58 protein-coding genes (2 of these 58 only partly in view) are annotated in these 54975 nt (G+C 67.8%); 17 read left to right on the top strand and 41 right to left on the bottom strand.

The annotated features are described in order from the left end of the window. Positions 1–569, top strand: partial view of a lipopolysaccharide biosynthesis protein gene (locus A7E77_RS08175; RefSeq protein WP_063687124.1) — the 3' end only. It extends 913 nt beyond the left edge of the window; only the last 569 of its 1482 coding nucleotides appear in the window; its start codon lies off the left edge, out of view; its stop codon occupies positions 567–569. 19 nt (positions 570–588) lie between these two features. On the opposite strand, the gene A7E77_RS08170 is transcribed toward A7E77_RS08175, so the two are convergent. Then, on the bottom strand, positions 589–1017 hold the full coding sequence (locus tag A7E77_RS08170; RefSeq protein WP_018250558.1) for a CBS domain-containing protein: 429 nt from the start codon (positions 1015–1017) through the stop codon (positions 589–591). Between the two features lie 96 nt (positions 1018–1113). Here A7E77_RS08170 and A7E77_RS08165 point away from each other — a divergent pair, with 96 nt between their 5' ends. Further along, on the top strand, positions 1114–1422 hold the full coding sequence (locus A7E77_RS08165) for a hypothetical protein (protein WP_043061179.1): 309 nt from the start codon (positions 1114–1116) through the stop codon (positions 1420–1422). Between the two features lie 213 nt (positions 1423–1635). Here A7E77_RS08165 and A7E77_RS08160 read toward each other — a convergent pair whose 3' ends face one another. From A7E77_RS08160 to hisS, 4 genes are all read right to left on the bottom strand, one after another. Beyond that, entirely contained in the window at positions 1636–2556 is a 921-nt protein-coding gene (locus tag A7E77_RS08160; RefSeq protein ID WP_063687122.1) for a DUF4167 domain-containing protein, read from the bottom strand. A 280-nt stretch (positions 2557–2836) separates the two neighbouring features. After that, a complete protein-coding gene (prmC, locus tag A7E77_RS08155; protein WP_063687120.1) occupies positions 2837–3664 on the bottom strand; it encodes a peptide chain release factor N(5)-glutamine methyltransferase in 828 nt (275 codons plus the stop codon). 141 nt (positions 3665–3805) lie between these two features. Further along, complete coding sequence (gene prfA, locus A7E77_RS08150) at positions 3806–4882, bottom strand: peptide chain release factor 1 (protein ID WP_063687118.1); 1077 nt, start codon at positions 4880–4882, stop codon at positions 3806–3808. Then, positions 4879–6132 carry a histidine--tRNA ligase gene (gene hisS, locus A7E77_RS08145; protein ID WP_063687116.1) on the bottom strand — a complete coding sequence of 418 codons (1254 nt, stop codon included), beginning with the start codon at positions 6130–6132 and terminating at the stop codon, positions 4879–4881. The genes prfA and hisS overlap by 4 nt, the downstream gene beginning before the upstream one ends. A gap of 49 nt (positions 6133–6181) precedes the next feature. Between hisS and A7E77_RS08140 the strand changes: the two genes are divergently transcribed. The 3 genes from A7E77_RS08140 to ppa all read left to right on the top strand — a co-directional run bounded on the left by A7E77_RS08140 (position 6182) and on the right by ppa (position 9591). Then, the gene (locus A7E77_RS08140) at positions 6182–6844 is read left to right on the top strand and encodes a DUF1345 domain-containing protein (protein ID WP_063687114.1); all 663 of its coding nucleotides are present in this window, start codon (positions 6182–6184) and stop codon (positions 6842–6844) included. A gap of 217 nt (positions 6845–7061) precedes the next feature. Further along, positions 7062–8978, top strand: coding sequence for a M61 family metallopeptidase (locus A7E77_RS08135; protein ID WP_063687112.1), 1917 nt, complete (start codon positions 7062–7064; stop codon positions 8976–8978). A 34-nt stretch (positions 8979–9012) separates the two neighbouring features. Continuing rightward, positions 9013–9591: an inorganic diphosphatase gene (ppa, locus tag A7E77_RS08130; RefSeq protein WP_043061173.1), complete on the top strand. Its 579-nt coding sequence runs from the start codon at positions 9013–9015 to the stop codon at positions 9589–9591. Between the two features lie 212 nt (positions 9592–9803). On the opposite strand, the gene A7E77_RS08125 is transcribed toward ppa, so the two are convergent. From A7E77_RS08125 to ispG, 5 genes are all read right to left on the bottom strand, one after another. After that, a complete protein-coding gene (locus A7E77_RS08125; RefSeq protein ID WP_063687109.1) occupies positions 9804–10286 on the bottom strand; it encodes a GNAT family N-acetyltransferase in 483 nt (160 codons plus the stop codon). Then, on the bottom strand, positions 10283–11107 hold the full coding sequence (locus A7E77_RS08120; protein ID WP_151895468.1) for a DMT family transporter: 825 nt from the start codon (positions 11105–11107) through the stop codon (positions 10283–10285). The genes A7E77_RS08125 and A7E77_RS08120 overlap by 4 nt, the downstream gene beginning before the upstream one ends. Positions 11108–11173: 66 nt before the next feature. After that, positions 11174–11518 carry a PIN domain-containing protein gene (locus tag A7E77_RS08115; protein WP_264177018.1) on the bottom strand — a complete coding sequence of 115 codons (345 nt, stop codon included), beginning with the start codon at positions 11516–11518 and terminating at the stop codon, positions 11174–11176. A gap of 35 nt (positions 11519–11553) precedes the next feature. Next, on the bottom strand, positions 11554–11829 hold the full coding sequence (locus tag A7E77_RS08110; protein ID WP_063687103.1) for an AbrB/MazE/SpoVT family DNA-binding domain-containing protein: 276 nt from the start codon (positions 11827–11829) through the stop codon (positions 11554–11556). Between the two features lie 36 nt (positions 11830–11865). Further along, on the bottom strand, positions 11866–12993 hold the full coding sequence (gene ispG / locus A7E77_RS08105; protein ID WP_043061168.1) for a flavodoxin-dependent (E)-4-hydroxy-3-methylbut-2-enyl-diphosphate synthase: 1128 nt from the start codon (positions 12991–12993) through the stop codon (positions 11866–11868). Between the two features lie 63 nt (positions 12994–13056). Between ispG and A7E77_RS08100 the strand changes: the two genes are divergently transcribed. Genes A7E77_RS08100 through A7E77_RS08085 form a run of 4 tightly spaced genes read left to right on the top strand, consistent with a single transcriptional unit; the run spans position 13057 to position 17084 of the window. Continuing rightward, on the top strand, positions 13057–14205 hold the full coding sequence (locus tag A7E77_RS08100) for an acyltransferase family protein (protein WP_063687101.1): 1149 nt from the start codon (positions 13057–13059) through the stop codon (positions 14203–14205). Next, complete coding sequence (locus tag A7E77_RS08095; protein WP_063687099.1) at positions 14202–15119, top strand: isoaspartyl peptidase/L-asparaginase family protein; 918 nt, start codon at positions 14202–14204, stop codon at positions 15117–15119. Before A7E77_RS08100 ends, A7E77_RS08095 begins: the two co-directional genes overlap by 4 nt. Before the next feature lie 16 nt (positions 15120–15135). Continuing rightward, positions 15136–16176, top strand: a complete 1041-nt coding sequence (locus tag A7E77_RS08090) for a DUF6624 domain-containing protein (RefSeq protein ID WP_063687097.1) — start codon at positions 15136–15138, stop codon at positions 16174–16176. Positions 16177–16223: 47 nt separating this feature from the next. Beyond that, a complete protein-coding gene (locus A7E77_RS08085) occupies positions 16224–17084 on the top strand; it encodes a S1/P1 nuclease (RefSeq protein WP_063687095.1) in 861 nt (286 codons plus the stop codon). An 84-nt stretch (positions 17085–17168) separates the two neighbouring features. Here the strand turns inward: A7E77_RS08085 and A7E77_RS08080 are convergent, their stop codons facing one another. From A7E77_RS08080 to A7E77_RS08025, 12 genes are all read right to left on the bottom strand, one after another. Continuing rightward, entirely contained in the window at positions 17169–17414 is a 246-nt protein-coding gene (locus tag A7E77_RS08080; protein ID WP_318842609.1) for a hypothetical protein, read from the bottom strand. Further along, complete coding sequence (locus A7E77_RS08075) at positions 17398–17619, bottom strand: hypothetical protein (RefSeq protein ID WP_063687091.1); 222 nt, start codon at positions 17617–17619, stop codon at positions 17398–17400. Before A7E77_RS08075 ends, A7E77_RS08080 begins: the two co-directional genes overlap by 17 nt. 12 nt (positions 17620–17631) lie before the next feature. Next, positions 17632–18528, bottom strand: coding sequence for an SPFH domain-containing protein (locus A7E77_RS08070; RefSeq protein ID WP_020493471.1), 897 nt, complete (start codon positions 18526–18528; stop codon positions 17632–17634). A gap of 219 nt (positions 18529–18747) precedes the next feature. After that, on the bottom strand, positions 18748–19272 hold the full coding sequence (gene pal / locus A7E77_RS08065; protein WP_017980658.1) for a peptidoglycan-associated lipoprotein Pal: 525 nt from the start codon (positions 19270–19272) through the stop codon (positions 18748–18750). A 56-nt stretch (positions 19273–19328) separates the two neighbouring features. After that, positions 19329–20744, bottom strand: a complete 1416-nt coding sequence (tolB, locus tag A7E77_RS08060) for a Tol-Pal system beta propeller repeat protein TolB (protein ID WP_063689813.1) — start codon at positions 20742–20744, stop codon at positions 19329–19331. Between the two features lie 178 nt (positions 20745–20922). Beyond that, positions 20923–21939 carry a hypothetical protein gene (locus A7E77_RS08055; protein ID WP_063687089.1) on the bottom strand — a complete coding sequence of 339 codons (1017 nt, stop codon included), beginning with the start codon at positions 21937–21939 and terminating at the stop codon, positions 20923–20925. Then, a complete protein-coding gene (gene tolR, locus A7E77_RS08050; protein WP_053111642.1) occupies positions 21939–22379 on the bottom strand; it encodes a protein TolR in 441 nt (146 codons plus the stop codon). The genes A7E77_RS08055 and tolR overlap by 1 nt, the downstream gene beginning before the upstream one ends. A gap of 50 nt (positions 22380–22429) precedes the next feature. Then, entirely contained in the window at positions 22430–23122 is a 693-nt protein-coding gene (tolQ, locus tag A7E77_RS08045) for a protein TolQ (RefSeq protein WP_017980654.1), read from the bottom strand. Further along, positions 23119–23583 carry a YbgC/FadM family acyl-CoA thioesterase gene (locus tag A7E77_RS08040; RefSeq protein ID WP_017980653.1) on the bottom strand — a complete coding sequence of 155 codons (465 nt, stop codon included), beginning with the start codon at positions 23581–23583 and terminating at the stop codon, positions 23119–23121. Before A7E77_RS08040 ends, tolQ begins: the two co-directional genes overlap by 4 nt. Positions 23584–23646: 63 nt before the next feature. Then, entirely contained in the window at positions 23647–24396 is a 750-nt protein-coding gene (locus tag A7E77_RS08035; RefSeq protein WP_053111643.1) for a hypothetical protein, read from the bottom strand. A 278-nt stretch (positions 24397–24674) separates the two neighbouring features. Beyond that, a complete protein-coding gene (locus A7E77_RS08030; protein ID WP_053111685.1) occupies positions 24675–25661 on the bottom strand; it encodes an NAD(P)H-dependent flavin oxidoreductase in 987 nt (328 codons plus the stop codon). Between the two features lie 29 nt (positions 25662–25690). Then, positions 25691–26950, bottom strand: a complete 1260-nt coding sequence (locus A7E77_RS08025) for an aspartate kinase (RefSeq protein WP_053111644.1) — start codon at positions 26948–26950, stop codon at positions 25691–25693. A gap of 53 nt (positions 26951–27003) precedes the next feature. On the opposite strand from A7E77_RS08025, the gene ubiG reads away from it, so the two are divergent. From ubiG to A7E77_RS08010, 3 genes are all read left to right on the top strand, one after another. Then, positions 27004–27765 (top strand): bifunctional 2-polyprenyl-6-hydroxyphenol methylase/3-demethylubiquinol 3-O-methyltransferase UbiG, encoded by a 762-nt coding sequence (gene ubiG / locus A7E77_RS08020; protein ID WP_053111645.1) that lies wholly within the window; start codon positions 27004–27006, stop codon positions 27763–27765. Positions 27766–27923: 158 nt separating this feature from the next. Continuing rightward, positions 27924–29333: a hypothetical protein gene (locus A7E77_RS08015; RefSeq protein ID WP_053111646.1), complete on the top strand. Its 1410-nt coding sequence runs from the start codon at positions 27924–27926 to the stop codon at positions 29331–29333. After that, positions 29330–30049 (top strand): polysaccharide deacetylase family protein, encoded by a 720-nt coding sequence (locus A7E77_RS08010; RefSeq protein WP_053111647.1) that lies wholly within the window; start codon positions 29330–29332, stop codon positions 30047–30049. The genes A7E77_RS08015 and A7E77_RS08010 overlap by 4 nt, the downstream gene beginning before the upstream one ends. A 369-nt stretch (positions 30050–30418) precedes the next feature. Here A7E77_RS08010 and A7E77_RS08005 read toward each other — a convergent pair whose 3' ends face one another. The 3 genes from A7E77_RS08005 to A7E77_RS07995 are packed head-to-tail and all read right to left on the bottom strand — an operon-like array spanning position 30419 to position 33171. After that, the gene (locus A7E77_RS08005; protein ID WP_017980646.1) at positions 30419–31603 is read right to left on the bottom strand and encodes a glycosyltransferase; all 1185 of its coding nucleotides are present in this window, start codon (positions 31601–31603) and stop codon (positions 30419–30421) included. A gap of 3 nt (positions 31604–31606) precedes the next feature. Next, entirely contained in the window at positions 31607–32140 is a 534-nt protein-coding gene (locus A7E77_RS08000; protein ID WP_053111648.1) for a DUF2141 domain-containing protein, read from the bottom strand. Next, on the bottom strand, positions 32137–33171 hold the full coding sequence (locus A7E77_RS07995; RefSeq protein WP_226341880.1) for a hypothetical protein: 1035 nt from the start codon (positions 33169–33171) through the stop codon (positions 32137–32139). Before A7E77_RS07995 ends, A7E77_RS08000 begins: the two co-directional genes overlap by 4 nt. Positions 33172–33194: 23 nt before the next feature. On the opposite strand from A7E77_RS07995, the gene A7E77_RS07990 reads away from it, so the two are divergent. Further along, positions 33195–34337 (top strand): glycosyltransferase, encoded by a 1143-nt coding sequence (locus A7E77_RS07990; protein WP_053111649.1) that lies wholly within the window; start codon positions 33195–33197, stop codon positions 34335–34337. Between the two features lie 6 nt (positions 34338–34343). On the opposite strand, the gene A7E77_RS07985 is transcribed toward A7E77_RS07990, so the two are convergent. The 5 genes from A7E77_RS07985 to pyrE form a co-directional block, all read right to left on the bottom strand. Then, positions 34344–35408 carry an AI-2E family transporter gene (locus tag A7E77_RS07985; protein ID WP_043061155.1) on the bottom strand — a complete coding sequence of 355 codons (1065 nt, stop codon included), beginning with the start codon at positions 35406–35408 and terminating at the stop codon, positions 34344–34346. Between the two features lie 16 nt (positions 35409–35424). Then, positions 35425–36378 carry a signal peptidase I gene (gene lepB / locus A7E77_RS07980; RefSeq protein WP_017980641.1) on the bottom strand — a complete coding sequence of 318 codons (954 nt, stop codon included), beginning with the start codon at positions 36376–36378 and terminating at the stop codon, positions 35425–35427. Further along, entirely contained in the window at positions 36375–36785 is a 411-nt protein-coding gene (acpS, locus tag A7E77_RS07975; protein WP_017980640.1) for a holo-ACP synthase, read from the bottom strand. Before acpS ends, lepB begins: the two co-directional genes overlap by 4 nt. Before the next feature lie 159 nt (positions 36786–36944). After that, the gene (locus tag A7E77_RS07970) at positions 36945–37676 is read right to left on the bottom strand and encodes a pyridoxine 5'-phosphate synthase (protein WP_053111650.1); all 732 of its coding nucleotides are present in this window, start codon (positions 37674–37676) and stop codon (positions 36945–36947) included. Next, complete coding sequence (gene pyrE, locus A7E77_RS07965; protein ID WP_053111651.1) at positions 37673–38254, bottom strand: orotate phosphoribosyltransferase; 582 nt, start codon at positions 38252–38254, stop codon at positions 37673–37675. Before pyrE ends, A7E77_RS07970 begins: the two co-directional genes overlap by 4 nt. A 214-nt stretch (positions 38255–38468) precedes the next feature. On the opposite strand from pyrE, the gene coxB reads away from it, so the two are divergent. The 4 genes from coxB (at position 38469) to A7E77_RS07945 (ending at position 44873) form a co-directional block, all read left to right on the top strand. Continuing rightward, positions 38469–39620, top strand: a complete 1152-nt coding sequence (coxB, locus tag A7E77_RS07960; protein WP_231298694.1) for a cytochrome c oxidase subunit II — start codon at positions 38469–38471, stop codon at positions 39618–39620. Position 39621: 1 nt separating this feature from the next. Further along, positions 39622–41283, top strand: coding sequence for a cytochrome c oxidase subunit I (gene ctaD / locus A7E77_RS07955; protein WP_053111653.1), 1662 nt, complete (start codon positions 39622–39624; stop codon positions 41281–41283). A gap of 411 nt (positions 41284–41694) precedes the next feature. Continuing rightward, positions 41695–43482, top strand: coding sequence for a DUF1800 domain-containing protein (locus tag A7E77_RS07950; protein WP_053111654.1), 1788 nt, complete (start codon positions 41695–41697; stop codon positions 43480–43482). 5 nt (positions 43483–43487) lie between these two features. Continuing rightward, on the top strand, positions 43488–44873 hold the full coding sequence (locus A7E77_RS07945) for a DUF1501 domain-containing protein (RefSeq protein WP_043061148.1): 1386 nt from the start codon (positions 43488–43490) through the stop codon (positions 44871–44873). A 3-nt stretch (positions 44874–44876) separates the two neighbouring features. On the opposite strand, the gene A7E77_RS07940 is transcribed toward A7E77_RS07945, so the two are convergent. From A7E77_RS07940 to A7E77_RS07895, 11 genes are all read right to left on the bottom strand, one after another. Next, on the bottom strand, positions 44877–45578 hold the full coding sequence (locus tag A7E77_RS07940) for a GIN domain-containing protein (RefSeq protein WP_053111655.1): 702 nt from the start codon (positions 45576–45578) through the stop codon (positions 44877–44879). 44 nt (positions 45579–45622) lie between these two features. Then, positions 45623–46348: a head GIN domain-containing protein gene (locus tag A7E77_RS07935; protein WP_053111656.1), complete on the bottom strand. Its 726-nt coding sequence runs from the start codon at positions 46346–46348 to the stop codon at positions 45623–45625. A 66-nt stretch (positions 46349–46414) separates the two neighbouring features. Beyond that, a complete protein-coding gene (locus tag A7E77_RS07930) occupies positions 46415–47143 on the bottom strand; it encodes a GIN domain-containing protein (RefSeq protein ID WP_063687087.1) in 729 nt (242 codons plus the stop codon). A gap of 148 nt (positions 47144–47291) precedes the next feature. Further along, positions 47292–47825, bottom strand: a complete 534-nt coding sequence (locus tag A7E77_RS07925) for a CarD family transcriptional regulator (protein WP_017980630.1) — start codon at positions 47823–47825, stop codon at positions 47292–47294. Between the two features lie 209 nt (positions 47826–48034). After that, complete coding sequence (fdxA, locus tag A7E77_RS07920) at positions 48035–48376, bottom strand: ferredoxin FdxA (RefSeq protein ID WP_017980629.1); 342 nt, start codon at positions 48374–48376, stop codon at positions 48035–48037. Between the two features lie 102 nt (positions 48377–48478). Next, entirely contained in the window at positions 48479–48772 is a 294-nt protein-coding gene (locus A7E77_RS07915; protein WP_053111658.1) for an RNA-binding S4 domain-containing protein, read from the bottom strand. Further along, complete coding sequence (locus A7E77_RS07910) at positions 48765–51239, bottom strand: helicase-related protein (RefSeq protein WP_053111659.1); 2475 nt, start codon at positions 51237–51239, stop codon at positions 48765–48767. Before A7E77_RS07910 ends, A7E77_RS07915 begins: the two co-directional genes overlap by 8 nt. Before the next feature lie 58 nt (positions 51240–51297). Continuing rightward, entirely contained in the window at positions 51298–51474 is a 177-nt protein-coding gene (locus A7E77_RS17330; protein ID WP_078462250.1) for a Trm112 family protein, read from the bottom strand. Further along, the gene (locus A7E77_RS07905) at positions 51471–52097 is read right to left on the bottom strand and encodes an LON peptidase substrate-binding domain-containing protein (RefSeq protein WP_053111660.1); all 627 of its coding nucleotides are present in this window, start codon (positions 52095–52097) and stop codon (positions 51471–51473) included. The genes A7E77_RS17330 and A7E77_RS07905 overlap by 4 nt, the downstream gene beginning before the upstream one ends. After that, entirely contained in the window at positions 52094–53002 is a 909-nt protein-coding gene (locus A7E77_RS07900) for a tetratricopeptide repeat protein (RefSeq protein ID WP_231298696.1), read from the bottom strand. The genes A7E77_RS07905 and A7E77_RS07900 overlap by 4 nt, the downstream gene beginning before the upstream one ends. Before the next feature lie 228 nt (positions 53003–53230). Then, positions 53231–54975 carry the 3' portion of an error-prone DNA polymerase gene (locus A7E77_RS07895; protein WP_053111661.1) on the bottom strand. The gene runs 1588 nt beyond the window's last position, so 1745 of the gene's 3333 nt are visible here — the last part of the coding sequence; the start codon falls outside the window, past its right edge — the gene reads right to left on this strand; the stop codon is at positions 53231–53233.

Genomic DNA, 54975 nt, shown 5'->3' with positions numbered 1-54975 from the left:
TGGCGGCGATGCCCTTCTACGCCGGCCTTGCCGTCACCGCCTATCCGCTGGTGCTGACGGTGCTCGACGCCAAATGGGTGGAGGTGGCGCCGGTCGTGCAGATCATCGCGCTGGCCATGCCGTTCATGACGATCCAGGTCCTCTATTCCCCCGCCTGCGATGCGCGCGGGCGGCCAGGCATTGGTGCGCGCAACGGCGCGTTCGGCGCGCTGGTGCTCGCCACGACCTTCCTGGTCGGGGTGCATTGGGGGCCGGTCGGGCTCGCGTGGAGCTGGGTGGTCGCCTATCCCGTGTATCTGGCGGTGAGCAGCTGGCGGTCGCTGCCGGTGATCGGCGTCGCACCGCTGGCGCTGGTCCGGGCGGTCGCGCCGGCGGTGGTTGCCGCCGCGGTGATGGCGGGCGTCGTCCGACTGGTGGAGGCGCTGCTGCCACCGCTGGCGCCGCCGGTGCAGCTGGCGATCCTCGTCGGCGTGGGGGCAGCGACCTATGGCAGCTGGCTCGCGCTGTTCGCGCGCGGCACCGTGCGCGAACTGATCGCGATCCTGCGCAAGCGGCCGCTGCCGGCCTGACGGGGTCGTTCGACCCGTCCTATCCCTGCTGGATATAGTCGCGCATCGCCGCGGCATCCGCCTCGATCCGGTCGATGCGGTATTTGACCAGATCGCCGATCGAGACGAAGCCGACCATCCGCCCGTCCTCGACCACCGGCAGATGACGGATGCGCCGCCGCGTCATCAGCGACAGTGCGCCGATGACGTTTTCCTGCGCGCCGACGCTCTGCACGGGCTGCGTCATCACCTCCGACAGCGGCCGGTCGAGCGCGCCGGCGCCGGCCTGCGCCAGGCAATGGACGACGTCGCGTTCGGAGAAGATGCCCACCGGCACGCCATCGTCGCAGACCGGCACCGCGCCGATTCGCTTCTCCGCCAGCACCGCCACCGCCTCGCCGACGCGCGTCTGCGGGGTCAGCGCGATCACATCGTCGCCCTTGGTGCGCAGGATTGCCGCGATCGTCATGTTCATCCTCCTCCGTCACATCCGACTCGGTCTTGTCCGACTCTTCGGGCCGGATCGGGGTTGAGCAGATCATGTTTGCGCGTCATTGGCAAAGCCATGGATCAGCGCCCCGCCGGACTGGACGATCCCGCGCTCGCGGCGCACGCCTGGGCGCGGTTTCGCAGCATCATGGCGTGGATGATCGCCGTCGCCGCAGCGTGCAGCGCGGGCGCGATCGTCGGCCTCGCCTGGGTGCATGGGCCGTTGCGCCTGATCACCATGGCGGCGGTGATCGGCGGGGTCGGCGGATCGATCGCGCTCGCCGGCGCGCTGATGGGTCTGGTGTTCCTGAGTTCGGGCACCGGGCATGACGAACACGTCGAGCGGCACGATCCGCCCGCGCCGGGACCGCGGCACGATCGTTAGACGGCGGGCGCGAAGGTACGCATCCTCCGCGCCTCAACGCAGCGATTCCCTCGTCAGCGTGGGCGGGGTCAGGCGGCGCTCCATCCGCATGCGTTGCGGCGAACGCCCGCCGGTGCAGGAGCGGCGTGTCCGGGTGGATGCCGCCACCACCAACGAAAAAAGGGCCAGCTCCTCGTCGGAACCGGCCCCTTCTGGTATTCGGATAGCGCGCGCTTATTCGGCGGCGGGCACTTCCACCGCGGGCGTGCGCGGGGTGCGACGGCGACGCGGCTTGGGCGCGTCTTCCTCGGAATCGTTCGCCGCAGCGATGTTGAGCGAGGGCGGCAGGCGATCGGCGTCGACGCCATTGCCCTGATCCTCGGCCGCGGGCGCTTCGACCTGCGCATCCCGACGCGGGCGACCGCGGCGCTTGGGCGCGGGGGCGTCGGCGGCGATCACGGTCTCGGCGCGCTCGGTGAGCGACTCGCCCTCTGCGATCGGATCGGCACGATGCTGGCCGGCAACCTCGACCGGCGCCTGCTCCGCCTCGAAGCGGGGCCGGCGGACGCGGTCCTCGCGCTGAGGACGGTCTTCACGCTGCGGGCGATCGTCGCGCTGGGGGCGATCCTCCCGATTGCCGCGCTCTTCGCGATTGCCGCGGTCGTCCCACGTCCGGCCCTGGCGCTGGTCGCCATCCTGGCGGTCGCGATCCTGCCGATCCTGACGGTCGCGGCTCTGGCGCTGCGGGCGATCCTCGCGGCCCTGCCCCTCACGCGCCTGGCCTTCGCCGTCCTGCTCGCCGGCCCGGATCGGTTCGCCTTCGTCGCCGTAATCCTCGTCGTCGTTCAGGTCGAACGGCTGCTGGCGGCGCGGCTGATTATCCTCGAAGCGGCCGCGCTGATCGGCGAGCACGCGAAAATAATGGTCGGCGAACTGCAGATAATATTCGGTGTTGACGCGGTCGCCCTGGCGCTGCGCCTCCATGGCGAGGTTCTTGTACTTCTCGAACAGCTGGTTCGCGTTGCCGCGCGCGCGGCTGTCGATGCGGTTGCCGTTGTCGGGACGCCCCTGGCCACCCTGCCGCGGCCCGTTGTTGCCGCCGCCGTTGTTGCCACCACGGCCGCGACGGCGGCCGTTCTGCCGATTGTTAATCAAGCTGATGTCCCATGATCTGAGTAATGGTCCTCAAAACCAATCCGGCCCTTCGGGCCTGACGCACGGTCAAACGGTGCCATCCTTTGCGTCTGCGGCGTGCCCTTCGGGGCGACGCTGGAGCCTGTCACGGCCCCCGCCCATACGGCGACCTGATGACGAAAGGATGCGGGTGACCGTCCTACGACCCCTTGTGATCGTCGATGGTGCTTGCCCCGGCCCGACCAATAGCTGGCGCGAGGGCGTTCCTACAAGCGAAATATGTGGATGGTCGTGCCATCTTTCAACCGGCGGCGCGGGGCGTGACGATAAGGCAGCGGTCGCGCTGCCCCAGATCGCGATGGACGACGCTGTCGAGGCCGGCCGCGGCGAACAGCGCGGCGACCGCTGGGGCCTGGGTATGGCCGATCTCCACCGCCGCACAGCCGCCGGGCGCGATCAACCGCGCGAGTTGCCCCGCGAGCAGGCGGTAATCGTCGAGGCCATCGGCGCCCGCAAACAAGGCGGAGCCCGGTTCATGGCGGCGCACTTCGTCGGGCAGCGGCTCGTCGGTGCCGATATAGGGCGGGTTGGCGAGGACGAGATCGAAGCGCGCGTCGATTGCCGCCGCCCAGTCGCCGCGGACGAAGGCGGTGCGGTGCGCCATCCCCAGCGCCGTGGCGTTCGATGTGGCATAGGCCAGCGCCTGCGCGGAGCGATCGACACCGATCCCGCGCGCCGGCCATTCGTCGAGCGCGGCGAGCAACAGCGTCCCCGGTCCGGTGCCGAGATCGAGCACGGTTGCGGGCGCGCGGCTGCCGAAATACGCGAGCGCGGCGATCAGCAGCGTCTCGCTGTCGGGTCGCGGCACCATCGCACCGGGACCGACCGATAGGTCGATCGTCCAGAATCCGCGCGTGCCGGTAATATAGGCAACCGGCTCGTGCGCCGTGCGCCGTTCGACGAGGCCTGCGAAGGTGGCGGGGACGGGCCGCTCCATGTCGAGCAGCAGCGCGTTGCGATCGATCCCCAGCGCGTGCGCCATGAGCAATTCCGCATCGAGCCGCGCGGTGGGGGAAAAGCCGAAGCGCGCGGTGGCGTCGGCGAGCGCAGTGCGGAGGGGACTCACCATCCACCCGCTTCGTCATCCCGGCGAACGCCGGGAACCATGGACACGCGACGCATCGGTTTCACCCTTACGCTGGCCACACCGCCGTCCATGGATCCCGGCGTTCGCCGGGATGACGGAGGAAGGAAGCGGGGCCCCACGCCCTCATCCATCCAGCGACGCCAGCCGTTCCGCCTCGTCCTCGGCGATCAGCGCGCCGATTAGTTCGTCCATCTCGCCCTGCAGGATTTCGGGCAGGCGATGCAGCGTCAGGTTGATGCGATGGTCCGTCACGCGGCCTTGCGGGAAATTGTACGTCCGGATGCGCTCGGATCGGTCACCCGATCCCACCATCGCGCGTCGCGTACCCGAGCGTTCGCTCGCCAGCCGCTCGCGTTCGGCTTCGTACAGGCGGGTGCGCAGCACCTTCAGCGCCTTGGCCTTGTTCTTATGCTGCGACTTTTCATCCTGCTGGATCACGACCAGCCCGGTCGGCAAGTGCGTGATGCGAACCGCGCTGTCGGTGGTGTTGACCGACTGGCCGCCGGGGCCCGACGAGCGATAGACGTCGATGCGCAGGTCCTTATCGTCGATGCGCACGTCGACCTCTTCGGCCTCGGGCAGCACCGCGACGGTTGCGGCGGAGGTGTGGATGCGACCGCCCGCCTCGGTGACGGGCACGCGCTGGACGCGATGGACGCCCGCCTCGAACTTCAGCTTGGCGAACACGCCCGTGCCGGTAACGCTGGCGACGACTTCCTTGAACCCACCCGCATCGGACGAGGAGCTGGAGATCACCTCGACCCGCCAGCCCTGCGTTTCGGCATAGCGCTGGTACATGCGCAGCAGGTCGCCGGCGAACAGCGCCGCCTCGTCACCGCCGGTGCCGGCGCGGATTTCGAGCATCGCCGCGCGTTCGTCCGCCGCATCGCGCGGCAGCAGCGCGAGCGCGAGGCGCCGGTCCGCCGCCTCCAGCGCGCGGGCATTGTCGCGCAGCTCTTCCGCGGCCAGGCTGCGCAATTCCTCGTCGCCGTTATCCTCCGCCATATAGGCGAGGCTGTCCGCCTCCTGCCGCAGCCGACGCACCTCGCTCGCCGCCTGCGCGACGGGGTCCAGCTCGGCATATTCCTTCGACACCGCAACGAAGCGGTCAGACGGCAGGTCGCCGGTCGCCATCTGCGCCTGCAACTCGTCCCGCCGCGCCTCGATCTGCGCGATCCGTTCGGGGGATATGGTGGTCATGCGGTAAGGTCAGGCAGATTAGTTATGAGGGAATCTAGGGTCATGCGAACCTTAGCAACGTCAACATTGCCGCCATCCAGCGTCCTCTGACCGACACCACCCTGCTTCAGAGAAACGATGTGACCAGGCCCCGTTCGCAATGCTCGATCGTATCGCTTCTTGGGGTTTCCAGACACATAAATTTCGGAGGAGATGCCAGCCCGGCGAAGTGCAGCAACGAATGCCAGTGCCGCCTTCTCATGATGTGCGTCTTCCGCGACCACAGCCACAACGTCCTTGGTCGCAACCGGCTCGTCCAGCAACATCGCCAGCCGCTCGACGCCCGCCGCCCAGCCAACACCCGCGGTCGGCGCGCCGCCGAGGCTCTCGACCAGCCCATCGTAGCGACCGCCGGCCAGCACCGTGCCCTGCGCCCCCAGCCGATCGGTGACGAACTCAAACGCCGTGTGCCGGTAATAGTCGAGGCCCCGCACCAGCCGCGGGTTGCGCGTCCACCGGACCCCCGCCGCATCCAGCCCCGCCGTCACCGCATCGAAGAACGCGCGCGCCTCGTCGGTCAGATACGCGTCGATATCGGGTGCAGCATCGGCGATCGGCCGATCGCGCGGGTCCTTCGAATCGAGGATGCGCATCGGGTTCTTCTCGAGCCGGGTCAGGCTGTCTTCCGACAGGTCCCCGCGATGCGCCTCGAAATGCGCCACCAGCCCCGCACGCCACGCGTCGCGCGTCTCGGCGTCTCCCAAGGTATTGAGCTGCAACGTCACGCCCTCGGCAATGCCTAGCTCGTGCAGCAGTTGGTCCGCCATCACCAGTAGCTCGACGTCCGCTGCCGGTTCGGGTGCGCCCAAAATCTCGGCGTCGATCTGGTGAAACTGGCGATACCGCCCCTTCTGCGGGCGTTCGTAGCGGAACACCGCGCCACTGGTCGCGACCTTCAGCGGCGCATATTGCTGCCAGCCTTCGGTCAGGAACGCGCGCGCGATACCCGCGGTGAACTCCGGCCGCAGGGTCAGCGAGTCGCCACCGCGGTCGGGGAAGGTGTACATCTCCTTCGACACGACATCGGTCGTCTCGCCGATCGATCGCGCGAACACCTCGGTCGCCTCGAACACCGGCAGATCGACGCGCTGGAAGCAATACAGGCGGCGGACGCGTTCGAACGTCTCGATCACCGTTGCGAAGCGGCGCTGCTCGTCGCCGAAGATATCCTGGGTTCCGCGCACCCGGCGCGGCGTTTCGATACGGGCCATATGGTGGCGGTATCTAGGCGAGGCCGGCCCCAAGCGCTAGCACCCCAACATGACCAATCCGCGCCGCTATTGGGGAATCGGCAACCGCATCGCACCGCCGCGCTTCGCGCTGTTCGGGGCGATCTTCGCCATCGGGCTGGCAGCCCTGATCCCGATCGTCGGCAAGGGGCGCGGGATCATGGGGGCGTTCGATGCCGCCGCGATCGTCTTTCTCCTGTCGCTCGTCTCGCTGTTCCGCCACGCCAATGCCGCGCGGATGCGGCGGGCGACGCGCGAGAACGACGCCAATCGCGCGCTGCTGCTGGCGATCACCGCGGCGACGATGGGCGTGATCCTGGTCGCGGTGGCGGGCGAATTGAAGGGCCGCAACGATACGCTGGCGATCGTGCTGGTGGTGACGACGCTGGTACTGAGCTGGCTGTTTTCGAACATGGTCTACGCCATGCATTACGCGCATCTGTTCTACAGCGCCGACGACGATGGCGAGGGAGATGCAGGCGGCATCGACTTTCCAGGGTGCAAGGAGCCCGATTACTGGGACTTCCTGTATTTCAGCGCGACGCTGGGCATGACGTTCCAGACTTCGGACGTCTCCATCACCTCGCGGCGCATCCGCCGGGTCGTGCTGGGACAGTGCCTTGCCGCCTTCGTCTTCAATCTGGGCGTGATCGCCTTCACCATCAACGTGCTGGGCGGCGGCGGCGGAAACTGAGTCCTTCTCGTCTCGTCACCCCGGATTTGATCCCAGGTCCCGCTGTTGCCCACAGGGAAAGAAGAAGCGGGATCCCGGCTCAAGGTCGGGATGACGGGCAGGGATTGCGGATGGTGTCAGATCACGGGGCGGAATTCCCCGTTGCCCGCGTAAGGGCTGGACGCCGCGGCTTTGCGAAGCTTACACCGGCGTATTCGTTTCTTGCCGAAGGCTCGCCATGCTCCGTTCCATCGCCGTCGCCGCCCTGCTCCTGTCCACCGCCGCGCCGGCCCTTGCACAGGTCCCGCCGGGCAATTCGGCACCGCAGCCGGTGCCCTTCGTCGATAAGATCCCGGCGCCGCAGGACACGCCCTATCCCGGCACGATCCTGCTCAACGTCGATGCGACCAACACCGAACAGGGCATCTTCCGCGTGAAGGAGACGATCCCCGTCGCCAAGGCGGGGCCGATGGCGCTGCTGTTCCCCAAGTGGCTGCCCGGCGCGCATAGCCCGCGCGGTGAGATCGAGAAGCTCGCCGGCCTCGTCATCAAGGCGAACGGCCGCGTCATTCCGTGGACGCGCGACATGGTCGATGTCTTCGCCTTCCACATCGACGTGCCGCAGGGCGCGCGCAATCTGGACGTCGAGTTTCAGTTTATCTCGGCGACCAAGCCCGATCAGGGCCGCATCGTCGCGACGCCCAACATGATCAGCCTCGAACCCAATTCGGTCAGCCTGTATCCCGCGGGCTATTTCACCCGTCAGATCCCGATCCAGATGACGGTGAAGTTCCCGACCGGCTGGACCGCGGCGGGCGCGGTGCCGGCCAAGGCGAACGGCTCGACCTATGTTTACGACAAGACGAATTACGAGATCCTGGTCGATTCGCCGCTGCTCGCCGGCCGCTACGGCAAGACGTGGCCGCTGTCGGAGCGCGTGAACCTCAACGTCTTCGCCGACGATCCCAAGGAACTTGCCGCGACGCCCGAGCAGATCGACGCGCACAAGCGGCTGGTTGAGCAGGCCGAAAAGACGTTCGGCGCGCATCATTACGACCATTACGAATTCCTGCTGTCGATCAGCGACCAGCTGGGCGGCATCGGGCTGGAGCATCACCGCTCGTCGGAGAACGGCGTGACGCCGGGCTATTTCACCGAATGGAACGCTAGCCCCGGCCGCCGCAACCTGCTGCCGCACGAATTCACCCACAGCTGGGACGGCAAGTTCCGCCGCGGTGCTGAGCTGTGGACGCCCGATTATCGCACGCCGATGCGCGACAAGTCGCTATGGGTCTATGAAGGACAGACGCAATTCTGGGGCTATGTGCTCCAGGCGCGTTCGGGCCTGGTCAGCAAGCAGGACACGCTGGACGCCTATGCCGGCATCGCCGGCAGCTATGATCTCGCCCCGGCGCGCCAGTGGCGCGACCTGATCGATACCACCAACGATCCGATCATCTCGGCGCGCCGGCCCAAGGGCTGGACCAGCTGGCAGCGCAGCGAAGACTATTACAACGAAGGCCTGATGGTCTGGATGGAAGTCGATGCGATGCTCCGCCAGAAGTCGGGCGGCACCAAGTCTATCGACGATTTCGCCAAGGCCTTCTTCGGCATCCGCAACGGCGACTGGGGTGAGGTGACCTATACGTTCGACGACGTCGCCAACACGCTGAACGGCATCGTTCCGTATGACTGGGCAAGCTTCCTGACCAAGCGTCTGACCGAGACGGGCCAGCCCGCGCCGGTCGATGGCTTCGCGATGAACGGCTACAAGCTCGTCTATACCGCCGAACCGACGAAATACTTCACCAACGCCGAAAAGAGCGGCGGCGTGAACGTCACCTATTCGATCGGCCTGTCGGTGGCCAAGGACGGCGAGGCCACGGCGGTGATCTGGGACAGCCCGGCGTTCAAGGCGGGGATGGACGTCGGCACCGTCATTCAGGCGGTCAACGGCACCGCCTATAGCGGCGACGTGCTGAAGGCGGCGATCGTCGCGGCACAGACCTCGAAGGAGCCGATCAAGCTGCTGGTCAAGAGCGGGCCGCGTTATCGCGAAGTCGCCATCGACTATCACGGCGGTCCCCGCTATCCGCGCCTGCAGAAGACTGGCACCGGCGAAACCGGACTCGACAAGCTTCTGATGCCGCGCTGAGGGGCAGCAGGCATAGGATTATCAAGGGACTTTCATGCGTATCGATCTGATTCCGGTCGGCAAGAGCCCGCCCGACGACCTCAACGTCATCATCGAGGTGCCGACCGGCGGCGAGCCGGTCAAATATGAGTTCGACAAGGCGTCGGGCGCGCTGTTCGTCGATCGCATCCTGCACACGCCGATGCGCTATCCGGCGAACTACGGCTTCGTGCCGCACACGCTGTCGCCGGACGGCGATCCGCTCGACGCCTTGGTCGTCGCGCGCTCGCCGTTCATCCCGGGCTGCGTCGTGCGCGCGCGTCCGATCGCGGTGCTCAATTTGGAAGACGAAGCCGGCGGCGACGAAAAGCTCGTCTGCGTGCCGGTCGATTCGACCTTCCCCTATTATTCGAACGTCGGCGAAAAGGACGATCTGCCCGAGATCGTCTTCGAACAGATCGAACACTTCTTCACCCACTATAAGGATCTGGAGAAGAAGAAGTGGGTGCGCATCGGCACCTGGGGCGACCGCGAGGAAGCGCGCCGCATCGTGATGGAAGCGATCGAACGCTACGACGCCGCCAAGAAGCAGGGCGAAGAGCCGCACGACCACGACGTCCCCGGCCGCGACTGATCCGCGCCTGAAGTCCTCCCTCGCGTCAGCGGGGGAGGGGGACCGCCGACGTAGCCGGTGGTGGAGGGGGCGTTTCCGCATGCGGAAAGCTAGCTGCTTACCTCCCCCCCGTCACCGCTACGCGGCGCCACCGTGCGAGGTCGATCATGCCCCCGGCATCATCTTGAACGGCCGGGGGCCATTCATCCTCACACGCCCTTGCGGGGGAAGCCTTAGCGTCCCGCCATCCGCCTGAGCGCCTCGCCCTCGACGCGCTGCACCGTCCAGTCCTCCAGCCCCACCGCCCCCATCCGGCGATAGACCGCGATCGCATCGGCATTCCAGTCGAGCACCGCCCATTCGAAGCGCGCGCAGTTTCGCTCTACGGCTATCCAGGCCAAATGGCGCAGCAGCGCGCCGCCCACGCCCTTCCCGCGTGCTGCCGGCGTCACGTACAGATCCTCCAGATACAGGCCCCGCCGCCCCTTCCACGTCGAAAAATTGTGGAAGAACAGCGCGAAGCCGACCGGCGCCCCTGCCTCTTCGGCGATCACCGCTTCCGCCGCCGGCTGCGGCCCGAACAGTGCCTCGTCCAGCATCGCCTCGGTTGCCTCGACCGCATCGGGCTCGCGCTCGAACGCGGCGAGGTCCCGCACGAAGCGCAGGATCGTCGCGATATCGTCGGGCGTTGCGGGGCGGATCGGGATGTCGGTCATAACGATGCTTCCGTTTGCGGAGCGGGGATCGGGCGGCGCACCGCGACCAGGCACCCGGCGATGATGAGCAATGCGCCCGCGATCGTCCACGGCGACACGCGCTCGGCAAAGACCAGCCAGCCGAACAAGGCGGACCAGACGAAGGCGGTATATTCGACGGGCGCCAGCACCTGCGCCTCGGCGCGGGCATAGGCCCAGGCGAGCGCCACCGCCGACACCGATCCCAGCGCCGCCGATGCGGTGATCGCGGGCAGTTGCTCGACACGCGGCACGCCGGCAAACCAGGGTGCGCCGATCAGCAGCAGTCCGCCCAGCACGATGCTGGTGAACAGCGCCACCTCCAGCGGATCGGCCGCCTGCGCCTGCCGTCGCAGCAGGATCAGGCTGCCCGCATACAGGACCGACGCGATCAGGATCGCGACGCTGCCCAGCACCATGTCTTCCGACGCGCGCGCCTGTACCTGACCCGCGGCGATCGCGAACACACCGAGGCTTGCGACCAACGACCCACCGATCGCGCTGCGCTGGATGCGTTCGCCGAGCGTCAGCGCGGCCAGGAACAGCGCGATCAGCGGCGCGAGGAAGGTCAGCGCCACCCCCTGCGCCATCGGCACGCGCACGAGGCCCCAGAAGAACAGCAGCACCGACGCACCACCGACGCTGCCGCGCGCCAGATGCAGCCGCAGCGCCGCCCACGCCGGCCACCGCCCGCCCCGCGCGATGAAGATCGGCGCCAGCAACGCCACCCCCGCCACCGATCGCCAGAGCACCGCAAAATAGGCGCCGCTCGCAATGGACAGCCCTTTCATGATGGCGTCCATCCCTGCGTAGACGGCAATCCCGCCTGCGGCGACGCCGAAGGCGGTGACGGGGGGATGTGGCGCGATTCATCGGATCAGGCGGATGTCGACACCCAGCCCCAGTCCCGTCCATTTGGCATCAGCAGTCAGGACGGTGGCATCCAGCATCAGTCCCATCGACAGACAGGCTCGATCGGCAAAGGACGTATCGGTCCCGGTCAGCTGCGAATGAAGGGCTGCCGAAATTCGAGCCTGACGGGCATCGAACGCGACGACCGAAATGCCCAACCGCGAGAGTTGCGTTTCGACCATAATCGGATCCATGCCGCGGCGTGCGACCTTGTGGAGCACCTCATCGAGATTGACGGCGTTCAGCACAGCGCCATCGCAGACGTCCGCAACCATGTCGCCGCCCACCTCATCGAAGATCATCGCGAGAATGGCGGAGGCATCGATGACAAGGGTGCTCACGCGCCCGTCTCGCCTGCCTCTCGCCGCGCCTCCATCGCGCGGTCTTCGAGCAGCTCGGCGACGACGCTGCCGTGCGGAGCGATGTCTTCTCGCATCGACCGGAAGGATTGCCGGACGTCTTGGACGATCTGCTCACGCGTCCGCAACACGACGGCGCCCTTGGCGTCGCGATCGATGACCAGCGAATCGCCATCCTTGATGCCGAGCTCGCGGCGGATATCCGCCGGAATCACCACCTTGCCGCCCGCGATCACCTTGGCATGATAGGTCATGTCAGCACCTCCAGGTCCTGACCTGTAGCACAGGACCTATTCGGCTGCCACGACCTGTGGCTCGGCCGACGCCGCCTCAATCTCCGCCGCTTTGGCTTCGACGAGGCGGACGATGTGGTCGATCATGCCTTCGTCCTGCACGTGGTGATCGGTGACGCCCGACAGATAGACCATGTGCTTGCCGTTACCGCCGCCGGTGATGCCGATGTCGGTTTCGCGCGCTTCGCCGGGGCCGTTGACGACGCAGCCGAGTACCGACAGGCTCATCGGCGTGCGGATGTGCTGAAGCCGTTCCTCGAGCGCCTGCACGGTGCGGATCACGTCGAACCCCTGCCGCGCGCATGACGGGCACGACACGACACGCACGCCGCGGTTGCGGATGCCGAGTGCCTTCAAGATTTCGAAGCCGACGCGCACCTCGTCCTCCGGCTCGGCGGAGAGTGAGACGCGGATCGTGTCGCCGATGCCGTACCAGAGCAGGCTGCCGATCCCGATCGCGGACTTCACGGTGCCGCCGACGAAGCCGCCCGCTTCGGTGATGCCGAGGTGCAGCGGGCAATCCACCGCTTCGGCGAGCTGCTGATAGGCCGCAACCGCCAGGAACAGGTCCGACGCCTTCACCGCGACCTTATATTCGTGGAAATCGTGGTCCTGCAGCAGCTTGATGTGGTCGAGCGCGCTTTCCACCAGCGCATCCGGGCACGGCTCGCCGTATTTTTCGAGCAGATCCTTTTCCAGCGACCCACCATTGACGCCGATGCGGATCGCGCAGCCATTGGCCTTGGCGGCGCGGACGACTTCGGCGACGCGCTCCGACGACCCGATATTGCCCGGATTGATGCGCAGGCACGCCGCCCCCGCATCTGCTGCCTCCAGCGCGCGCTTATAGTGGAAGTGGATGTCCGCGACGATCGGCACGCGGCTGCCGCGGACGATCTGCTTCAGCGCCGCGGTCGATTCGACGTCGGGGCAGGAGACGCGGATGATGTCGACGCCCGCATCCTCGCAGCGGCGGATCTGGTCGATCGTCGCGCGGATATCGGGGGTGGGCGTGTTGGTCATCGTCTGCACGGTGACGGGCGCATCGCCGCCGACGGGAACGGTGCCGACCATGATTTGGCGGCTCTGACGGCGGACGATGTCGCGCCACGGACGTAAGGACATGGCGTCTATATACAGCAGCCGGGTTGCGGTTCAAAGACGCTGGTGTAGGGCAGCAGCAGTTCCATGACGCGCCCCCCAATTCCTCGCCATTACGGCCTCGACTGGCTGCGCGTCGCCGCCTTTGCGATCCTGATCGTCTATCATGTCGGCATGGTGTTCGTGCCTTGGGGCTTCCACGCCAAGAGCGCGCATGGCGCCGACTGGGTGGTACTGCCGATGCTGGCGGTGAACGCTTGGCGATTGAGCCTGCTGTTTGTCGTGTCGGGCTATGCCAGCCGCGCATTGCTCACCCGCGCGCACGGTCCCGGCGGCTTCCTGCGCCAGCGTTCGCTGCGCCTGCTGGTGCCGCTGGCCTTCGGCGTCGCGGTGATCGTGCCGCCGCAAAGCTGGGTCGAGCTCGTCACGCAGCACGGCTATCGCGCCGGGTTCGCGACCTTCTGGACCCACGATTATTTCCGTTTCGGCAGGCTCGGCGGGATCGGCCTGCCCGCGCTCAACCATCTGTGGTTCGTCGCCTATCTGTGGTTGTACACGGTCGTACTGGCTGCCGGCGTCGCGCTGATCCGCACGCAGGCGCCGCAGCAGGCATTCGACCGGCTGTTTGCCGGGCCACTGCTGGTGGTTATCCCGACCGCGTGGCTGGTGTGCATCCATGGCTGGTGGTTCCCCATGGGTTATGAGACGCACGATCCGCTCCACGATCTGATGGCGCATCTGAGCTACCTGCCCGCCTTCCTGTTCGGCTTCGCGCTGGCGGGATCGGCACCGGTGCTGGCCGCGTGCGTGCGCTGGCGCTGGGTGGGGCTGGCGATGGCGATCCTGGGCTATGGCTTCATCCTGGCGGTGGAGCTGGTCGGCGGCGACGCGCCGCGCTGGCTGTATCCCACCTACGGAGCCGCACATGCGCTGCAGCAATGGGGCGCGACGCTCGCGTTGATCGGCATGGCCGAGCGGCACTGGAATCGCGACGCGCCGGTGCGCGCCACGCTCACCGAGGCGGTCTTCCCCTTCTATCTAGTCCATCAGACGATCATCGTCCTCGTCGCCTATTGGCTGATCCCCGCGCGGCTGACCGGTGGTGCCGAATTTGCGGTGCTGATCGCCGCGACGATCGCCGGCTGCTGGGCCTTTTACGCGATCGGCCGCCGCATCGCGATCCTGCGCCCGCTGATCGGGCTGCGTCCCCTGTCGTCACAGAAGGTAGCATCATGAGCTGGTCCCTTGTCCTGCACGGCGGCGCCGGATCGATCGAGCGCCACCGCCTGACGCCCGAACAGGACGCGGGCGCCCGCGACGGCCTGTCCCGCGCGCTCGACGCCGGCGGGGCGATCCTGTCGGGCGGCGGCAGCGCGCTCGATGCAGTGGAAGCCGCCGTCCAGGTGCTGGAGGACGATCCGCACTTCAACGCCGGTCGCGGCGCCGCCTTCACCCGCGACGGCGGCATCGAGCTGGATGCGGCGATCATGGACGGCGCGACGCGGGCAGCCGGCGCCGTCGCGGGGATCACGCAGACCCGCTCCCCCGTCGCGCTCGCACGCCGGGTGATGGCGGCAAGCCCCCATGTCCTGCTGAGCGGCACCGGCGCCGAGCAGTTCGCCCGCGGCCAGGGCCTGGAGGTCGCACCCGAAGGCTGGTTCGAGACGCCCGAGCGTCGCCGCCAGCTCGACGAGATGCTGTCGCGCAACGCCGACGCCTTCGACGTCGATATGAAATATGGCACCGTTGGCGCGGTTGCGCGCGATGCGGCGGGCCATGTCGCCGCCGCCACCTCGACCGGTGGCGTGACGGGCAAGCGCTGGGGCCGGATCGGCGATTCGCCACTGATCGGCGCGGGCACCTTCGCCGACGATCGTGCCTGCGCGGTGTCGTGTACCGGTTCGGGCGAATTCTTCATCCGCGTCGGCGTGGGCCATGAGATCGCGGCGCGCATCCGTCTCGCCGGCGACGCACCGCAAGCGGCCGCGGACGCCGTGATGGCGGAGGTGCGTGCGCTCGGCGGCACCGGTGGCGTGATCGTCACGACGCCTGCGGGCGATGCGGTGTGGAGTCTCACCACCCCCGGCATGTACCGCGCCCGCGCCACCGCGGCCGGTGTGCGCGAGGTCGCGATTTACGGCGACGAGTAAGCGTCACGATCCGGCCATGATCCGCAACGAGCATGGCGTCATGATCCGCCGCCTCGCCTTGCTCGCCGCCGCCCTGCTCGCCACCGCCGAGGCGCCGCCCCCGCCCGCGGCGCTGGCCCCCTATCTTACCGGCGGGACGTTTCGGCCGGGCGACTATGGCTGGCTGCGCGGTGCCTTCGATGACGCGACGCCTGCACAGAAGGCCGAATGGCACGTGCTGGACGCCTGGCTGAAGCAGTGCCGGCAGGACAGTGCCGCACAGACCCGCGCCGAGCTGATCGCGCTCGGCATCGCCGATCCCAAGATCCGCCCTTCCGCTTACGGGGATGCGCCCTGCGGCGCAGTGGATCGGGCCTTTCCACAAGGCGACATGGGCGACGATTGGTCGCTGTTCCAGACGAAGCTGGCAAGCGCCCGGCGCGTCGCCGACACGCTCGTCTGGTCGGCCGCGCTGGCACAGGCGGTCGGTGACGCGGCGGGCGACATCCTGACCGCGCAGCTGATCGCCCGGCCGATCACCGATCAGGTCCTGCGCACGTCGCTCGCGTGGAATCAGGGTCCGACGAAGGGCGCGCCGCCGCTCGATCCGATGGAGGCGGGAATCGTCCGCGGACTCACCTGGTCGGCGATCGCCGCGCGCGATCATGCCAATACCGCATGGATGAAGACGGTGGTCGCCCAACACGGCTGGCCGACGATCGCCATGGTCGGAGCGCAGGCCTCGTCGAGCGCCTGGATGTTGGTTCAGCATGCCGACGACGATCCCGTCTTCCAGCTCAAGATGCTGCGGCTGATGGAGCCGCTTGCCGCACGCGGGCAGGTGTCGCCCCACAATTATGCGCTGCTCTACGATCGCGTCATGCTGCAGATGGTCGGGACACAGCGCTATGGGACGCAGATGAGCTGCGAAACGGGCAGCTGGCAGCCCTTCCCCTTGGAAGATGCCGCGAAGGTCGAAGGCTATCGCCGCGCCGCCGGCCTCAATACGATGGCGCAGAACGCCGCGCGCATCCTGCAGGAAAACGGCCCCTGCCCGCCGATGCCCACAGCCCACTGACGCAAAGCCGCTTCTGCCCGTCACATTCCGACGCTAATACCAAGGTCATGACACTCGTCCGCTTTGCCCTTGCCGCGCTGCCCGCGCTCGTCCTTGCCGCGCCTGCCCAGGCCTATTGGGAGTTCGGGCATGAGACGGTCGCGAAGATCGCCTATGCCAATGTCACGCCGCAGACGCGCCGCGCGATCGACCGGCTGCTCGCCGAGACGCCGAAGCTCGACACGCCCGAATGCCCCGCGACGACGATCGAGGGCGCGAGCACCTGGGCCGATTGCGTCAAGCCGCTGAAGGGCCCCAATGGCAAGTCGCGCTTCGGCTATGCCTACACATGGCACTTTCAGGACGTGAACATCTGCCAGCCCTTTACGCTGGAAGAGGCGTGCAAGGACGGCAATTGCGTGTCGGCGCAGATCACCCGCGACGTCGCGATCCTGAAGAATAAGCGCCTGCCGGCCAAGGAGCGGGCGCAGGCGCTCGTGTTCCTGATCCACTTCGTCGGCGACCTGCACCAGCCGCTGCACGCGGGCGAAAAGAACGACAAGGGCGGCAATGACGTCGCCGCCGCCTACGGCAGCTACAGCCCGAAGCGGTTCAACCTGCATTCGATCTGGGACGGCACGCTCGCCGAACGCGCGATCACGACCGGGCCGAGCCTCGTCCGCCGCTACCCCGCCGCCGAAAAGCGCCGCATCGCTGCGGGCAATGTCGTCGACTGGAGCCGCGAATCGTATCAGGTCGCGCATGACGTCGTTTACGCAAGCGCGCTGAAGGGCGATCCGTGTGCGCCCTCCCCCGCCAAGGTGACGCTGGACGAAGCGACGATCGAAAAGCTGGTCCCGGTCGCGCGGCTGGAAGTGGAGCGCGGCGGGCTGCGGCTGGCGAAGCTGCTGGATCAAGCGCTGGGGTGATCTGCTCGTGAGGCGTGTCGCTCGTGCTTCACGTCTCCCGTCACCCCGGACTTGTTCCGGAGTGACGCAGCCTGTCGGGCGAGCTTACCGCGCGCCTCGCCATCGCCAGTGCCAGCCGCCGCGCGTTTTGACGGCGGCGATCCACACCAGGACCAGCGTAGCGGTCAGCACTACGAGCCATCCCCCACGTGGCTGCCAATGCTTCACCCCGATCACCACCGCCAGATAGGCCACCAGCACCGCCCATCCCTGCCACGCAATCGGCAGGCCCGCGCCATAACCGAACCGCTTGGGCGCGAACCACGCGCCATCGTCACGCTCCTGCATCATCGTCCTCCTGCTGCTTGGGCGGGCGGCCGCGTTTTGCCACGACCGGCGCCTCCAGCTTCACCCCCCGCCGGGCAAGCGCTTCCCGCAGCAGGCACTCGACCTGCGCATTGACGCTACGCAGGTCGCCCGCCGCGCTCCGCTCGATCGCCGCATACAGTGCGGGATCGACGCGGAGGGGAAACGCCTTTTTGGGGGGAGAAGCCATCGATCGATACGCTTACTGGTAGAGCGAACCCGCATTGACGACGGGCTGCGTGTCGCGCTCGCCACACAGCACGACCATCAGGTTGGACACCATCGCCGCACGCCGCTCGTCGTCCAGCTCGACGACGTTCTTCGCCGACAGTTGGTCGAGCGCGAGCTCCACCATGCCGACCGCACCTTCGACCAGCGTCGTGCGCGCCGCGACCACCGCCTGCGCCTGCTGCCGGCGCAGCATCGCGCCCGCGATCTCCTGCGCATAGGCGAGGTGCGTGAAGCCGCATTCGTCGACGGTAATCCCCGCCACTGCCAGCCGTGCGATCAGTTCGGCACGCAGTTCCGCCCCCACCTGATCGTGGTTGCCGCGCAGCGTGATCTCCTGATGCTCGTAATCGTCATAGGGGTAGCGAGAGCCGATCGTGCGCACCGCCGCCTCGATCTGGACGTTCACGAACGCCTTGTAATCGTCGACGTCGAACAGCGCCTGCGCGGTGTCGGTGACGCGCCAGACGACCTGCGCCGCCATCTCGATCGGGTTGCCGCGCAGGTCGTTGACCTTGATCCGGTCCGAAATGACGTTGTTGGCGCGGACCGACACTTTCCGGCGCATCAGCCAAGGCAGCACCCAGCGCAGGCCCGATTCGCGATCGGTGCCGGCATAGCTGCCGAACAGGGTGATCGCGCCCGCCTGATTGGGCTGCAACATGTAGAAACCGGCCGCGATGAACACGGTGCCGATCGCGCATAGCAGCGGCACGATCGCAAGGATCGGCGGCATCGCGTCGGATGCGAGTTCGACGATGACGAACACCGCGATCACCACCAGCAGCGCCGCCAGCGCCAGCATCGTGTAACCGCTCGCCGTGGCGGCACGCCGTTCCTGCGACCGCGTGAGACTCCCCTGTTGCACCACCCTGTCCTCCGATTAATGTGATATCACATTTATATCGGATTTCAGGGGATGCAAGGGGATTCGCTTTGTCCCATCCCGTCACCCCGGCCGAAGAGCCGGGGTCCCGCTTCTCCGATGCGGTCGGCGGAAGAAGCGGGACCCCGGGTCAAGCCCGGGGTGACGGGAGGGATCGGATCGTCAGCGGCCCGTCGGGCCTGGGAGGGGGCGCCCCTCGATGCGTCAGTTCAGGACGACCGTCACCGCACGGCGGTTCTGCGCCCAGGCCGCCTCGTCCGAACCCAGCGCGACGGGGCGTTCCTTGCCGTAGCTGATCGTGGTCAGGCGCGACGGATCGATGCCCTTGGCGACCAGATAGTTCTTGGCTGCATTGGCGCGGCGATCGCCCAGCGCCAGATTGTATTCGCGCGTGCCGCGTTCGTCGCAATGGCCCTCGATCGTCGCGCGGACGTTGGGATAGCGCTGCATCCACGCCGCCTGGCTGTCGAGGATCGCACGCGCGTCGGCGTCGATGTCGCTCTGGTCGGTGCCGAACAGCACGGTGTTCGACGTCACCGAGCGGCGGAAGTCGGCGTCAGAGCCGGGCACGATCGCGCCATCGACCGGTCCGGTATTGGCGGGCGGCGCGGTGTTGAGGCCGGCGGTGTTGTCGACCGGGGGCGGCGGCAGCTGCTTGGGCTTGTGCGCACAGGCGGCGAGCGACGCCAGCGCCGCGCCGGTCAACAGGATGTTGGTCAATTTGGTCATCGTCGTGACTCCGTTGGTGATCGTTTCGCCCCCGAAACACCCCTGCCGAAAACGCGTCAGGGCCGCAAAGGTCCCCAGGCCGGATCCGAGCCATCGAGCGGCGTCGGAATCTTGCGCTCGACCTGTCCGGTCAGGTCGACCATCCACAGATCGGCCTTGCCCGAGCTGCCCGGCGTCGAGCGGTAGAAGGTGATGACGCGGCCGTTGGGCGACCAGCTGGGCCCTTCGTCCTGCCAGCCATCGGTCAGGATTTTTTCGCCGCTGCCGCTGGGCGACATGATGCCGATCCGGAAATTGCCGCCTAGCTTGGTGAAGGCGATCAGGTCGCCGCGCGGGCTCCACACCGGCGTCGCATAGCGCCCGCCGCCGAAGCTGATGCGCTGCTGGCCGGAGCCATCCGCGTTCATCACATAGATCTGCTGGCCACCCGACCGATCGCTCTCGAACACGATTCTAGAGCCGTCGGGCGAATAGCTGCCGCCCGTGTCAATGCCGGGCGAGGTTGTCAGCCGCTGCGGCGTGCCGCCCTGCGCCGAGACGCGGTAGATGTCCGTGTTGCCGTTCTGCGCCATCGAGAACAGGATCCAGCGGCCATCCGGCGAGAAGCGCGGCGCGAAGGTGAGGCTGACGTTCTGCACCACGCGGCGCGGACGGCCCGAGCCGAGATCATAGACATAGATCGCCGGCTTGTCGTTTTCATAGCTCATGAAGACGATCGACTGTTGATTCGGCGCGAAGCGCGGCGTCAGCACGATCGACTGGCCGTTGGTCAGGAAGCGGTGGTTGGCGCCGTCCTGATCCATGATCGCGAGACGCTTGATACGCTTCGCCTTGGGACCCGTTTCGCTGACATAGACGACGCGGCTGTCGAAATAGGGGCCTTCGCCGGTCAGGCGCGCATAGACCATGTCGGCGCATTTGTGCCCGGCGCGGCGCCAGTCGGATGGCGCGACGACGAAGCCGGTGCGCTTCAACTCGATCTTCGAAAAGACGTCGTACAGATAACAGCCGATCGTGAGGTTGCCGTCGCCATTGGCGCGGACGAAGCCCTGCACCAGCGCCTGCGCGCCCGTGCCGCCCCAGTAATCGAAGGCGGGCGCATTCACTTCCTGAAAGCCGACGGGGCGCAGCTGGTTGGCGCCGAGCGGCGTGAACAGGCCGGAATTGCGCAGGTCGTTGGCGATGATGTCCGCCATCTGCCGGCCAAGCGCATCGGTGCGGCCCGCGGGCGTATCGACCACCTCGGCGGTCGGCATGGCCGGAATCGCGATCGGCATCGGCGCGGAGACGCCGCCCGTGACTGACACTTCCAGCGGTGCGGGGGTCTGCCCGGCAGGCGCGGCCTGATCCTGTGGCACCGGTGCGGCGGTGGCGGACTGCGCCGGGGCGGGCGCCTGCTGCGCGAGGGCAGGCAGGGTTAGCGCAGGCAGGGCAACGGTAACGCTCAGCGCGACCAGCAACGACCGGATCATGACCATCCTCTCAAACGCGTGTTACACGATACCGCGACCCCATACGCCCCGTCACCCCGGACTCGTTCCGGGGTCCACTCCGCGGCCGGGGGGAAGGCAAGCGGCGCCAGCCTTGCCCTTGCGGACCGGTGGACCCCGGACCAAGTCCGGGGTGACGGAGTGGGTGGGGCCGGTGCCGTCACTGCAATTTCCAGTTGAAGCGGATCGCGTTCCATCCGCCCGACGGCGTCGAATAATATTCGGGTGGCAGCTTGAGCGGCGAACAGCCCTTGAACGCGGCGATCCCCAGATCGATCACGCGCTGCTTGTACCGCTCATTCTCGTCGGTGATGCCCGACTGGCGTACCATCTTCGGCGTCGCCGCGAGCGAGCCATCCTCGTTGAGCCGCAGGTCGAGCACCGTCAGGATTTCGTTCGCACCCGGCCCCGGATTGACCTGTCGCATCGCGCACGGCCGGATCTGGCGTTCGATCGCATCGATGATCCCCGCCAACGCCCGCGCGTCGATCTTGGCGGCGCGCGGGGCGGTGGAGGTGCTGGTCGACTTCTCGCTGGTCAACCCGGCGAGGAAGTTGTCGCCCAGGCGCGAGCCGCGCGGACGCGCTGCCTTGGCGGTTTCGCTGCTCCCGCTGCCCTTCGCAGAGGACGATTTGGCGGCGCTCGCCGACTTGCCGGTCCCGGCCTTCGCTGGTTCGGCGGCGGGTTTCGCGGCAGCCTTGGCGGGCGCGGGCTTCGCGGCCGGCTTGGGCGCCGCCTCGGCGACGGGGCGGGGCTTCGGCGCGGCCTTCACCGGCGCGGGTTTCGGTTTGGGCTGCGGCTTGGGTTCGGGTTTCGCCGGCTTCGGCTCCGCCTTGGGGGCGGGCTTGGGCGCCGGTTTCGGTTCGGGCTTGGGCTGCGGCGGCGCCGGCTTGGGTTCGGGCGGCGCGGGTTCCGGCTCTGCGGCGGGTTCGGGCTCGGCGGGCGCGGCAGCATCCTCCGGCTCGCCGGCATCGGGCGCGACCGATTGCGCCGGCGGCGTCACCGATTGCGGCGCGGTCGCTTCCAGCCCGACATCCTTGACGAGGCTGACCTCCATCGGCGTCTGCTGCAATTTCTCCGGATTGGGCGTAGCGAGAAAGCCGATCGACAGCAGGCCGAAGAGCACGATGTGCCCCGCAACCGCGATCCCCAGTCCGACCTTCTCGACGCGATCCATTATTTCTGCTCGCCGCCTTCCACCGTCAGCAGCGACACGCGGTTGAGCCCGGCGCGGTTGAGCTCGCCCATCACGCGCATCACCTGCCCGTAATCGAGCGCGCGATCGGCGCGCAGGAACACCTGCGGCGGCTGGCCGCCCGCCTGCACCGCGGCGATCTGCTCCAGCCGCTGCGGCAGCGCGGCGGCGCTTACTTCCTCGTCATCGATGTACGTCTTGCCCTGCGCATCGAGCGACAGCTGCACCGGCTTCTGGTCTTGGTCCAGCGCCTTCGCCCGGCTGTCGGGCAGGTTCACCGGCACGCCCGCGGTCAGCAGCGGCGCTGTCACCATGAAGATGATGAGCAGCACCAACATCACATCGACCAGCGGCGTGACGTTGATGTCCGCCATCGGCGCGCGCCGGCCGCGGCCGCGCTGCGAGGGGAGGTTCATCGCCATCGTTTATTCCTCCCTCGCTTCAGCGGGGGAGGACTTGATCGCGACGCCCCTCACCGCGACCCGTCCAGCTGGCGCGACAGCGTGGTATGGAAGCCGTCGGCGAAGCGGTTCAGTGCGGCCTCGATCCGGTTCACGCCGTGGCTGAAGCGATTGTAGGCGATCACCGCCGGAATCGCCGCAAACAGGCCGATCGCGGTGGCGAACAGCGCCTCGGCAATGCCCGGTGCGACGACAGCGAGCGACGAGTTCTGCGCCTGCGCGATGCCGGTGAAGCTGCGCATGATGCCCCACACCGTGCCGAACAGCCCGACGAAGGGCGCGACCGATCCGATCGTCGCGAGGATGTTGAGCCGGTCGCCGATCCGGTCGATCTCGCCCGCCGCCGCCGCGCCCATCGCGGTGGCGAGGCGTTCGCGCGTGCCGTTCTTGTCGATCGTGCCGCCCGCGGTGGAGCGGCGCCATTCCTTCACGCCCGCGACGAACACGCGCGCCGAGGGCAGGTCCTTGTCGCTTTCCGCCTTGTAGAAGGCGTCGATATCCTCCGCCTTCCAGAAATCGCGTTCGAAGCCGGCCATGCCCTTGCGGATCCGGCCCAGCCGCCGCCAGAAGGCGATGATCAGCGCCCAGGTCCAGATGCTGGCGCCGAGCAGGCCGAGCATCACGACCTTCACGACGATATCCGCCTGCAGGAACAGTGCGACGGGCGACAGCGTCGCCGCATCCATGTTGAACACCGGATTCATGAATTGGTCCCCTGCCAGATCAGGCGTTGGTAGATGGCGAGCCAGTCGGCCGGTTGACGCTTCGGCCGTCCCGATGGCGCGACGAGCGCCGCCGTGACCTCGGCCTCGGTCAGCACAAGCGAACCGCGCCTGACTGTTTGATGAATGACCACGCTCGCCGGGCTGGCGCGGATCACGCGACTGGCGACGATCAGCGCGTCGTCGAGCCTGGCGGGCGCGCGATAGCGGATGGCGAGGTCGACGATCGCATAGGCGCCCTCGCCCGCTTCATGAACGGCACGCTGGTCGATCCCGGCGACACGCAGCATGTCGGAGCGGGCACGCTCCATGTAGCGCAGGTAATTGGCGTGGTAGACGACGCCCGACAGATCGGTGTCTTCGAAATAGACGCGCAGCGGGAACAGGTGCTCGCGCCCCTCGAACCGTCCGCCCGCGGGCTGGTCGATGCATCCCTCGTCCATTGCGAGGCGGCGTTAACCCAACCCGGCCCTAGGGGAAACCCTTAGCCGCGCCTGCGCACCGCCTTATTGCGTGACGGTGCCGGCATCGGCGAAGGCGCTGGGGTCCAGTTTGAGGCGTGGATGCGCCGCTGGCGTCGCGGCCGGCACCGCCTGCACGACCAGCGGGCGCGGGGTGAAGGGCGTCACGCTCGCCATCCGCGTTGCCGCGGCCTGTTGCGCGCGCCATGCGTCATAGGCCGCGTAGAAATCGGTGAACGGCTTTTCGAGCACGGCGAGCCGGCCGGCGGCGAAGGCGGGCAGATCTGCGGGTGCGACGCTCTGCACGTCGGTCAGCGTCGCAGCGGCGGCATTGCAGAAGGCCTCATGCGCCGGCACCTGGCTGAAGAAATTGTAGAGCCGCGTCATCGCGTCGTCGTAACGGTCCTGCCAGTCGCCGCCGCCTGCCTTGAATTCGCTCGCGAGCCGCGTCTGCGCGGAGGCGAGCATCGCCTTCTGTGCGGTGAGCAAAGTGTTGTAATCCGCGACGACCTGCACCGATTCGGGGCCACGGCAGGCGAGCGCCGCAACGTTCAGCGCGGCGCGCAGGTGCCAGACCGCGCCGTCGGCGCTGAGGTTGCGATTCGGCGTCGCATAGCGGCCATCGGCCATCAATGCGGGGATCGGCATGCCGACATAGGCGCCCTTCGGCATCGTCAGCGGCGCGGGGGCGGGCTTGGGCAGCGTCGCCACGACGGGCGGCGGCTGCACCCGGCGCGTCGCACAGCCGGCGAGCAGCGCCAGCACGGTCATGGAAATGGCAATCGAACGGCGCATCGTCCCGGCGTCCCTTTCGCCCCCCGGCGTGTGAGGGCGACTCTGCGGTCGGATGGTTAACGAAGCGTTAGCGGTGCGGTGAGCCGCGGTCGGGTTGGGATGGGGCGCGCTACGCACTGGAGCGGCCCTCGCCTTTCTCCTCCGTCACCCCGGACTTGTTCCGGGGTCCACCGGGCCGCACGGGGAAGGCAGGAGGCTCACGCCATTCCCCTCGCCGCAGAGTGGACCCCGGAACGAGTCCGGGGTGACGGAGGGGTTGGGCTATTACATGACCCCGATCACGCCGCCCGCTTGTCCAGCGCGCTCGCCGCTTCCGTCATCAGGCTGGCGATGATGTCCGCGATCGGCTCTTCCTTGGTCACCATGCCGACCGATTGGCCGGCCATGACGCTGCCGTGCTCGACGTCGCCGTCGATCACCGCGCGGCGCAGCGCACCGGCCCAATAATGTTCGATCTGCAACTGCGCCTCGGCCATCGCGACGCTGCCTTCGTCGAGGCTCTGCGCCACTTCGCGCTGCTTGGCGGTGAACAGTTCGCCGCCGGCGTTCTTCAGCGCGCGCACGGGGATCACCGGCAGGCGCGGGTCGATCTGCACGCTCGCCACCGCGTCGCGGGCGCTGGCGCGAATGAACGCCTTCTTGAAATTGGGATGCGCGATCGATTCGGTCGCGCAGACGAAGCGCGTGCCGAGCTGCACGCCCGCCGCACCCATGTCGAGATAGCCCGCGATCGCCTCGCCACGCCCGATGCCGCCAGCGACGAACACGGGCACCGATTCGGCGATCTCGGGCAGCATTTCCTGCGCGAGCACGCTGGTCGAGACGGGGCCGATATGGCCGCCGGCCTCCATGCCCTCGATCACCAGCGCGTCGACGCCCGACCGAATCAGCTTCTTGGCGAGCGCCAGCGTCGGCGCGAAGCAAATGACCTTGGCGCCGCTCTCCTTGATCGCTTCCAGCGACCCCTTGGGCGGCAGCCCCCCGGCGAGGACGACATGGCCGACGTTGTGCTTGGCGCACACAGCGATCAGGTCGAAGAGCGCCGGGTGCATGGTGATGAGGTTCACGCCGAACGGCTTGTCCGTCAGCGCCTTCGTGCCAGCGATCTCGGCATCGAGCAGTTCGGGCGTCATCGCGCCGCACGCGATCACGCCGAACCCGCCGGCGTTCGACATGGCGGCGACGAGGTTGCGCTCGCTGACCCACGACATGGCGCCCGCCATGATCGCGACCTCGCTGCCGAGGAACGCGGCGCCGCGCGCCATGCGGCGCGTCAGGCGCTCTTCGCCGACGCTCACGCCGCCGCCTCTGCGTCGAGGCCATAGGCCGTGTGCAGCACGCGCACCGCCAGCTCGGTTTCATCCTCGTGGATCAGGACCGAGACCTTGATCTCGCTGGTCGAGATCGCCTGGATGTTGATCCCGCGCGCGCCGAGCGTGGTGAACATCGTGCTCGCCACGCCCGCATGGCTGCGCATGCCGACGCCAACGACCGAAATCTTGGCGACGCGCGTGTCATGGACCAGCTCGCCGAAGCCGATCGCCTCGCGCCCCTGATTCAGCGCCTCGAGGCTGCGCGCCAGATCCGCGGACGGCACCGTGAAGGTGACGTCGGTCGAACCGTGGTTGTGCGCGATATTCTGGATGATCATGTCGACGTTGATGTTCGCCGCCGCGAGCGGTTCGAAGATCGCGGCCACCGCGCCCGGCTTGTCGGGGACGGAGGTCAGCGTGATCTTCGCTTCGTTCTTGTCGTGCGCGATGCCGGTGATCAGCTGGCGTTCCACGTCGTCAATCTCCTCTTCGCCGACGATCATCGTGCCGGGCAATGTATCCGCCATCGGCGCGTCCTCGCCCGTGAAGGACGAGAGCACCTGAACGCGGACCTGTTCCTTCATCGCGAGGCCGACCGATCGGGTCTGCAACACCTTCGCGCCGACGCTGGCGAGTTCCAGCATCTCTTCGTACGTCACCTTGGCGAGCTTCCGCGCGCGCGGCACGATGCGCGGGTCGGTGGTGTAGACGCCATCGACGTCGGTGTAGATGTCGCAGCGGTCCGCCTTCACCGCCGCCGCGACCGCGACCGCCGACGTATCCGACCCGCCGCGCCCCAGTGTCGTGACGCGGCCATCCTCCGACCGGCCCTGGAAGCCGGGGATCACCGCCACCTCGCCCGCCGCCATGCTGGCGATCAGCGCGTCCGTCTCGATCGTGCCGATCCGCGCCTTGGCGTGCGCGTCGTCGGTGTGGATCGGCAGCTGCCAGCCGAGCCAGCTGCGCGCCTGCGCGCCTGCCGCCTGCAAGGCGATCGCCAGCAGGCCGCTGGTAATCTGTTCGCCCGCCGCGACGACGACGTCATATTCGCGTGGGTCGTACAGCGACGAGGCTTCGCGGCAGAAGCCGACCAGCCGGTCCGTCTCGCCCGCCATCGCCGATACGACGACCGCAACCTCGTTGCCCGCCTCCACCTCGCGTTTGACGCGCGCCGCAACGCTCCGGATGCGCTCGATCCCGGCCATCGACGTGCCGCCGAACTTCATCACGATACGTGCCATCGCGTCTCGCCAAACTCCTTGGGTGAAAGGGTGCGCCCTGATAGGTAGCGGCCATGGCAAGCGCAAGCAGCACGATCGATCCCTCCGGCGGCGTTACCGGCGCCACCACCATCGACCCCCGCGAGGCCGAGCATTTCGGACGCATGGCGAAGGACTGGTGGGACCCCAAAGGCTCATCGGCGATGCTCCACAAGCTCAACCCGGTGCGGCTGCGCTACATAAGGGCCGCGATCGACCTGCATTGGGACGGTGACGACACCAGCTTCACGCCGCTTGCCGGCAAGGCGGCGCTCGACGTCGGCTGCGGCGCCGGGCTCCTCGCCGAACCGCTCGCCCGGCTGGGCGCGGCCGTCACCGGCATCGATGCGGCGGCGGAAAATATCGCGGTAGCAGAAGCGCATGCGGCGATGAGCGGGCTCGCCATCGATTACCGGGCGACCGGCATCGAACGTATGTCCAGCCGCTTCGACCTCGTCACCAGCCTCGAGGTCATCGAACATGTCAGCGACCCCGCCGGCTTCGTCCGCGGCCTCGCCGAAGCCCTGAACGACGACGGCCTGCTGATCCTCTCAACCCCCAATCGCACGCCGCTCTCCCGCCTCGCGCTGATCACGCTGGCGGAGGGCACCGGCCGCATCCCGCGCGGCACGCACGATTGGGACAAGTTCCTGAACCCCGAAGAGCTCACCGACCTGATCAAACGCGCCGGCCTGACCGTAACGGACGTCACGGGGCTGAGCTTTTCGCCCGCAACCGGCTTCACCTTGAGCGATTCGACCGCCCTCGATTATTTCGTGACCGCCAAGCGCGTCTAAGTCCTCCCTCGCTTTAGCGGGGGAGGGGGGCCGCGGCCGAAGGCCGTGGTGGAGGGGGCGTTTCCACCAACACGACGCCCACCGTGTCCTCCCCCTCCGTCACCGCTATCGCGGCGCCACCTCCCCCTCGCGGGGGAGGAATGATAACGGGACGGCCCATGCCACTGTTCACCAACCCTCGTTTGCGGCTGCCCCTGCTGATCCTCGTCGCGATCGCGGCACGGGCGCTGACGTTCGGCAATCCGGTCGTCCATGTCGACGAGGAATTCTACTATGTCACCGGCACCGCGCTGTGGCACGGCCTGCTGCCGTTCGTGGATGTATGGGACCGGAAGCCCGTCGGCCTGTTCCTGCTCTACGCCCTCCCCGCCGGGCTCGGCTTTCCCGCCGGCATCTGGGCCTATCAGGCGATGGCGCTCGCGAGCCTGATCGCCACCGCGGCGCTCGTCGCCCGCCTCGCGACCCGCGCCGGATTCGCCGCCGGCGCCACCGCGAGCGCGCTGGCTTATATCCTCTGGTTTGACCTGCTCGGCGGACAGGGCGGGCAGTCGCCGGTCTTCTACAATCTGCTGATGATCGGCGCCGCCCTGCTGGCACTGCACGGCACGCGGCGCGCCGGTCTCGCGGCAATGGCGCTGGTCGGCGTTGCGCTGCAGATCAAATATTCGGTGGTGTTCGAGGGGCTTTTCCTCGGCCTGTGGCTGCTCGCTGACGACTGGCGCGCGCGCAAAAGCCCCGGCGGCCTCGTCGGATACGGCATCGCCCTGGTTGCACTCGCGATGCTACCCACCGCGCTCGCCGCCGTCGCTTATGCGGCGATCGGCCAATGGGACGCCTTCGTCTACGCCAATTTCCTGTCCATCTTCCACCGTAACCCCGATCCGCTCGGCGAACTCGCCGGCAATCTCGGCCAGATCGTCCTCGTCATCTCGCCGATCGTCGCGATCGCCATTCTGGCACTGCACCGGAGCGCGATGACGCGCGCGCGCCGCTTCGTCGCACTCTGGCTCGCGGTGTCGATCGCCGGCGTGATCGTGTTCCGGCCGTGGTTCGATCATTACAGCCTGCCCGTCCTGCTGCCCGCCTGCGCCGCTGCGGCGGGCCTGCTGGGGCGCGCCGACTGGCAGCGCTGGCGTACACCCGCCCTGCTGCTGACCGCCGCGCTTGCCGGGCAGATCACGCTCGTCATCCAGCGCCTGGAGCGGGGCGAAGCGCGCGAGTTCGCGGCCCTCAGCGCCGCGGTCGGGCGCGGGCCGGGATGCCTGTGGGTCTATTCGGGCAGCACGATGCTGTACGTCTCGACCGCGCGCTGCGCGCCGTCGCGCTATATCGTGCCGAGCCACCTCGCGCGCACGCGCGAAGCCGGCGCCACCGGCATCGACCAGCAGAGCGAAATCCGCCGCATCCTCGCCGCTCGTCCCGCCGTCGTCGTCATGCGCCCGCCCTATGGCGGCGAACGGCCCGAAGCGCGCGCGGCGGTGATGGCGGCGATGGCCGCCGACTACGCCCCCGCCGCCGCACTGCCGATGGGCAACGAGACGATCAGCGTCTATAAACGGCTGCGATGAAACGCCTGTTCGCCTCGATCCACGACGTCTCGCCCCGCTTCGAGGGGGAGGTCGATCGCCTGCTCGACCATCTCGCCCCCCATGTCGGCCGCCGCCTCGCGATGCTGGTGGTGCCGGACCATTGGTCGAGCGCGCCGATCACGCCGGCCTTCGCGACGCGCCTGCGTGGCTGGGCGGACGAGGGCATCGAGATGTTCGTCCACGGCTGGACGCACCGCGACGACAGCGCCCATACCGGCGCCGCCGCGTCGCTGAAGGCCAAGCACATGACCGCGGGCGAAGGCGAGTTTCTGGGCCTCAGCCATGCCGAGGCGCTGATCCGCATGCGCCGCGGCAAGGCGTTGGTCGAGGACATCACCGGCCGCGCCGCCACCGGCTTCATCGCGCCGGCCTGGCTGTATTCGCAGGGCGCGCGCGCGGCGCTGAAGGACGCCGGCTTCGCGTTGGCCGAGGATCATGCGCGCGTCTGGCAGCCCGGCGGCGAGGTCGTCGCCCGCGGCCCGGTCATAACCTGGGCGAGCCGCAGCCGGCCGCGGCAATTGAGTTCGCTGTTCGCCGCGGGGGCGCTGCGGCATGTGCTGCAGCCGACCAGGAACGTGCGCATCGCGGTGCATCCGGGCGACACCACCGTGCCGGCGCTGATGCGCAGCATCACGACGACCTTCGCGGCATTCGGACGACACAAGCCGGCCGCTTATGCGGAATTGCTAGGCTAACCCCACCCACTCCGTCACCCCGGACTTGGTCCGGGGTCCACTAAGCCGCAAGGGGATGGCAAGAGGCTCGAGACGTCCCCCTCGCCGCAGAGTGGACCCCGGAAGGAGTCCGGGGTGACGTAGAGAGAAGGCCGCCTGCTTAGGCTGCAAATGCGACCCAGCGCCCTTCGCGATCACCTCGGGTTGATCCAACATGCAAGGCACAAGTCCGCGATCCACATGGATCGTTTGACGAACCCTCGACCCACCCACTCCGTCACCCCGGACTTGGTCCGGGGTCCACCGGGCCACAAGGAGGTGACAAGAGGCTCGAACCGCCCCCCTCGCCGCAGAGTGGACCCCGGACCAAGTCCGGGGTGACGTAAGATATCAAGCGCTGCGCCGCATCCCATCCTTGCGCGCGATCACGTCGGCGTAATGCGCGACCAGCTCCGCCGCGTGCTGCTCGTCGGTGCGCACCTTGCCCGCCGCGACGCCGGCCGCGCGGCGCACCACGGCGCGGTCGCGTGCCAGCATCCGCAGAATCGCGTCGGCGCAGGAATGCGCATCGCGCTGGGCATAGACCTCGGCGAACAACGGCTCGGCGATTTCCGCGGTGCCGCCGCCATCGGGCACGATCAGCGGCGTGCCGCTTGCCAGCGCCTCGGCGGGCACCAGCCCGAACGTCTCCGTCCCGCAGCCATGGATATAGGCATCCGCGCTCGCCATGATCGTCGCGAGGCGGCGGCGGTCGTAGACCGGGCGGAACAGGCGGATGTGCGGGTTGGCGCCGATGTGCCGTTCCAGCGTCTTGGTATCCATGCCCTGGCCCAGGATGACGAGGCCGACCGGCGCCTGCGTGCCGACGCGGCGGACCGCGTCGATCACCGTGGGCCAGCGCTTTTCGGGATGGTGGCGCCCGACGCCGAGCAGCAGATGTGCATCCGCTGGCAGCCCGCATTGCTGAAGCAGCGCGACGCGTAGCGCCTCATCACGCAAGCTGGGCGAGAAATGTGCCCGCTCGATCCCTAGCGGCATCGTCGCATCGACGCGCACGCCGCGCGCGCCCAGCTGCTTGGTCAGCGACGGGCCGTTGGTGACGATCGTGTCGTACTGATCGAAACAGTGCGTCAGATAGCGGTCGTACCACGAAAACGCCCGCTCGATCCGCGGCGCGGAGGCGAAGGTCTTGAGCCAGCGCTTCGGATAGGCTTCGACATTGTCGTTGTGCAGGAAAAAGGATCGGATCGCCCGCCCCTTCCACTGCGCGACGATCCAGGCCGAGCGCCACGGCGAGCAATTTTCGACGACGTCGGGGTCCAGCGCGTCGAGCCGACGGTGGATCGGCTCAGCATCCCAGAACAGGCCGTAATTGGCGTCGAACGGCATGCCCGGCGCCTTGATATAATGGATCGCGCCGCCGCCGGGCCGTTCCTCGATCCGATCCTCGCGACCGGGGGCGAGCACGATCAGCTCATGCCCCATCGACGCCAGCACCTCGATCTTGCGATCGATATAGGTGCGTACGCCGCCGCCGGTCGGCGAGTAGATCTCGTTGACGTCGACGATCCGCATCGCTCAGTCGCCCTTGACCGGGCCGAACCCGCCCAGGCCGCGCAGATATTGCATGCGGACGGTCCGCTCCACGGTGCCGCCGCCGACATCGATGATCGCCTGATCCACCTTGGGCCGCGACATGCCGAGCTTCCCCGTGCCGACGAAGCCGGCACCGTCCTGGAAGAAGTTGAACTTGTTCTTGCCGTCGCGGTCGTGCGTGACGAGCAGCGCATAGCGGCCGGGGCGCGGCACGCGGATGCAGACGTTGACCGGGCCGCTGCCCGGCGTGGTCGCCCAGACGCGGCGGAAGGTCTTGCCCTCGGCGACGAGATTGTCGTCGTCCTTCAGGAAATCCGCTTCGGTCGCCGGATACAGCTCCAGCTTGATCCGGCCCTTGCGGTCCTTCAGGCCCGTCACCTGCACCAGGATCGCCGAGCCGCCGCCGGCGCTGCACGCCGCGGCATCGCTGCCCAGCACCTGCGCGCCGGCCGGCGTTGCCGCCATCAGCAGTGCCGCGGCGAGGATCGCACGCTTGGTCATATCCGGCGTCTTCATACCCGTTTCCTGGTCGCGAGATGGTAAAGGCTGAACCCCAACACAAGCACCGCATGCAGCAGCAGCACGGCGGCGGCGGTGAAGGCGATCAGCTCCGACAAGGCCTGATCCTGCCCGATCATCAGGATCGCAAAATTGGCGAAAAGGAGGTCCTTGTTGGGCAGCAAAGGCAGGCGCGAGAACAACATACGCCCCGCCGACAGGAACACCCAGATGCCGAGCGGCACGCTGGGCATCGCCAGCGCCCAGGCCAGCGCCAGGAAGAACGCCCCGCCGACGAGGCGCAGGCAGTGGATTCCGAACACCGCCCACAGATCGGCGCGCGGCAGCGAGAACACCTTCCGCGAAAAAATCAGGAAGGGCAGCGACGTGCCGAAGATCACCGCGAGGCTGCCGTAGACGTAGCGAACCATGTCGTGCGGGATCAGGTTGCGCCCGACCGGCAGTGCGATCGCGATCATCGCCAGCGTCACCGCATTGCCCGCGATCGCCGACAGGATCGACACGTCCTTCACCGCCCCGAACGGCGCCGCGACCAGCTGCGCGCGCTGACGGGCCCAGGCGTAGAAATAGGCCTCGCCCGAATAGCCCATCACGACGTCGTTCGAGATGCGCTTCTTGTTCAACGCGACGAAGCCCGCCGCAGGGATCCGCCACAGCCGGTAGAAAATCCAGTAATCCGCAAGCGGCGGGATGAAATACAGCGCCAGGAATGCGAGATAGAACCACGGGCTGTGCGGCGTCGCCCGCTCGAGACCGTCCAGCCCCGAGCTCAGCAGCTCGTGCGCGAGGCCGCCGAGCATGGCGAGCGTCACCAGCCCGCCGATGATCGCCGGCCAGCGGCTGCGAATCGTCTTCAGGGGCTGCAGCCCGTCAATATCGGAGGAGGAGGACGGTTCGGTCTGGTCCGGGAACCCGTCTGCTTTATGATCGATCTGCACCCAGTGGTCCGAACATGAAGGTGGCGCGATGTAGCCGGCAGCGCGCCGACTTGCACATGAATTCCCTTTCACTGTCGTCTCGGGCAGCAATATGGCAAGAGGCGTAACGAACCATGGCCGCGACCCACATCCTCACCTATGCGCAGGACCTGGCCGGTGGCGGCGTCGAGCGTGCGCAATTGCGCCTTGCGCGCGGCTGGCTGGCCGCCGGACGTCGCGTCACGCTCGCGATCGGCGATGCCAGCGGACCCTTGGCGTCCGAAATTCCACCCGGGCTGGAGATCGTGCCGCTCGGCAATCGTGGCTATCTGACGCAGGCGCGAATCGCCGACTGGGTCCGCAAACATGACCCCGATGTCATTTTCTGCGGTGGCAGCCATTACACGTTGGTCGCCGCCTGGCTGCGCTGGCGGCTGGGTGCGGACTGCCCGCCGATCATCGGCAAATTATCCAATGCCGTGACGCGCGGCGACCATGGCCGCGTCGCGGATGCCGCGCATCGGCTGTGGCTGGCGCAGCATGGCCGGTTCCTCGACCATCTCGTTGCGATGACGCCCGCCACCGCGGCGCAGGCCGCGCGCCTCACCGGCATGCAGCGGCGCACCAGCGTGATCCCCAACCCGCCCGCACCGCGGATCGTCGATCCGACTGCACCGGCGATCCCGCTGCCACCGGGCCGCGTGGTGCTGGGCGTCGGCCGCCTGGTGCCGCAGAAGCGCTGGGACCGGCTGATCGCGGCGCTGCCGCTGATGCCCGAGGACGTGCAGGTCGTGATCCTGGGTGAAGGCGAATTGCGCGGGGCGCTGGAGCGGCAGGCGCGCGAGGCGGGACTGGCGAACCGCGTCCACCTGCCGGGCCATGTCGCGGATCCGATCGCAGCGATGGCGGCGGCGCGCGTGCTCGCGCTGCCCTCCGATTACGAAGGCGTGCCGGGCGTCTTGCGCGAATCGCTGTCGGTGGGGACGCCGGTCGTGTCGACCGCGTGCAGCCCGTCGGTGCGCGAGATCGTGTCCTCGCCCGCGTTCGGCACGGTGGTGTCGGCGGACGACCCGGCCGTCTTCGCCGCGGCGCTGACCCGCTGGCTCGATGCGCCGCGCCCCGATCCGGTCGCGCAGCCGGGCAGCGATTCGGCCGACCGTTATCTCATGCTATTCGATCGCCTGGCGGGCGAGGTCCGCGCCAGCCAGAAGGCGCGGCGCGGGGCCTATGCCGGCGCTGGCACGTTACCCGTGCCGGCGACGCAGCCGCTGTCCTGACCAGCGTCAGCCCTCGGCGGTATCGTCCCGCTCCGATTCGCGTTCGGCGCTGCGCTCCAACGCGGTCTTGACCATCGCGGTCATCGGGTCGGCCAGCGCCAGCCCCAGAATGCCGAACAGCGCGCTCGCCATGATCTGTGCGCCCAGCGTCAGCGCCGGCGGCAGATCTACGGTCTTCTTCGCAACGATCGGCAGCAGCACATAGCCGTCGAACCCCTGTACGATCACATAGGTGCCGATCGCCCAGAAGCCGACATGCGTGCCGGCCGAAAAGCCCACCGCGATCATCAGCGCGCCGCTGATGAAGGCGCCGATGTTGGGGATGAAGGCGAGCAGGCCGGTGAGGATGCCGAGGATCATCGCCATCGGCACGCCGCCGATCGCCAGCGCGGTGCCGGTCAGCACGCCCTCCGCCACCATGCCGAGCAGGCGCCCGGCGAGCAGGCGACGCAGCGTCTTGCCCATCCGTTCCAGCACGGTCGCGAATTCGGCGCGATGATCGCGCGGCACCATCCATTCCAGCCCGCGCTGGTAGGTGCGCGGGTCCATCGCGACGAACAGGCCGATGACGATGATCATGAACATGGTCGTCAGCGCACCGAAGGCGGTGCCGACCCACGAGGTGATCCGCCCGACCGACGACAGCGCCTGTTTGGCGATGCCGCTGACGTCGGACGCGCCGGGCATCAGCCCTTGCGAACTCAGCCAACTCGCCGCGCGATTCGCCTGTGTTTCCAGCGTCGAGCGCAACTGCCCGAACTGGTCGGCGACCTGCACGCCGGTGAGGTAGAAGGTGCCGATCAGGAAGGCGATCGTCAGCAGCACGACGATCAGCAGCCGCCAGCCACGCCCGATCGGAAGCACCTTGCCAAGCAGCCGCACGCCGCCGTCGAGCAGCGCCGCAAAGACGAGGCCGGCGAAGATGATCAGCAGCGGCTGGACCAGAATCACCGCCAGCGCGATCGCGCCCGCAAGGCCCAGCCAGACGGTCGCCCGCTTCAGCTCGCGCCGGACGAACGGATCGCGCAGCTCATTGGGGCTGGCCTCCCGCGTGAGCGGCGCGTCCGTCATCGTGATGGTCCTTGCGTCAGTGGGTCTGGGCGGGATGGAGCGACAGGCCGGCCCGGCCCGAACGCAGCGATCCCCACCAGGTCAGCGGGTTGAGCGTCGCATCGCCATCGAGGCTGAAGGTCAGGAATTCCGCACGGCCGCCGAGATTCTCGTACGGCACCGGCCCGCCCAGACCCAATTGGGTCAGCGGGAAACGGCTGTCCGCCGAGCGATCGCGGTTGTCGCCCATCAGGAAGACATGATTGGCCGGGATGGTCACCGGGCCATAATTGTCGCCGGGGCTGTCGGGTTCCAAATCGACCGTGTCGTAATGGCGACCGTTCGGCAGCGTTTCGGTGACGATCGGCAGGTGGCATACCTCGCCCTTGCCCCCCGGTGCCGGGCGCTTGGCACCGTAATAATCGGTTTCGCTGCACGGGCTGTTGGTGTCGACCGGAATGTCGACATAGTGGAGCGGCCCGCGTTTGATCGGCTTGCCGTTCAGGATCACCGTGCCGCCCCGCACCGCCAGCGTATCGCCGGGCAGGCCGATGACGCGCTTGATGTAATCGTTCTGCGTGCCCGGCGGCGTGACGATGACGACATCGCCGCGCGTCGGCAGGCTGCCGAACAGGCGGCCGTGGATGAACGGCAAGCCGACGCTCCAGCTTTCCTCAGGCCGGCGCAGCACCAGCCCCTTGAATATCGCGACCGGGTTGGGAATCGTCGGCGAGACGAAGGACCAGCCATAGGCGAATTTCGACACCACCAGCCGGTCGCCGACGCGCAGCCCCGGCAGCATCGATTCGCTCGGGATATAGAACGGCTTGGCGACAAAGCTGTGGAAACCGAGCACGATCAGGACGAGCCAGAAGATGCCCTTCACCTCGCCCCACCAGTCCGTCGTCTTCTTGGGCGACGCCTCGGCAGGCGGCGGCGCTACCGTCCCGTTCTGAGCGGACTCGTTACCGTCCAACACCGCTTCCTTCATGCTCTGGGGTCCGGGATCGCCTCGATGATCACAAAGGCCTGCGCCCAGGGATGATCGTCGGTCAGGGTCAGATGTACATGCGCGAGGTGGCCCTCGGGGATCATGGCGTCAAGCCTGTCCTTTGCGCCGCCGGTCAGGCTGAGCGTCGGCGCGCCGGAGGGGGCGTTGACGACGCCGATGTCCTTCATGAACACGCCCGCCTTGAAGCCCGTGCCGACCGCCTTCGAAAACGCCTCCTTGGCGGCGAAGCGCTTGGCGAGCGTACCGGCCTTGGTGAACGGCCGCTTCGCGGCCCGCGCGCGCTCGGCATCGGTGAAGACGCGGGTTTCGAAGCGATCCCCGAACCGGTCGAGCGACTGCTGGATCCGCTCGATGTTGCACAGGTCGGACCCCAGGCCGACGATCACAACCCCATTCCTCCCTGCGCGCAGCGTGGGGAGGGGGACCGCCGATCGCAGATCGGTGGTGGAGGGGCGGTGCGCAGCACCGGCTTCGCCGGCCCCTCCACCACCGCTGCGCGGCGGTCCCCCTCCCCGCGCTGCGCGCGGAGAGGAATGAGGCAGCTCTCACCCACGCGCGGCATCCATGTCCTCGCGCATCCGCCGCACCGCGCCGTCGAGGCCGACGAACAGCGCCTCGCCGATCAGGAAATGGCCGATGTTGAGTTCGCGCACCTGCGGGATGGCGGCGATCGGACCGACATTGTCGAAGGTCAGGCCGTGACCCGCATGCACCTCGATCCCGTTCTTTGCCGCCAGCGCCGCGGCGTCGGACAGGCGGCGCAGTTCGGCGGTGCGCGCTTCGCCGTCCAGCTCGGCGTAACGGCCGGTATGCAGCTCGACGACCGGCGCGCCGAGGCGGATCGCCGCATCAATCTGCACGGCATCCGGCTCGATGAACAGCGACACGCGCACCCCCGCCTCGCGCAGCTGCGCGACGATGGGCGACAGGCGCTCGAACTGCCCCGCCGCGTCGATCCCGCCCTCGGTCGTCCGCTCCTCGCGCTTTTCGGGGACGATGCACGCCGCGTGCGGGCGGTGCTTCAGCGCGATCGCGAGCATTTCGTCGGTCGCCGCCATCTCCAGATTGAGCGGCACGGTCAGGCCGGTCGCCAGCCGCGCGATATCGTCGTCGGTGATGTGGCGGCGATCCTCGCGCAGATGCGCGGTGATGCCGTCCGCCCCCGCCTCGACCGCCAGCAGCGCCGCCCGCACCGGATCGGGATACCCCGACCCGCGCGCGTTGCGCACCGTCGCGACGTGATCGATGTTGACGCCCAGCCGCAGATGCCCGGTCATGCCGCGCGGCTCCCCGGCTTGATCGCGGGGATCGCTGCCAGTTCGGGCGGCAAGGCGTCGGGCTGGTAGGTCGGCACGTCGAGCCGGATCAGCGGGAAGAAGGGCACGTCGAACGCCGCCTTGCCGCCCGACCGATCGACCAGCGAAGCCATGGCGATCACGCGCCCGCCCGCCGCCTCGATCGCGGCGATCGCCTCGCGGCTCGACAGGCCCGTGGTGACGACGTCTTCCATCATCAGCACCTCCTGGCCCGGCTCCAGGCGAAAGCCGCGGCGCAGTTCGAACGTGCCGGTGGGACGCTCGACGAACATCGCCTCGACGCCCAGCGCACGCGCCATCTCATGGCCCGCGATCACGCCGCCCATCGCAGGACTGACGACTGCGCTGATCCTTGCCTTCAGTTCGGCGGGAATGCGCTGCACCAGCGCGTCGGACAGGCGGGCGCCGCGGCGCGGGTCCATCAGCACGCGCGCGCATTGCAGATAGCGCGAGCTGCGCAGGCCCGACGACAGGATGAAATGCCCTTCGAGCAGCGCGTCCGCGGCGCGGAATTCGGCCAGCACGTCGTCGTCGGTCATCGTCATTCGTCCCGCACAGGAAACCGTATCGTCGGCGCTCATAGGTACTCCGTCCCGCCCCCTCAAGCGCCCGGCCACCATAAACATGGGGGTAACGCTTGAGGCGGGGCGCCCTGCCGCGTATAGCCGTGGCAAAAGGGGTGCATTCGTGTGCCCATAACGGCCCGTTGCCGGGCGGGCGAGGGAACTGAACGGGGTGACGACACGCATGCGCATGAGGTTCAAGGGAATCGTGCTGGCCGCAGGGCTGGCGCTGACCGGCCTGGGGGCGAGCGCCGTGGCGCAGGCCCCCGCGTCGCCCGCTCCGCAAGGGGCCGCCGCCCCCGCGGGCGTGTCCAATATCGCCCCCACCACCGCCAACGCGACCGCGCCTGCGGCGCCGGAATCGCCCGCGCTCGCGATGGACGGCGCACCGGCGATGACCGCCAAGCCCGGCGTCGGCCACCCGGTCGCCGGCCGCATCGGCTTGCAGCCGCAGGTGACGACCAATGGGCAATTCGCCCACTGGTTCCACGATTCGATCCTGCTGCCGCTGATCATCTTGATCAGCCTGCTGGTGCTGGTGCTGCTGATCTGGGTGGTGATCCGCTATCGTCGCGCCGCCAATCCGATCCCGTCGAAGACCAGCCACAACACCGCGATCGAGGTGATCTGGACGCTGGCGCCGGTCATCATCCTGGTGCTGATCGCCGTGCCCTCGATCGGCCTGCTGCAGGCGCAGTTCAAGCCGGCTCCGGCGGGCGCGGTGACGCTGAAGGCGATCGGCAACCAATGGTATTGGTCGTATCAGTACCCGGATAACGGCGGGTTCGAAGTCACCGCCAACATGCTGAAGGAAAAGGACCAGGTCGCCAAGGGCGAGCGGTTCCGCACCGACGCCGACGGTCCCCGCCTGCTCGCGGTCGACAATCGCATCGTGCTGCCGGTCGGCGTGCCGATCCGCCTGATCACCACCTCGCAGGACGTGATCCACAGCTGGGCGGTCCCCGCCTTCTGGATCAAGCTGGACGCGGTGCCCGGCCGCCTCAACGAGACGAGCTTCACGATCAAGGAACCCGGCCTGTACTTCGGCCAGTGCTCCGAATTGTGCGGCGCGCGCCACGCCTTCATGCCGATCGCCGTCGAGGCGGTGTCGCCCGCGCAGTTCGCCGCGTGGGTGAAGGCCAAGGGCGGCACGATGCCCGGCACCAAGGCGCCGTCGGACAAGGTGATCCCGCAGCCGGGCGCCGAGGGTTCGGCGACCAAGCAGGCGGAAGCCAAGGCCGCCGACGCCGTCACCGGCCCGGTCACCAACGTGACGACCGCCGCCCCCACCACCTCGCAGGGTGCGACCGGCAACCCGGCCACCGGCAACGCGGGACAGTAAGATGACCGATACCGCCCTTCACCCCAACGCCTTCGTCGCGCACGACGACCACGCGCATCATGACGCGGACCACAAGCTGGGCTTCTTCGCCCGCTGGTTCATGTCCACCAACCACAAGGACATCGGCACGCTGTACCTGATCTTCGCGATCGTCGCGGGGATCATCGGCGGCGCGATTTCCGGCCTGATGCGCGCCGAGCTCGCGCAGCCGGGCATCCAGTATCTGGTCGGCTGGGCGAACTTCCTGCCCGGCGGCGACGGCGGCCTCGACCACGCGCTCCACCTGTGGAACGTGCTGATCACCGCGCACGGCCTGATCATGGTGTTCTTCATGGTGATGCCGGCGATGATCGGCGGCTTCGGCAACTGGTTCGTACCGATCATGATCGGCGCGCCCGACATGGCCTTCCCGCGGATGAACAACGTCAGCTTCTGGCTGCTCATCCCGGCGTTCACGCTGCTGCTCGCCTCGCCCTTCTTCGGCGGCGCCGGCACCGGCTGGACGGTCTATGCCCCGCTGTCGACCTATGGCGAGCCGGGACCGTCGGTGGACATGGCGATCCTGTCGCTCCACCTTGCCGGCGCAAGCTCGATTTTGGGCGCAATCAACTTCATCACCACCATCTTCAACATGCGCGCACCCGGCATGACGCTGCACAAGATGCCGCTGTTCGTATGGTCGGTCCTGGTCACCGCCTTCCTGCTGCTGCTCTCGCTGCCGGTGCTCGCCGCGGCGATCACGATGCTGCTGACCGATCGCAACTTCGGCACGACCTTCTTCGATCCGGCCGGCGGTGGTGACCCGATCCTGTACCAGCATCTGTTCTGGTTCTTCGGCCACCCCGAAGTGTACATCATGATCCTGCCGGGCTTCGGCATCGTTAGCCAGATCATCGCGACGTTCAGCCGCAAGCCCGTCTTCGGCTATCTCGGCATGGCCTACGCCATGGTCGCGATCGGCGTGGTCGGCTTCGTCGTGTGGGCGCACCACATGTTCGTCACCGGCCTCAGCGTGAACGTGAAGATGTACTTCACCGCCGCGACGATGGTGATCGCGGTGCCGACCGGCATCAAGATCTTCAGCTGGATCGCGACGATGTGGGGCGGTTCGCTGACCTTCAAGACGCCGATGGTCTGGGCGATCGGCTTCATCTTCATGTTCACCGTCGGCGGCGTCACCGGCGTCGTGCTCGCCAACGGCGGCATCGACGATTACATGCAGGACACCTATTACGTGGTGGCGCACTTCCACTACGTGCTCAGCCTCGGCGCCGTGTTCGGCCTGTTCGCCGGCTTCTACTATTGGTTCCCGAAGATGTTCGGGAAGATGTACAACGAGTTCCTCGGCCAGGCGCACTTCTGGGTGTTCTTCGTCGGCGTGAACGTGCTGTTCTTCCCGATGCACTTCCTGGGCCTGCAGGGCATGCCGCGTCGCTATCCGGACTATCCGGACGCCTATGCGACCTACAATGCGCTGGCGACGCACGGCTATGAGATCATGGCCGCGGGCATGGCGATCTTCTTCGTCAACGTTATCTATTCGCTGATCGCGGGTCCGAAGGCGCCGGACAATCCCTGGGGCGAAGGCGCGACGACGCTGGAATGGACCCTGTCCTCGCCGCCGCCGTATCACCAGTTCGAGACGCTGCCGAAGATCGACTAAGGGGATGAGGCGCGTATCCAAGGCTACGCGCCGGTGCGGCGAAAGTCGCACACACCGGGCACGGCCGCGATTGATCCCCGCCTCCGCGGGGACAGGCTTACGGGATTCTCTCCCGTGACCGGCCAGCAATGAAAGGCGAAGCCCCGGAGCATTGCTCCGGGGCTTTTCTTTTGCCGAGAGTCCTCACCGGATTTGGCGGGCGGGGGACAGGATGAGCGAGCATCCCCCCGCGGCGCAGTGGACCCCGGAACACGTCCGGGGTGACGACCTGGGTGCGGCGAGCCGTACCTGCCATCCCATTCGTTACGCATACGACCAACCCGGCCCTGTATGCGCTGACTTGATGCCGCAACCTGCTTATCCGTTAACACTTTGACACGTATGATGTCGGCGTCTTCGATACGTCGGCAGGTGGGTGCCGCCGTCGCGGGGGTGGGGACCGACAATCATATGCTGGATGCGGAACGGGCGGGCGCGGGGGCGTCGCCGGAAGACGTGGGCGACACCGGGGCGGGCGATGCGCCGACGCTGCCGATCGCCCTGGGTGGAGCGACGGGCGCTTCCGCCGCGCTAAAGATCGGCAGCGCGATCGCGCCCGCGGTGCTCCTCGCGGCCTGCGGTGGCGGAGGCGGCGGGTCGACGCCGACGCCAACCGCATCGACGCCGGTCGTCGTCACGCCCGCCGCGATCACCGCGACGCAGGCGAGCCGCTTCCTCGCGCAGACCACGATGGGGGCAACGCGCGCGATGATCGATACGGTCATCAGCCGCCGCTACGAAGGCTGGATCGACGACCAGTTCGCCTTGCCGCGCGCGACGTCGCACTGGGACTGGCTGGTGGCGAACGGCTATAACGTCGCCGCCAACATCAATAGCGAGACCGGCTTCGACGCGACCATGTGGCGGCAGATGATCGTCGAGCCCGATCAGCTGCGCCAGCGGATCGGCATGGCGCTGCTCGACATGCTGGTCGTCGGCATCGGCGGTGTGAACCTCAACTGGAAACAGTTCGCCACCGCGGCGTATGTCGACGTGCTGCTCGACAATGCATTTGGCAATTATCGCACGCTGATGGGCGCGATCACCACCAATGCGGCGATGGGATCGTTCCTCACCTTCCTCGGCAATCGCAAGGCGAATGCAACCACTGGCGCGCAGCCCGACGAGAATTACGCGCGCGAGCTCATGCAGTTGTTCACGCTGGGCCTGTACCAGCTCAACATGGACGGCAGCGTCAAGACGAATGGCGGCATCCCGCTGGAAACCTATGGCCCGGCCGACGTCAGCGGCCTCGCCCGCGTGTTCACTGGCCTCAGCCTGGCGAGCAACGTCAGCACCACGCCCGATCGCTATCGCCAGCCGCTGGTGATGAACGCATCGATCAACGAAACGGGCAGCGCCACCTTCCTCGGCACCACCGTCAGCGGCGGCGGCACTGCCGCGGTGGACAAATCGCTCGATACGATTTTCGCGCATCCCAACATCGCACCCTTCGTGTCGAAACAGCTGATCCAGCGGCTCGTCACCAGCAACCCCAGCCCCGCCTATGTCGGCCGCGTCGCGTCGGTCTTCGCCAACAACGGCTCGGGCACGCGCGGCGACCTGAAGGCCGTGATCAAGGCGATCCTGCTCGATACTGAGGCGCGCAGCGACGATGCGTTGACCGGCACCACCGCCGGCAAATTGCGCGAGCCGGTGATGCGGCTCACCGCCTGGGCCCGGCTCGCCAAGATCAACTCCGCATCGAACGCCTGGGCGTTCGGCGATACGTCCAGCCAGTCCACCCGGCTCGCCCAATCGATGGGACGCAGCGGATCGGTCTTCAATTTCTTCCGCCCCGGCTATGCGCCGCCCGCCACCGGGATCAGCAACGCCGGCCTCGTCGCACCCGAATTCCAGATTACCAACGAACAGAGCGTCGTCGCCTACGTCAACTACATGCAGGGCCTGGTCGCCAACGGCACCGGCGACATGAAGCCCGATTACAGCGACCTGACCGCCAAGGCATCCGACAGCGCGGCATTGGTCGATGAGATCAACGTCGTGCTCGCCGCCGGCCAGCTGAGTAGCGCCACCATCACCGCGATCCGTGCGGCGGTGGACAGCGTCGCGACGACCGCGACCAACGCCGCGACCAATCGCGTCGGCATCGCCCTGCTGCTGACGCTCGCCTCCCCCGACTTCCTGACGCAGCGGTGAGCCTCATGGACACGACCCGCGATTCCTCCCGCCGTGCCTTTCTGAAGCGCTCCGCCGCTTTGGGACTTGCCGGCGTCGCCACACCCTTCGTCACCAGCCTTGCCGCGATCGGCGAAGCCGCGGCGGCGACCGCGACCGATTACAAGGCGCTGGTCTGCGTCTTCCTGTACGGCGGCATGGACTATGCCAACACGCTCGCCGCCTATGACGCGGACAGCTACGCCAAATATCTGGCAGCGCGATCGAACATCGCGCTGACCCGCGAATCGCTTAGCAGTACATTGCTCAATCCGGCGACCGGCCTGCCCAACGGCCGGCAATATGCGCTGGCGCCGACGATGGGATCGCTGCTGCCGCTGTTCGACGCAGGCAAGCTCGCGGTGGCGCTCAACGTCGGCACGCTGGTGCAGCCGACGACGAAGGCGCAATATCAGGCGAACAGCGTGAAGCTGCCGCCCAAGCTCTTCAGCCACAACGACCAGCAAAGCTATTTTCAGGCGTCCAACCCCGAAGGTGCGACCAGCGGCTGGGGCGGGCGGATGGGCGACCTGTTCCAGTCGGGCAATGGCGCGGCGACGCTGACCTGCATCAACGCGAGCGGTAATGCGGTGTACCTGACGGGCAAGTCGGCGGTGCAATATGCCATCGGCACCGGCGGCCCGATCGCGCTGCTCAACAATGCGACGTCGCTCTACGGGTCGACGGCCGCGGCGGCGACGTTGCGCAGCCTGATGACGGGCAGCAGCGGCAATCTGTTCGCCGACGAACATGCCCGCGTCTCGAAGCGTGCGCTCGACACCTATTCACAGGTCACCAGCGCGCTCGCCGGAGCGCCGGCCAGCGGCTTCTCGCTATTCCCCGGCAACAACGGCCTCGCCGATCAGCTGAAGATGGTCGCGCGCCTGATCGCCGTCTCGTCGCAGCTGGGGGCGAAGCGGCAGGTGTTCTTCGTGTCGATCGGCGGGTTCGACCTGCACGACAATCTCGTCGCGCAGCATCCCGGGCTGATGGGCAAGGTCGCCGACGCGATGCGCGCCTTCTACGACACGACCGTCGCGCTGGGCGTCGCGGATCAGGTGACCAGCTTCACCGCGTCCGATTTCGGACGGACGTTGCAGTCGAACGACGACGGATCGGACCATGGCTGGGGCAGCCATCATTTCGTGCTGGGCGGTGCGGTGAAGGGCCGGCGCTTCTATGGCACCCCGCCGGCGATCGGCAACAACACCGCCGATGACGTGGGACAGGGCCGCCTGCTGCCGACGATCTCGGTCGACCAATATGCCGCCACGCTGGCGAACTGGTTCGGGGTCAGCGGCGGCAACATGACGACGGTGCTGCCCAACATGGGCAATTACAATGCGTCGAGCTGGAACCTGGGCTTCGTCTGACGCTCAGCCGCAGGTGACCGGGGCGCCGGCCGGCGCGACGACGCGGCATTTCGGCCGGCCGGAGACCTCGACGCTGCCAAGGCCGGTGCTCGTCACCTGCGCAGTATAGCGCGCCTGCGCCCGCACGGTCCCCGGTCCGTCGAGACGGACGACCACGTCGCCCGCGTCGAGGGCCCTCGCATCGATCGTCCCCGATCCGCCGTCGAACAGCCGCGCGGCGCCGACGCGGCCGGCGAGCGTGATCTGCCCGTCCCCCACCTGCTGCGCGGCAAGGCGATCGCCATCGACCGACGCCGCGCCGATCGTGGCGGCGCCCATTGCGGCAAGATCGATGCTGGCGCCCTTCAGCTGGGCGGCCGAGACTTTGCTCGCCCCCGTCACGCTGATCGCGCTTAACCGCGGCGTCGACAACAGGATGCGCAGCGGCGTGGTGGGGCGCGCCCGATCCTGCTCGGTCCAGGTGCCGGCGCGCGCGGTCCGGATCGTCAGCGTCGATCCCTCGACGCGGATGTCGATGTCGCCGATCGCGCCATCATCGCCCACCACCGTCGCACCAGGCGATCCCGTCGTGACCGACACCTCGAAGGCGCCGAACACTCGCAACCGATCGAAGCTGCCGATCGACACGCGCCGCTCCCCGGCGCTCGCCGCCGATGGCAGCGCGAGGGAGGACAGGACCAGCAGGGCGGAGACGGGACGGATCATGATCGCAGCCTCGCACCGCCGCCACGCGGCGGCAAGAGCCTGCGTTATCGGCCGCAGCGGACCGAACCCGATCCTTTCTTCGACACATCGCACTGCGCCGCCGCGCCCAGATCGACGTTGCCCGATCCCATCAGCTCTACCTTCGCCCGACCGCTGACCGCGGCGCGGACGTTGCCCGATCCGGCGACGGTCACGTCCGCCTCGCCGACGCGCAGACCCGCCGCATCGAGGCTGCCCGATCCCATGACGTTGGCCTCCAGTCGCTTGATCGCTCCCCCGGCACGCAACGTGCCCGCACCCGCGATGTTCACCTCGGCCGCATCGGTGGTCAGCGCGGCGATGTTGAGATCCCCCGATCCGGCGATATTCGCCTCGAACGTCGTGCCTTCGATCCGGTCGACCGTCATCGTGCCGGATCCGACGATATTGGCTTCGGACAGGCGCGGCAGCGTCACGAAGACCTTCACGCCCTTGCCGCCGCCAAAGCCGAACACACGCTTCTGGCGGCCGATGACCAGATCGCGGCCATCACGCGCGATGCGCAACGTGTCGAGTTCGTCCGCCGGCCCCTCGGCGCGCACGGAAAAGGCGGTGCCGGCGCGCACATCGACATCGTCGCCACCTGCCACCGCGATCCGGTCGAACCCCTCCACTGCATAGGTACGCGTCGGGCCGCTGCCGCTCGCAGGCACGGTGCTGCCCTCGTCGCTGCCGACCGAGCAGGCGGTCAGCGATGCCGCTCCCATCAACGCGATTGCAATTCGGTGCATGGCCTGTCCCCTCTATGTGTATTGCTACATTAATACACATAGAGGGTCATCGCAAGTCGCCTGCGGTCAGTTGCCGCAGCGTACTCGGCCACCACCGACCTTGCTGACCGTGCAGCGCGCCTGCGGCCCCAGATCGACCATGCCGCTGCCCGCCATCGATACCTGCGCTGTGCCGCTGACGGTGGCACGGACCGTGCCCGACCCGCCGACGGATACCTGTGCGTTGGAGGCGCGCAGACCGGCGGCCGCGATCCCGCCCGACCCGCCGACATTGGCCTCCAGCGTGCCCACCGTTCCCGCGGCAGAGATCATCCCCGATCCGCCGACGTTGAATTCGGCGGTCCGCGCTTCGAGCGCGTCGATACGCAGCGATCCCGATCCGCCGACGCCTGCCGAAAACCGGTCACCGCCCGCGCGATCGGCGTTCAGGCTGCCCGATCCACCGATACTGGCGGCGCGGAGTGTGGGCATGGTGACGTGGACGACGATCTGCCGCTCCATCGCGCTGCTCTCGCGCTCGTCATACCGCCGTCCGACGACCAGCGCCGATCCATCGCGCGCGATGCGGAAATTGACGAACGCCGCCGCCGGCCCCTCCGCCCGCACGCTATAGCCATTGCCGATATGGACGACGACACGTTCCGACCCACCTAGCCGAATCGCATCGAAATCCCGCACCGGATAGACCATCGCCTCACCCTGCCGCTGCCCGGCGATACCGGGGCCATGATCGCGTTCCGCGGCGATCGCAGCGGTGGTGGCGAGCGGGATCAGGGCAAGCGCGAGATAGTTCATGGCGGGCATCCTCTCGTGGTGTGGTCGGATGCTAGCGTATCGCCTACAGATGTAAACACCAGATCGTTCGGAGGGGGGCACGACCGGCCAGACGAAAAAGGGCGGCCCGTTGCGGGGCCGCCCTCTTCGCTTGCACGAGGCGAACGGCTTACGCCGGCACCTTGTCCTTGTTGTAGATCGCCGCGGCGGCGCGCAGGATGTCGAGGATCTTTTCCTGCGCCTTCAGCTCGTCCACCTCTTCCATCGCGGCGAGTTCGCGCGCGAGGCGGCTGCACGCCGCTTCAAAGATCTGGCGTTCCGAATAGCTCTGCTCGGGCTGGTCGTCGGCACGGAACAGGTCGCGGACCACTTCGGCGATCGACGCGAGGTCGCCCGAATTGATCTTCGCTTCATATTCCTGCGCGCGGCGCGACCACATGGTGCGCTTGACCTTGGGCTTGCCCTTCAGCGTTTCCATCGCTTCGCGCATCGTCTTGTCCGACGACAGCTTGCGCATGCCGACCGACTCGGCCTTGTTGGTGGGGACGCGGAGCGTCATGCGCTCTTTTTCGAAGCGGAGCACGTACAGCTCCAGGCTGGTTCCGGCGATCTCCTGCTTCTGCAGTTCGATCACACGGCCGACGCCGTGCTTGGGATAAACAACGTAATCACCGACATCGAAGGACAATGCCTTGGCAGCCATGAACGGGCCTTTCTAAGGTCACATCGCTCGCGTGAACGGTCCGTGGCGGAAAACCGCTGGGCAGGACCGACGAGGATGGTTGGTACGAGTGTCTCCTGATCGGGCATGACTCATCCTGCCCGTCGTGGACCCATTTAACACACTCGCAACAAAATTACCAGCGCGGTTGAGTCGCTTAGCTTCGCTCAACCCACTGGAATCGCGCAACCTCAGTCGCCAGCACCCGGCTCGGGCGAGAAGAATTTGTCGTACTTGCCCTCGACACCCTTCATCGCGTCCGCGTCGGGCGGCGTCTGGTCCAGCTTGCGCGTGACGTTGGGCCATTGCGCGGAGAAGGTCGTGTTGAGCTCCAGCCACTGTTCCAGGCCGCTCTCGGTATCGGGCAGGATCGCCTCGGCCGGGCATTCGGGCTCGCACACGCCGCAGTCGATGCATTCGCTGGGGTTGATGACGAGCATGTTCTCGCCTTCGTAGAAGCAGTCCACCGGACACACCTCGACGCAGTCCATATACTTGCAGCGGATGCAGGCATCGGTGACGACGTAGGTCATGGGGCTTCCTTGCGGCCTTGGGCGATCGATCTCCGCCCTATGAACCGAGGGACGAAGAACGGGGTACGAACGCGAGGCTGCTATGCCGCGTTCCGGCTCACGTCAATCGATCGCGGATGTCTGCGATACGTTCGCAACCAGCTCCTGGTAGCAACCTTGCGCTTCGGGTGCCGGTCCGCGACGCAGCGGCAGCGCCTCGACGCGCAGCACGCGGACGCGCCCCTGGTGCGCGAAGGTCAGGATATTGCCGACGCGCACCGGCGCCGCGCTGCGCCCCACCGGGCGGCCATCGATGCGCAAACGCCCCTCGCACGCAATCGCCTGCGCCGCCTCGCGCGTCTTGGCGAGCCGCACGAACCACAGGAAGCGATCGAGCCGCATCGTTGCGTCAGCCATGCCCGCTCCATCCCGCGAGTGCCGCAAAGGCGCCGGTCGCAGGCGGTGCGGGCCGCGCCTCACGCCGGACCGTGCGGCGCCCCTGCCAGATCCACGTCGGTGCCTCGCTGCCGCGCACGCTGCGAAAGCCCAGCTCTGCCATCAGCCGTTCGAACGTCGTCGGCTCGACCCCCATCGAAATGCCGAGCGCCGGATCGGGCGCGAACGGCTTCCTGCCCTGCCGCGCGTCATGCGCCGCGCGCGCGATCCGCTCGACGAGGTCGAGCCGCACCGCCTGGGCGCCGAGCGGCCGAAAGCCACTGACGACCTGCGCCCCCGGGCTGCCACGTGCCAGCACGCTCGCGCCTTCGCGTGGCAGCACCGGCGCCGGCCCCCGCACGCCGAGCAGCGCCGTCCGCCAGCGCGCCGCGCCGGGCTTGAGCAATCGCGCATCGAACAGGTCGAGCGCGCCGATCGTCACCCCCGCCTTGCGCAGCCGCTTGCGTTCGTCGGGCGACAGGCCGTCCACCGCCTCGCGCAAGGCGATCCGGGGGGCGAGCCCACCGGCCGCCTCCAGCTCTCCGGCCACGATGCGCAAGGCCGGCGTCGCCTGCGGATCGCGCGCCATATCGGCAAGCGCGATCAGCGCCGGCACGTGGCGGCGGAGCATCGCGTCGAACCAGCGCACCAGCCGCGCCTGCACTGCCTCACGCTGCGGCTTGGCGAGGCAATCCAAATCGCGCTCCAGCACCAGCTGCGGCCGCGCCAGCGAGCGCCCCGGCATCAGCTTGGCGACGCCATGCCCGTTCCAGACGATCATGCCGTCGACGAGGGTCAGCGCCGCATCCTCTGCCGCCGCCAGCGCCTCGCCCCGCCGCCCACGTTCGGTTACCAGCCGTTTTTCTGCCGCGGCGAGCAACAGCCGGCGATCCGCGGCCCGCGCGGCCGGATCGACGGTGAAACGGAAGCCATCGAGCCGCCCGATCGGATGATCCTCGACCAGCACCTCGCCTTCCGGCCCGATCGTCACGGGCAGCAGCGATGCATCGGCACCGATCTGACGGATCAGCGCGGTCGTGCGCTTGTCGACGAAGCGCTGCGTCAGGCTGGCGTGCAGCCCGTCGGACAGCCGTTCCTCGATCGCCTTGGCGCGATCGGCGCCCGCGGCCGGATCGGCGAGCCAGTCGGGGCGCTGCGCGATATAGGCCCAGCTGCGAATGGCCGCGATTCGCCCGGCGATCGTCTCGACATCGCCCGAAATCGTGTCGAGCCGCGCCACCTCGTCGGCGAACCACTGGTTGGGAACGACGCCGCGCCCTTCGGACAGATAGGTGAAGACGCGCGACACGAAGCGCGCATGCGGATCGAGCCCCAGCTTGCGGAAATCGGGCAGGCCGCACGCCGCCCACAGCCGCTTCACCATCGCCGGCGACCGCACCCGGTCGCGCACCCAGCTCTCGTCCGCCAGCCGTTTCAGCACGGCAAGATCGGTCGCCTGCGGCGCGGCGAGCAGCACGCCCGGTTCGGGCCGCCGCTCCAGACTGGCGATCAGCGCGTCGATGCTGGCGAAGTCCGGCTCGCCATTACGCCAATAAAGGTTGCCGATCGGGGGAAAGCGATGCTCCTCGATCGCGAACACCTCTTCGGGCAGGAACGCGCCCGGCCCCTCTTCGGTCACGCCACCGAACGTGCCATCGCGCTGGTGCCGCCCGGCACGGCCGGCGATCTGCGCCATTTCGGCGACGGTCAGCCGCCGCGTACGGCGCCCATCGAACTTATGCAGCCCGGCAAAGGCGACGTGCGCGACGTCCATGTTGAGGCCCATGCCGATCGCATCGGTCGCGACCAGATAATCGACCTCGCCTGCCTGAAACATCGCGACCTGTGCGTTGCGGGTGCGCGGGGAGAGGGCGCCCATCACCACCGCCGCGCCGCCGCGCAGGCGCCGCAGCATCTCGGCGACGGCATAGACCTCCTCCGCGCTGAACGCGACGATCGCGGAACGCTTCGGCAGGCGGCTGATCTTCTTGGCGCCCGCATAGGTCAGCTTCGAAAAGCGCGGCCGCCCGATGATCTCGGCATCGGGCACCAGCGCGCGGATCATCGGCCTGAGCGCTTCAGACCCCAGGATCATCGTCTCCTCGCGGCCGCGCCGCCGCAGCAGCCGATCGGTGAAGACGTGCCCGCGCTCGGGGTCCGTCCCCAGCTGCGCCTCGTCCAGCCCGACGAAGGCGACGTCGGTCTCCGGCATCGATTCGACCGTACACAAATGCCAGCGCGCGTTCGGCGGCACGATCTTTTCCTCGCCCGTCACCAGCGCGACCTGATCGGCGCCCTTCAGCTTGACGACGCGGTCGTACACCTCGCGCGCCAGCAGGCGCAGCGGAAAACCCATGATGCCGCTGGAGTGCGCGCACATCCGCTCGACGGCGAGATGGGTCTTGCCCGTGTTCGTGGGTCCGAGGACCGCCGTAACCGCCGCTTTCATGGCAACAACATCGTGCGTCGCGGGCCGGTGCGCAATGATGGAGATGAAGGCGGGCGGGCTACAGCCGCCGCGCTTCCTCGGGCAGCATCACCGGTACGCCGTCGCGGATCGGATAGGCGAGGCCCGCCGCTTCCGACACCAGTTCCTGCGCAGCCTCGTCATAGCGCAGCGGCTGGCGCGTCACCGGGCAGACCAGCCGTTCGAGCAGCCAGGAATCGAGTGGGGCGGCGCTCATTGCAGCGTCACCCGCTCGTCGCCGTCATGCCGGCCGAAGAACTGCATCAGCTGGATGATGAGCTCCGCGCGCGATTCGATATCCGATGCTTCGAGCAAGGCCTGCTTCGCCGCGGCGTCGAATGGCGCGATCTGCGCGATGCCGTTGACCAGGCTTTCGTCGTCCAGCCGCCCCACCGCGTCCCAGTCGACCGCATAGCCTTGCGCATCAGCGAAGCGGCGCGATTCCTGCTCCAGCGACGATCGGCGGCCCAATGACAGCGTCTCGTCGTCACGCACCGGCAGCAGCTCCGCCTCGACCTGGCGGAACGGCGTCGTCACGTCGAGTTCGCGCAACACGCGGAACAGCGCGACCCCCTCCAGCACCAGATTGTAGCGGCCGTCTTCCAACGCCTCGACTTCGGCGATCTTGCCGACGCAGCCGATGTCGTACAACGCCGACCGTTCCTCGACCGTCGCCGGCATCGTCAGCGGCTGGATCATCCCGATCCGCCGGTCGCGCGCCATCGCATCCGACACCATCGCCCGATAGCGGGGTTCGAAGATGTGCAGCGGCAGGTGCATGCCCGGGAACAGCAAGGCCCCGGGCAGCGGAAAGATCGACAGGCGGGTCGCTTGCGTCATCCGAACAGGATCGCGGACAGGCGGCGCCGCTGCGTGGACACCCAGGGGTCCATCAGGCCGACGACCTCGAACAGCTTGAGCAGCTGCTGACGCGCCGCGCCCTCGTTCCAATCGCGGTCGGCGGCGATGATGTGGAGGAGATTGTCGGCCGCCGCGTCGCGATCGCCCGCCGCCATCTGCGCGTTCGCCAGCGCGAAGCGGCGTTCGTGATCGTCGGGGTGCGCGGCGACCTCGGCGGCGAGGCCGGCGGTGTCCTCGCCCTGCGGCGCGCTCTGTGCGAGCGCGAGCGCCGCCTTGGCGCGCTCGATCCCGGCGTCCTTAATGTCGGCGGGCAGCGCGTCGATCGCGGCCTGGGCTTCGTCGGTCTGCCCCGCCGCGACGAGCGCGCGAATGCGACCCGACAGGATGGCCGGATTGTCCGGCGCCATCTCGAACAGCTGGTCGAAGATCGACAACGCCCGCTCGGCATCGCCGCTCGCCAGCACATCCTCGCCCATCGCGATCAGCGGTTCGATCTCGGCGGCGGCATCGGCCGCCTCCGACTGGATCGGCAGCTGCTTCAGCAACTGATCCAGGATCGTGCGCAGCTGCGATTCGGTGCGGGCGCTGGTCAGGTCGGCGACCAGCTGCCCCTGGAACATCGCATAGACGGTGGGGATCGACTTGATCTGGAATTGCGCGGCGATGAACTGGTTCTTGTCGGTATCGACCTTGGCCAGCACCACCCCCTTGTCGGCATAGGCAGCAGCGACCTTGTCGAGCACCGGGCCCAGCGCCTTGCACGGCCCGCACCATTCCGCCCAGAAATCGATGATGACGAGGGACGTCATCGACGGTTCGACGACGTCGCGGCGGAAATCCTCGACCGCCTGCTTGTCGGCTGGCGACAGTCCTAACGTGGCCACGTCTTGCTCCCTTCGTCCATTCTTGCCGCCCATGTGGGGCAGGCAAGCGCCGACGCCAAGGCTTTTGGTTGTGCGAATGGTCGCCCCACGCCTTTCGTCACCCCGGACTTGGTCCGGGGTCCACCGGGCCGCAAGGGGGCGGCACGAGCCTCCAGACATCCCCCTCGCCGCAGAGTGGACCCCGGACCAAGTCCGGGGTGACGGACGGCGTGGGGTGGCCAGCGGACCTCAATGAAAGTCCCGCGATTTCGGCAGGATACGCACGTCACGCGGATGCCGCCCGCGCGGATCCTGGCTGACGATCGGCTTTGGACGGATCACCTCATCCACCGGCGAAAGCGGCATCTGCCCGTCATAGTCCGACGACAACCGTCGGAGCTCGACGGTGCGGTCATAGGCCTTGACCGTCATCAGATGGACGACGCCCTCCTCGCTGCGCTGGATCACGCCCTCCAGCACCAGCAGCCGCGCCGCCATGATCGCGCGCCGGTTCGCCTCGAAATCGCGCGCCCACAGCAGCGCATTGGTGATGCCCGTCTCATCCTCGATCGTGACGAAGATCGCATTGCCCTTGCCCGGCCGCTGGCGGACCAGCACCACGCCTGCGACGCGCGCGCGCCGCCCGTCCTTCGCCCGCGCCGCCTGCTCGCTCGACAGCACGCCCTCGACCGCGAACACCGGCCGCAGGAATCGCATCGGATGGCCCTTCAGCGACAGGCGCGTCGTCTGGTAATCGGCCGCCACCTCTTCGCTGATCGGCATCGCGGGCAGCGGCGGATCGGCCTCTTCGCGCAATTCGGGTGCCTCCGCCGCGGCGAACAGCGCCAGCTGTTTGGGCGGTGTCCGCCGCACGTCCCACAAAGCGGCACGGCGGGGCAGCGCGATCGATCCGAACGCATCGGCATCGGCGAGCAGGTTCAGCCCCCGCGTCGGCAGGCCCGCACGGCCCGCGACCTGTTCGACGCTCGCAAAGGGCACCCCGCCCCGCGCATCGACCAGCGCGGTCGCCCAATCCTGCCGAAACCCGTCGATCTGCCGAAACCCCAACCGGATCGCGAAATCCCCATCCTCGGTCCGCTCAAGCACATTGTCCCACAGGCTCGCATTCACATCGATCGGCCGCACCACCACGCCATGCGCGCGCGCGTCCTCGACCAGCTGAGCGGGCGCATAGAAACCCATGGGTTGCGAATTGAGGATCGCGCAGCCGAACACCGCGGGGTGGAAGCATTTGATCCACGACGACACATAGACCAGCCGCGCGAACGACAGCGCATGGCTTTCGGGAAAGCCATAGCTGCCGAACCCTTCGATCTGCTTGTAGCAGCGTTCCGCAAAGTCCTGCGGATAGCCGCGGCGGACCATCCCGCCGATCAGCTTGGCCTGGAAATTGTCCATGCCGCCCACCTTGCGGAACGTCGCCATCGCCCGCCGCAGCTCATTCGCCTCGCCGGGGGTGAAGCCGGCCGCGACGATGGCGAGCTTCATCGCCTGTTCCTGGAACAACGGCACGCCATAGGTTGCCTTCAAAAGCTGAAACAGCTCGTCGGGCGGGCCGTGCAGCGGTGATGGCGACGGGAAATCGACCGGCTCCTTTTTCATGCGGCGGCGCAGATAGGGATGGACCATGTCGCCCTCGATCGGGCCCGGTCGCACAATCGCGACCTGGACGACCAGATCGTAGAATTCCTGTGGGCGCAGGCGCGGCAACATGTTGATCTGGGCGCGGCTTTCCACCTGGAACACGCCGATGCTGTCGCCCTTGCACAGCATCTTATAGACGTCGGGATGCTCGTCGGTGGCCAGGCTGTCCAGCGCGTGACAGCCCAGGCCGTGCATCTCCATCAGGTCGAAGGCCTTGCGGATGCAGGTCAGCATGCCGAGCGCCAGGATGTCGACCTTCATCAGGCCCAGACAATCGATGTCGTCCTTGTCCCATTCGATGAACGTCCGGTCCTTCATGCCGCCGTTGT

This window comes from Sphingomonas sp. NIC1 (assembly GCF_001638925.1).
Lineage (GTDB): Bacteria > Pseudomonadota > Alphaproteobacteria > Sphingomonadales > Sphingomonadaceae > Sphingomonas > Sphingomonas aquatilis.
Note: the sequence above shows the minus strand (reverse complement) of the source record. Positions and strands in the feature narration are given on the sequence as shown.

Excerpts from the sequence above, each read along its gene's own strand:
- A7E77_RS08170 (WP_018250558.1), bottom strand. The coding sequence starts at position 1,017 with ATGACGATCGCGGCAATCCTGCGCACCAAGGGCGACGATGTGATCGCG.
- A7E77_RS08165 (WP_043061179.1), top strand. The coding sequence starts at position 1,114 with ATGGATCAGCGCCCCGCCGGACTGGACGATCCCGCGCTCGCGGCGCAC.
- prmC (WP_063687120.1), bottom strand. The coding sequence starts at position 3,664 with ATGGTGAGTCCCCTCCGCACTGCGCTCGCCGACGCCACCGCGCGCTTC.
- prfA (WP_063687118.1), bottom strand. The coding sequence starts at position 4,882 with ATGACCACCATATCCCCCGAACGGATCGCGCAGATCGAGGCGCGGCGG.
- hisS (WP_063687116.1), bottom strand. The coding sequence starts at position 6,132 with ATGGCCCGTATCGAAACGCCGCGCCGGGTGCGCGGAACCCAGGATATC.
- A7E77_RS08140 (WP_063687114.1), top strand. The coding sequence starts at position 6,182 with ATGACCAATCCGCGCCGCTATTGGGGAATCGGCAACCGCATCGCACCG.
- A7E77_RS08135 (WP_063687112.1), top strand. The coding sequence starts at position 7,062 with ATGCTCCGTTCCATCGCCGTCGCCGCCCTGCTCCTGTCCACCGCCGCG.
- ppa (WP_043061173.1), top strand. The coding sequence starts at position 9,013 with ATGCGTATCGATCTGATTCCGGTCGGCAAGAGCCCGCCCGACGACCTC.
- A7E77_RS08125 (WP_063687109.1), bottom strand. The coding sequence starts at position 10,286 with ATGACCGACATCCCGATCCGCCCCGCAACGCCCGACGATATCGCGACG.
- A7E77_RS08120 (WP_151895468.1), bottom strand. The coding sequence starts at position 11,107 with ATGGACGCCATCATGAAAGGGCTGTCCATTGCGAGCGGCGCCTATTTT.
- A7E77_RS08115 (WP_264177018.1), bottom strand. The coding sequence starts at position 11,518 with ATGATCTTCGATGAGGTGGGCGGCGACATGGTTGCGGACGTCTGCGAT.
- A7E77_RS08110 (WP_063687103.1), bottom strand. The coding sequence starts at position 11,829 with ATGACCTATCATGCCAAGGTGATCGCGGGCGGCAAGGTGGTGATTCCG.
- ispG (WP_043061168.1), bottom strand. The coding sequence starts at position 12,993 with ATGTCCTTACGTCCGTGGCGCGACATCGTCCGCCGTCAGAGCCGCCAA.
- A7E77_RS08100 (WP_063687101.1), top strand. The coding sequence starts at position 13,057 with ATGACGCGCCCCCCAATTCCTCGCCATTACGGCCTCGACTGGCTGCGC.
- A7E77_RS08095 (WP_063687099.1), top strand. The coding sequence starts at position 14,202 with ATGAGCTGGTCCCTTGTCCTGCACGGCGGCGCCGGATCGATCGAGCGC.
- A7E77_RS08090 (WP_063687097.1), top strand. The coding sequence starts at position 15,136 with ATGATCCGCAACGAGCATGGCGTCATGATCCGCCGCCTCGCCTTGCTC.
- A7E77_RS08085 (WP_063687095.1), top strand. The coding sequence starts at position 16,224 with ATGACACTCGTCCGCTTTGCCCTTGCCGCGCTGCCCGCGCTCGTCCTT.
- A7E77_RS08080 (WP_318842609.1), bottom strand. The coding sequence starts at position 17,414 with ATGATGCAGGAGCGTGACGATGGCGCGTGGTTCGCGCCCAAGCGGTTC.
- A7E77_RS08075 (WP_063687091.1), bottom strand. The coding sequence starts at position 17,619 with ATGGCTTCTCCCCCCAAAAAGGCGTTTCCCCTCCGCGTCGATCCCGCA.
- pal (WP_017980658.1), bottom strand. The coding sequence starts at position 19,272 with ATGACCAAATTGACCAACATCCTGTTGACCGGCGCGGCGCTGGCGTCG.
- tolB (WP_063689813.1), bottom strand. The coding sequence starts at position 20,744 with ATGATCCGGTCGTTGCTGGTCGCGCTGAGCGTTACCGTTGCCCTGCCT.
- A7E77_RS08055 (WP_063687089.1), bottom strand. The coding sequence starts at position 21,939 with ATGGATCGCGTCGAGAAGGTCGGACTGGGGATCGCGGTTGCGGGGCAC.
- tolR (WP_053111642.1), bottom strand. The coding sequence starts at position 22,379 with ATGGCGATGAACCTCCCCTCGCAGCGCGGCCGCGGCCGGCGCGCGCCG.
- tolQ (WP_017980654.1), bottom strand. The coding sequence starts at position 23,122 with ATGAATCCGGTGTTCAACATGGATGCGGCGACGCTGTCGCCCGTCGCA.
- A7E77_RS08040 (WP_017980653.1), bottom strand. The coding sequence starts at position 23,583 with ATGGACGAGGGATGCATCGACCAGCCCGCGGGCGGACGGTTCGAGGGG.
- A7E77_RS08035 (WP_053111643.1), bottom strand. The coding sequence starts at position 24,396 with ATGCGCCGTTCGATTGCCATTTCCATGACCGTGCTGGCGCTGCTCGCC.
- A7E77_RS08030 (WP_053111685.1), bottom strand. The coding sequence starts at position 25,661 with ATGGCGCGCGGCGCCGCGTTCCTCGGCAGCGAGGTCGCGATCATGGCG.
- A7E77_RS08025 (WP_053111644.1), bottom strand. The coding sequence starts at position 26,950 with ATGGCACGTATCGTGATGAAGTTCGGCGGCACGTCGATGGCCGGGATC.
- ubiG (WP_053111645.1), top strand. The coding sequence starts at position 27,004 with ATGGCAAGCGCAAGCAGCACGATCGATCCCTCCGGCGGCGTTACCGGC.
- A7E77_RS08015 (WP_053111646.1), top strand. The coding sequence starts at position 27,924 with ATGCCACTGTTCACCAACCCTCGTTTGCGGCTGCCCCTGCTGATCCTC.
- A7E77_RS08010 (WP_053111647.1), top strand. The coding sequence starts at position 29,330 with ATGAAACGCCTGTTCGCCTCGATCCACGACGTCTCGCCCCGCTTCGAG.
- A7E77_RS08005 (WP_017980646.1), bottom strand. The coding sequence starts at position 31,603 with ATGCGGATCGTCGACGTCAACGAGATCTACTCGCCGACCGGCGGCGGC.
- A7E77_RS08000 (WP_053111648.1), bottom strand. The coding sequence starts at position 32,140 with ATGAAGACGCCGGATATGACCAAGCGTGCGATCCTCGCCGCGGCACTG.
- A7E77_RS07990 (WP_053111649.1), top strand. The coding sequence starts at position 33,195 with ATGGCCGCGACCCACATCCTCACCTATGCGCAGGACCTGGCCGGTGGC.
- A7E77_RS07985 (WP_043061155.1), bottom strand. The coding sequence starts at position 35,408 with ATGACGGACGCGCCGCTCACGCGGGAGGCCAGCCCCAATGAGCTGCGC.
- lepB (WP_017980641.1), bottom strand. The coding sequence starts at position 36,378 with ATGAAGGAAGCGGTGTTGGACGGTAACGAGTCCGCTCAGAACGGGACG.
- A7E77_RS07970 (WP_053111650.1), bottom strand. The coding sequence starts at position 37,676 with ATGACCGGGCATCTGCGGCTGGGCGTCAACATCGATCACGTCGCGACG.
- pyrE (WP_053111651.1), bottom strand. The coding sequence starts at position 38,254 with ATGACCGACGACGACGTGCTGGCCGAATTCCGCGCCGCGGACGCGCTG.
- coxB (WP_231298694.1), top strand. The coding sequence starts at position 38,469 with ATGAGGTTCAAGGGAATCGTGCTGGCCGCAGGGCTGGCGCTGACCGGC.
- ctaD (WP_053111653.1), top strand. The coding sequence starts at position 39,622 with ATGACCGATACCGCCCTTCACCCCAACGCCTTCGTCGCGCACGACGAC.
- A7E77_RS07945 (WP_043061148.1), top strand. The coding sequence starts at position 43,488 with ATGGACACGACCCGCGATTCCTCCCGCCGTGCCTTTCTGAAGCGCTCC.
- A7E77_RS07940 (WP_053111655.1), bottom strand. The coding sequence starts at position 45,578 with ATGATCCGTCCCGTCTCCGCCCTGCTGGTCCTGTCCTCCCTCGCGCTG.
- A7E77_RS07935 (WP_053111656.1), bottom strand. The coding sequence starts at position 46,348 with ATGCACCGAATTGCAATCGCGTTGATGGGAGCGGCATCGCTGACCGCC.
- A7E77_RS07930 (WP_063687087.1), bottom strand. The coding sequence starts at position 47,143 with ATGAACTATCTCGCGCTTGCCCTGATCCCGCTCGCCACCACCGCTGCG.
- A7E77_RS07925 (WP_017980630.1), bottom strand. The coding sequence starts at position 47,825 with ATGGCTGCCAAGGCATTGTCCTTCGATGTCGGTGATTACGTTGTTTAT.
- fdxA (WP_017980629.1), bottom strand. The coding sequence starts at position 48,376 with ATGACCTACGTCGTCACCGATGCCTGCATCCGCTGCAAGTATATGGAC.
- A7E77_RS07915 (WP_053111658.1), bottom strand. The coding sequence starts at position 48,772 with ATGGCTGACGCAACGATGCGGCTCGATCGCTTCCTGTGGTTCGTGCGG.
- A7E77_RS07910 (WP_053111659.1), bottom strand. The coding sequence starts at position 51,239 with ATGAAAGCGGCGGTTACGGCGGTCCTCGGACCCACGAACACGGGCAAG.
- A7E77_RS17330 (WP_078462250.1), bottom strand. The coding sequence starts at position 51,474 with ATGAGCGCCGCCCCACTCGATTCCTGGCTGCTCGAACGGCTGGTCTGC.
- A7E77_RS07905 (WP_053111660.1), bottom strand. The coding sequence starts at position 52,097 with ATGACGCAAGCGACCCGCCTGTCGATCTTTCCGCTGCCCGGGGCCTTG.